This is a genomic window from Methylobacterium sp. HJ2 (assembly GCF_056431005.1).
Genome location: NZ_JBWJYM010000009.1, coordinates 110,365 through 164,305, shown reverse-complemented (window position 1 = coordinate 164,305; position 53,941 = coordinate 110,365). Strand labels below are relative to the sequence as shown.

The following is a 53,941-nucleotide window of genomic DNA, read 5'->3' as shown; positions in this document are numbered from 1 at the left end:
GACGCGGAGGCCGACGCGCGGCTCGCCCTGCGCTGGAGCGAGTTCGAGGCCGCCGCCACGGTGGCGGCGCTCGCGGGTTGAGGCCGGATCCGGGCGGCCTGCCGCAAAGTCCCGTTTTCGCGGGCGAAACCTTCGTGCTAAGGCCCCGTCATGGCCGACCGTCAAGCTCGCCCGAGAGCGGGTGACGGTGCGGCGACAACGCCAGCTCCAGCCCCGAGGCGCGACCCCATGAAGGACATTCTCGAGAAGCTTGAGCAGCGGCGCGCCCAGGCCCGGCTCGGCGGCGGCGAGAAGCGGGTCGAGGCTCAGCACAAGCGCGGCAAGCTCACCGCCCGCGAGCGCATCGAACTCCTGCTCGACCACGGCTCCTTCGAGGAGTTCGACATGTTCGTGCAGCACCGCTCCACCGATTTCGGCATGGAGAACCAGAAGATCCCCGGCGACGGCGTGGTCACCGGCTGGGGCACGGTCAACGGCCGCACGGTGTTCCTGTTCTCGAAGGACTTCACGGTCTTCGGCGGCTCGCTGTCGGAGACGCACGCCGCCAAGATCGTCAAGGTGCAGGACATGGCGCTCAAGATGCGCGCCCCGATCATCGGCATCTTCGATGCCGGCGGCGCGCGCATCCAGGAGGGCGTGGCGGCGCTCGGCGGCTACGGCGAGGTGTTCCGGCGCAATGTCCTGGCCTCGGGCGTGATCCCGCAGATCTCGGTGATCATGGGTCCCTGCGCGGGCGGCGACGTCTATTCGCCGGCCATGACCGATTTCATCTTCATGGTGCGCGACACGAGCTACATGTTCGTGACCGGACCGGACGTGGTGAAGACCGTGACCAACGAGGTGGTCACGGCGGAAGAGCTCGGCGGGGCCAAGGTCCACACCACCAAGTCCTCGATCGCCGACGGCTCCTTCGAGAACGACGTCGAGGCGATCCTGCAGATCCGCCGCCTGCTGGACTTCCTGCCCGCCAACAACATGGACGGCGTGCCCGAGATCGAGAGCTTCGACGACCCGCTCCGCCTCGACAAGTCGCTCGATACGCTGATTCCGGACAATCCCAACAAGCCCTACGATATGGGCGAGCTGATCCGCCGCGTGGTCGACGAGGGCGACTTCTTCGAGATCCAGGCGGCCTACGCCCGCAACATCATCACGGGGTTCGGCCGCATCGAGGGCCGCACCGTGGGCTTCGTCGCGAACCAGCCGATGGTGCTGGCCGGCGTCCTCGATTCGGACGCCTCGCGGAAGGCCGCGCGCTTCGTGCGCTACTGCGACGCCTTCTCGATCCCGATCGTGACCTTCGTGGACGTGCCGGGCTTCCTGCCAGGCACCGCGCAGGAATATGGCGGCCTGATCAAGCACGGCGCCAAGCTCCTGTTCGCCTACACCCAGGCGACGGTGCCGCTCGTGACCATCATCACCCGCAAGGCCTTCGGGGGCGCCTACGACGTGATGGCGTCGAAGCATGTCGGCGCTGACGTGAACTACGCCTGGCCCACCGCCCAGATCGCCGTGATGGGGGCCAAAGGCGCGGTCGAGATCATCTTCCGGGCCGAGATCGGCGACGCGGAGAAGATCGCCGCGCGCACCGCCGAGTACGAGGACCGCTTCCTCTCGCCCTTCGTCGCGGCCGAGCGCGGCTACATCGACGAGGTGATCATGCCTCACTCGACGCGCAAGCGCGTCGCCCGGGCGCTGAGCATGCTCCGCACCAAGGAGATGGAGCAGCCCTGGAAGAAGCACGACAACATCCCGCTCTGAGCGGCCGGTCAGCGCTCCGGCTCGGCCACGACGGTGGGCGGCGGCTCGGCCGGGGCGAAGATCGCCTCGAGCGGGCCGGCGTCTGACCCACCGGCCTCGCGCTCGGCCGCCACCGCGGCGACCGCGTCAGATGCGATCAGGCCGAGACCGGCCGCGTGCTCGGCCATCGCCACGCTGTCGGCGGCCAGCACGAAGCTGGCGCCCGCCCGGGTGACGGTCTCCGCGATGGCGGCGATCTCGGCGAGGCGCTTCGGGTCGGCCGAGATGTTGCGGATGTAGATCGCCCGCACGCGGCCGGGATTCTCGGCGACCACGGCCGCGTAGACCTCGGGATCGTGCTGGCCGCTGTCCCCGATCAGGACGAAGGGCCGGTCGTGGTAGAGCGCCAGCATGTGGGCGATCAGTACGCGCTTGTGATCCTCGGCCTTGCGCGGCAACGGATGCGTCCACGACAGGCCCCATTCGCGCAGGAACAGGATCGGCCCGGCCGGGATGGCGTGGCGGGTGAAGAACTCGCTCAGCACGTCGTAGAGGCCCCAGGGCGCCCGCGACACGTAGAGCATGGGGTTGTTCTCGTCCCCCGTGCCGCCCGCATGGAGCGCGCGGTAGAGCGTGGCGACGCCCGGGAAGGCGACGCGGCTCTCGGCATCCTCGACGAAGAGCCGCCACAGCATCAGGAGCTTGTTGGCGACGCCCGTGCGCATCACCGTGTCGTCGATGTCGCTGACCACCACGCAGCGGCTGCGCTGGGACGGGATGAACACCTCGGTGCGCGCCTCGACCACCGGATCGGCGTCGAGCACGAGATCGACCCGGTGCCAGGGCCCGTCGGCCGCGGGCGGAACGCGCGGGTTGAGATGGATGCGGAAGTAGCCGTCGGCGTCGGTCGCCACGCGCTGCTCGGTGCCGCAGAACCGGGCTGTGACCGCGGCGCCCGGGATGGTCCGGCGGGCGATGCGACGCCCGACGTCGCGCCAGAGGTCGCGCAGGCTGTCGCGGTCGGCGGACGGATCCGAGCGCGATTGCCGGAAGACCCGGCCGATCAGGAAGATCTCGTCGCAGGACCCGTAGCCGCGATAGGGCTCGAGCACGATGCCGCCGCGGCCCTGCGCCCGCCGCACCGGTCGCGTGAGCAGGCGCAGCGCCTTGACGCTGGCCCGATGCACCTTCGAACGCGCCATCCCGCTCCGCACTCCGCCTCAGATCCATGCATATGATCCGAGGCGGCGGAAAGTTCGGCGCTCAGGCCTCGAGGTGACGGCCGCGCACGAGGCGCCAGACCAGCCCGCCGCGCGGACCCGCCGCCATGGAGGCGAGGTAGAGCACGCCCGCCACGAGCACGATCGCCGGTCCGCTCGGCAGGTCGAGGTGATAGGAGACCGTGAGGCCGCCGAGGCTCGACAGCACGCCGATGAGCATGGAGACCGGGATCAGGCCACCGAGATCGCGCGCCCAGAACCGCGCCGAGATCGCGGGCAGCAGCATCAGGCCGACGGCGAGAAGCGTGCCCAGTGCCTGGAAGCCGCCGACGAGGTTGATCACGACGAGGCCCAGGAAGGCGTGGTGCACCGGACCGCCCGCCCGGCTGACCGTGCGGAGGAAGAGCGGATCGACGCACTCGATCACCAGCGGCCTGTAGAGCGCGGCGAGGCCGAACAGCGTGAGCGTGCCGATGCCGCCGAGCAGGAACAGCGCGTCGTCGTCGAGGGCGAGCACGCTGCCGAACAGGATGTGCAGCAGGTCGATCTGCGAGCCGCGCAGGGAGACGAGGAGCACGCCCGCCGCCAGCGAGATCAGGTAGAAGGCCGCGAGGCTCGCATCCTCCCGGATCACGGTGGAGCGGGTGACGAGCCCGGCGAGCAGCGCCACGAGCAGGCCGGCGACGAGGCCCCCGAGCGTCATCGCCGGAAGCGACAGCCCCGCGACGAGGAAGCCTGCAGCCGCACCCGGCAGGATGGCGTGGCTCATCGCCTCGGTCATCAGGCTCATCCGGCGCAGCATCAGGAACACGCCGAGCGGCGGCGCCGAGAGCGACAGGGCAAGGCAGCCCGCGAGCGCGCGGCGCATGAAGCCGAATTCGAGGAAGGGCGCGACCGGATCGATCATGCCGCGCTCCCGTGGCGATGGCCGGCATGGGGGTGGCCGGCACCTTGGCCGGCACCTTGGCCCGTACCAGGATGGACACCCGGATCGCCCGGCGGCGGCGCGTCATGGTCGTGCGGTTCGGCATGCGCGAGGGCGCCGTGCTCGTGCGCCGGCCCCTCGCAGATCCCGGCCGTCTCGTCCCAGGCCTCGGACAATCTCGCTGCGCGGGCGAGATTGGCGGGCGTCAGGACCGTCTCGGTCGGCCCCCACGCGACCGGCTCGCGCGCCAGGAGCAGCGTGCGCGGGAAATGCGCCCGCACCTGCCCGAGATCGTGCAGGGCGGCCACCACCGTGCGGCCCTGGATGTGCCAGAGCGCGATCAGGGCGAGCAGATCCTGGACGGTGCGGGCGTCGACGCCGGTGAAGGGTTCGTCCAGCAGGATCACCGGCGCGTCCTGCAGGATCAGGCGCGCGAACAGGGCGCGCTGGAACTGCCCGCCCGAGAGCGTCCCGATCGGGCGCTCCTCGAAGCCCGACAGGCCGACGGCCGCGAGCGCCGCGCGCACGGCGTCGCGCTGGCGCAGCAGGCTGCGCCAGGCGCCGCCCCGATGCCAGAGCCCCATGCTGGCGAGGTCGAGGACGCTGATGGGGAAGCTGCGGTCGATCTCGTCGGCCTGCGGCAGGTAGGCCCGCCCCGCGCGCGGCACGCCGTGCCGGATCGCGCCGTCCAGGCACGGGATCTCGCCGACGAGGCCCTTGAGCAGCGTCGATTTTCCGGCCCCGTTCGGTCCGACCAGAGCCAGCAGATCGCCGGTCTGGATGGTCCCGTCGAGATGGTGGATCGCGGGGTGCCGGTCGTAGCCCAGCGTCAGGCCGTCGAGGCGGAACGCCGGAGCGGCAGGCGCGGCGCTCACGCCGCCATCGCCCACAGGATCGCCAGCCAGAGCGGCACCGACAGGCCGGCGGCGAGCGCCAGACGAAGGGCCAGCCCGCTGCTGAACAGAGAGGGGCGGCTGGAAGACGGATGCGATGGGGGCACGGGCGCCGTAGCTGAGAAAGGCCTGCGGCCACGAGCGGTTTGCCGCGATCGGGGAGGCCGCCTATATCGGAGGGTGATACACTGTAACAGCGGCAGCGTTCAATCGCGTTCGCGCCGGCCGGTCTTCCCGGGGGATGGCATGCACGAGCACGGTGCGCACGACCACGATCACGGGGCTGGCGATGCGCCCCTCGACGTGCTCGCTCGCGCCGAGCGGCTCTGTCGCGAGCGCGACCTCCAGTTCACGCGTCTGCGCCGCGACGTGCTTGAGGCCGTGGCTGCGGCGCACGGGCCGCTCGGCGCCTACGACATCGCCGAGCGCCTGAGCACGCCGGGCCGCCGGATCGCCGCGGTCTCGGTCTACCGCGCGCTCGATTTCCTGACCGAGAACGGGCTCGTCCACCGGATCGCCAGCCGCAACGCCTTCGTCTCCTGCGCGCACGAGCATGCCGCCGAGGACGGCCTCGTCTTCCTGATCTGCCGCTCCTGCGGCGGGATCGGCGAGACGACCGCGCCCGAGGTCGAGGCCGGCCTGGGGCGGGCGCTCGCCCGGGCGGGCTTCACGCCCGCCAGCCGCATCCTCGAGGTCGAGGGCGAGTGCGGTGCCTGCCGGGATCGCCCGGCCGGGACCTGATCGCGCGGAGCCGGACCGCACGGGCTCGCCCGCTCCGTCCCGGCCCCTCGCATGCGCGGTCAGAACGCGTTCCGGTAGGCGCGCCGGGAAAACACCGTCCGGATCATGATCTGGATGTCGAACCAGATCGACCAATTGTCGATGTAGTGCAGGTCGTGGGCGACGCGCTGCTCCATGTCCTCGTCGGTCAGGGTCTCGCCGCGATAGCCGTTGGCCTGGGCCCAGCCCGTGATGCCGGGCCGCACGTTGTGGCGCCGGGCGTAGAGGGCGATGCGCCGCTCGAAGCTGCGGTCGTGCGCCAGGGCGTGCGGGCGCGGTCCGACGAGGGACATCTCCCCCTTCACCACGTTGATGAGCTGGGGCAGCTCGTCGAGGTTGGTCCGGCGCAACAGGGCGCCGATGCGGGTGATGCGCGCGTCGTGGCGGGTCGCCTGCCGGAAGGTGGCGTCCTGATCGATTCGCATGCTGCGGAACTTGAACACGCCGAAGGCCTGCTGATTGAAGCCGTAGCGGCGCTGGCGGAAGAAGACGGGGCCGGGGCTGTCGAGCTTGATCGCCACGGCGACGGCGGCGAAGAGCGGCGCCAGCATCACCAGCGCCAGCAGCGCGATGGTGAGGTCGAAGACGCGCTTCAGGAGGATCTCGGCGAGGTTCAGCGGACGGCGCCCGATATTGATCCCTGAGAGCCGGCCGACCCGGGTCACCTGCATGTCGGGGAACTGGTCGAGCACGGTGCCGGGACGCAGATGCAGCGCGGCCGGCACGCGCAGGAACGCGTCGATGCAGCGCTCGACCTCCGCCGCATCCGTCCAGGGGATCAGGATGAAGACATCGTCCGGGCGCAGGAAGCGGACCACCGAGACGGCGAGGTCGAGATCCTCGGCCATCTGCGCCTGGCGACCGATCGTGTCGGCATCGGGCGCGACCTGTCGCAGGTAGCTCGTCCCGATCACGCGCACGCCGAGGGTCTCCGCATCGTTGTTGGCGTAGAAGCGCGCGATATCCTCCTCGAAGCCGACGAGATGGACGCGGCTGACGGACGGCGAGGCCGGCGTGATGATCCGCCGGACGACGGACGCCATACGCACGCGGCAGATCATCACCACGGGCAGGCCCAGCACGAAGACCGTTCCGGCCACGAGCCGCGAGAAGTCGCTGGTCGTCTTGGTGGCGAAGCCGATCACCAGCATGACGGCCCACGCCGACAGCCAGAGCATGGCGGTCCGCTGGAGCTGCGGGCGCCGTTCGAGCAGGCTCTCGATGCGATAGAAGCCCCGGAGCCCGGTCATCGTCAGGAGCGCCAGGGCGAGCAGACCGGCAAGACGCATCCCGCGGTCGTCCTCGAGGGGAAAGGGCACCTTTCCGGCGGCCATGTTCACGCCGACCTCGACGAGGAAGGCCGTTCCGAAGACGGCGAGCAGATCGACGACGGCCACCGCGAGCGACAGGCCCAGGCGCGAGAGCGCGCGTCCGCGCTGGGGCATCAGGGCCGACCAGACGGCGCGACGTTGCCGAGGCATCGGGACCGGGTCGAAGGTCTCGGGTAGACGATGTTGAAACATCTTCCGCGCCTGTTCCGCTGGAACTGTGTCGAACCGGCACGCCATCGGCATTCCGATCCTGCTTCGCGGTATCTGGCAGCAAGCGACGGACCCCGGCGGCGGGGTCATCCCGGCACCCGCTGCTCGGGGAGCCCGTGGTATCGCGCGCGCCATACGGTGCCGGCGATCGCGCTGGCGGGCGGACTCGCAGTGCTGAGGATCTGCCTGCGTCCGGCGCGGGTGAGGCTTCAGCGGCGGGTCACGCGGCCTGCACCGCGATCGCGCGGGGATGCCCGGGTCGCCTCGTTCTCTCGGGCCACCGGTGCTGCGATCGCGACGCTGTGGCGAGCCGAGCGACGCTCACCGAAAGGGGCTCGCCCGTCGGACTTCCCATATCCTGTCGCTGCCGCGCGGTGCGCCTCGACGGGCGACGAACGGTTTCCGGCACTGCGATGCGGGCGTCTTCGTCGTTGCAATTCGTAAGTCTGCGCACCCTCCGCCCGAGGCGGACGCGGTGGCCTTAACGCCCGCGGCCTCGCGCGGCGGTATCACCGCCGCTCCGGAGCGGGCGCCGATCGGCTCGGGCCACGGGCCGATGAGAGGACCGGGTCCGGGGGGAACAGGCCCCGCAAGCTACGGCGAGCGGGCGAAGCCGGTCAGGGACCTGCAATCCGCGCAGCCGCGCATCGGGCTCGGCGCCGGCCTGCATTCCGGCTTCGCGTCCGGTCCCGGCGCACTCGGCGAGGTTGCGGACCGGCCAAGGCTCGCGCCGATCCGCTGCCGATACGCAACCCCGTCACGGATCGGGTTGCAGCCGTTCTATCGTTCGGTCTGTCCGCCCGCCGACCGGCGCTGGCCGGGGGGCGAGCAGGATCAGGCCGCCGCTTCGTCGGCGCTCACCAGGGTCTGGACGGACTCGAACCCCTCGAAATTCGGATGGCCGAGATAGAGCGGCTTCGTCGAGGGTGCGCGGCTATGCGCCTTCCGGAACTGTTCGGACCGGGTCCAGGCCTCGAAATCGGCCCGCGACCGCCAGACCGTGTGCGAGGCGTAGAGGATGTGATCCTCGGCTTCGGGGCCCTTCAGAAGCTGGAACTCGACGAATCCCGCCATCTCGCCGAGATGGCTGTCGCGCCCGAGCCAGACCTGCTCGAACTCGGTTGCCGCATCCTTAACCACTTTGAAGCGGTTCATTGCGATAAACATCGCGGTCTCCGTGCGTCCTCGCCACGGGGAGGAATTGGCCGCGCGGCGCGACGAGTCAACCGAGAGGTCAGCATTACACCCCGGGGGCGATTGGCAGCGACCCGCGCGGGCGGACATGGACTTCGGGTCCGACTTGAGCTTAAGAAATATGCGCTGCGAGCGAAACGCTTGAGTTCGACTGTCATCGCGCTCACCGAGAGCGAACCTCCGGTCCGGCGATCGAACGCGACCGGCGGGATGGCGGGGCGGAGGCGCCCCCCTTCGACCTCAAGGACGTATCGACGCAGCGAACGACTCGTAGAGGATAACCCTGGTCCGATGATGCCGAAACAAACGACCGACGTGGATCGCCTCGTCGGCATTCGCATCACAGCGTTGCGCAAGGCACGCGGCCTCAGCCAGACTGCGCTGGGCAATGCCGTCGGCGTCACCTTCCAGCAGGTCCAGAAATACGAGAAGGGCCAGAACCGCGTCGGTGCCGGCCGCCTGCGCGAGATCGCCCGACTGCTCGAGGTCCCCGTCTCCGCGTTCTTCGAGGATGAGGCCAATGCCGACGCGCCCCAGGAGGACGTGTTCGGTTTCCTGAGCGCGCACGGGGCGATCGAGCTCCTGCGGGCCTATGCGGCGATCCACGACGACCAGGTCCGGCGCGACGTCCTCTCGATCGTCCGGGCCGCCGCCCGGTTGTCCCAGGCCAAGGCGCAGGCTGCGGCCGAAGAGAGCGCCGCCAACTGAGCCTGCCTGCGCGACCGCCCGGATGGTCGCGCTATTCCGGTTCGGCCGCGATCAGGTGGAAGAAGCTGCCTGTCACCAGGCCGCGGCGATGCCCGCCGAAGCCGAGATCCGCTCCCTCCGAATCGGTGACGCGGGCAAGAGCCTGATCCGCCTGCGGCGGGGCGGTCGTCTCGCCCGCATAATGGAATTCATGCCCGACGAGGCGTGAGCCTGCCGGACCGAGGACGCCGTCGGCAACGAGGCGCGCGACCCGGTAGCCGAGATGCAGCCGCCGTTTGGCGTAGCTGGTGGCGACGGGCAGCAGACCGGCCATCGGGTGGACCACGCCGTCGGCATCCTCGAGGCTCTCACCGAGAACCATGTAGCCTCCGCACTCACCGTGGATCGGGCGCGTCTCGGCGAATCGCGCGAGGCCGTCGCGGAAGCGTGTCGCGTCCGTGAGACGCCCGGCATGCAACTCCGGATAACCGCCGGGCAGCCAGCACACGTCGCAATCGTCCGGCGGCGCCTCGCCGGCCAGGGGGGAGAATGCCACGAGCTCGGCTCCCGCCGCGCGCCATCCGGCTTCCTGGTGGGGATAGAGGAAGCTGAAGGCCGCGTCCGAGGCGACGGCGATCCGCTGCCCGGGTGGGCGGGGCAGGGCTCCCGACGGGGTCGGGAGCCGGCCGGCGGCGCAGGCGACGATCGCGTCGAGATCGAGATTGGCCTCGGCGAGATCGGCCAGCCGATCGAGACGCGCTGCGAGGTCCGCGGTCTCCCGCGCCTGGACGAGCCCGAGATGGCGCTCCGGCAGGGTCAGGCTCGGATCGCGTCCGAGAGCGCCGAGCACCGGAATGCCGATGCGGGCCATGCCGGCCTCGACCAAGCGACGATGGCGGGGGCTCGCGACCTTGTTCAGGATCACGCCGGCGACGCGGATGGCGGGATCGTAGCGGGCGCAGCCGAGCGCCACCGCCGCCGCCGATTGCGCGGCGCCCGAGACGTCGATGACGAGCAGCACAGGCCAGCCGTAGCGCGCCGCGATGTCGGAATTCGCTCCCGTCCGCTGCTCGGCGGCACGCACGCCGTCGAACAGCCCCATCGAGCCCTCGGCCACCACGAGCTCGGCTCCGGACGCGACCTGCCCGGCCACGGCATCGAGCAGGGCGGGCCCCATGGCGAAGCTGTCGAGGTTGAAGCTCGGGTGTCCCGTCGCCGCGCAATGGAAGGCGGGGTCGATGTAATCGGGTCCGCATTTGGCGCCGCGGACCCGAATCCCGCGGCGGGCGAGGGCCCGCATCAGGGCGAGCGTGACCGTCGTCTTGCCGGAGCTAGATCGCGGCGCGGCGATCATCAGGCCCGGGACGCTCATCGCGCACCCTCCGACGCGACGGCGCCGCCCGGCCTGAAACGACGGTCGTAATCGGGGGCGTAGAGGGCACTGTCGCGGAATTCCGCCGGGTCGAGGGCCGGCCCGACGAGGATCAGAGCGGTGCGTTCGAGGCCAGCCTCCGCGACGCGCGCCGGGAGATCGGCCAGGCGGCCCTCGATCACCCGCTCGTCCGGCCACGTGGCGCGGAACACCACGGCGGCCGGGCAGTCCGCGCCGTAGTACGGGATCAGCTCGGCGACGAGGGCCTCCACAACGTGGATCGAGAGGTGCAGCGCGAGGGTGGCGCCGGTCTCGGCGAAGGTCGCGAGCCGCTCGCGCTCCGGCATCGCGCTGGCGCGGCCCGACGATCGGGTGAGCACCACCGACTGGGTGAGGCCGGGCACCGTGAGTTCCCGGCGCAGCACGGCCGCTGCGGCGGCGAAGGCCGGCACGCCCGGCGTGACGGTGTAGGCGATGCCGAGCCGGTCGAGCCGACGCATCTGCTCGGCCAGCGCGCTCCAGATCGAGAGATCGCCCGAGTGCAGCCGGGCGACGTCCTGGCCGAGCCGGTGGGCGGTCTCGATTTCGGCGACGATCGCGTCGAGGTCGAGGGGTGCCGTGTCGACGATCCGGGCGCCCGGCGGGCACCAGCCGAGGATCTCCGGGGCGACGAGGGAGCCCGCGTAGAGGCAGACCCGGCAGGCGGCGATCCGGTCGCGTCCCCGGACGGTGATGAGGTCGGCGGCACCCGGGCCGGCGCCGATGAAATGGACGGTCATGAGGTTTCCGAGGGGCGCAACCGGTCAGCGGCGTGCCGCATCCCGGGGCTGTGACCGAAATCCGAGCCGCGGTCGATGGCGATCGACGCGAGGGCGCAGGTTGCGCCCGCGCTCGCGATCCGCGGCAGGGCGAGCGTCCCGTCGGGCCCGGAGGCGGCGAGCGCCGCGGCCTCCGCGACCGAGCCGACGCCGCGCAAGGCCTCGATCCGGGCCGAGCGGGTCATCACACGGGCATTCGCCGCTGCGAGGGCCTCCGGGCCGAGAGCGAGCGGCACCAGCCCGAACCGGGCCGCAGCCGCGGCGAGCGCCGGTTCTGACGCGCGATCGGCGGGCGCCGCGACGGCGACCAGAGCAGCGGGCTCCCGACCGACCGCGGCCAGCGCGCGGCGCAGCAGGTCCGCGATCTCCTCCGGCCCGGTCCCCTTGCGAAACCCGATCCCCGCGACGAGCGCACCGCTCCGGCCGACGGCGCTCATCGGCGCGTCCACGTCCATTGCGTCACCGGCATCGCGCTGCGCCAGCCGTGCAATCCGCCGACGGGATCGGCGCGCGCCACGGAGATGCGGCGCAGCGCGCCGCCGTGTCGATGGAACGCATCGAGCAGGGTCGCCTCGCCCTCCAGGGTCACGGCGTTCGCCACGCAGCGCCCGCCCGGTCCGAGGGCCTCCAGCGCCGCGGCGATCACACCGGGCTCGGAGACCCCGCCGCCGATGAAGACCGCATCGGGCCGCATCAGGCCCGCGAGAGCGGCCGGGGCCCGGCCGACGACGACCGCGAGATCGGGCACGCCCAGGGCGGCGGCGTTGCGCCCGATCCGCTCGGCCCGGTCCGCCCGAACCTCGACCGCGACGGCGCGGAGGCTCGGATGGCGCAGCATCCACTCGATCGCGACGGAGCCGGCGCCGCCGCCGATATCCCACAGGCGCTCGCCGAGCCGGGGAGCCAGCGCCGCGAGCGTCACGGCCCGGATCTCCGCCTTGGTGAGCTGACCGTCATTCTCGAAGCAGGCGTCGGGCAGCCCGGCGCTCAGCGCGATGGAGCGCGCCTCGGCGCCGCCCTCCAGCGCGATCGCCAGGGTGTTGAGCGGATCGATGCCGTCGAGGTCGAACCCCGCGGCCGAGGCGTCCCGGATGCGCTCGCGCGGGCCGCCCATCGCCTCGAGGACGATCAGCCGCGAGGCGCCGAATCCGCGCTCGGTGAGCAGGGCGGCGACCTGCGCGGGCGTGGTCTCGTCCCACGACAGGACGAGCAGGCGCGCCCCGGGCTGGAGGTGGGGCAGGATCCGCGGCAGCGACCGGCCGTGCAGGGTCAGGCAGCCGCACTCGGCGAGCGGCCAGCCGAGGCGGGCGCAGGCGAGGCTGAAGGCGGATGGCTGCGGAAAGGCCCGGAACTCCGAAGGCCCGATGAGCCTGGCGATCTCGGCGCCGATGCCGTAGTGGAAGGGATCCCCCGTCGCCAGGATGCAGGTCGGCCGTCCGCGCCGGGCGAGAATCTCCGGATAGGCCGCGTCGATCGGACTCGGCCAGGCCCGGGTCTCGGCCGAGAGCGGGCCCGCGAGCGCGAGGTGACGGCGCCCGCCATAGACCACCTCCGCCGCGTCGAGGGCAGCGGCGGCGGCCGGGCTCAGACCCGCGCGGCCATCCTCGCCGATGCCGACGATCGCGAGCCAGGGACTCGACGTCGGCTCAGTGTCGCGGGACAAGGCGGCCATGCGGATCCTCATCCTCGGGGGCACCGGCGAGGCGCGCGCGCTCGCCCGCGGTCTCGCCGGACGTCCAGGCCTCGACGTCACCCTCTCGCTCGCCGGACGGACCGCCGCGCCCGAGGCGCAGCCCGTCCCGACCCGCACCGGCGGCTTCGGCGGCGCCGAAGGGCTCGCGGCCTTCCTCAGGACGGCGGAGATCGCTTGTCTCGTCGATGCGACGCATCCCTTCGCGGCCGTGATCTCGCGCAACGCCGCGCGGGCGGCCGCGCTCACCGGCATCCGGCTCCTGGCGATCCGTCGCCCGCCCTGGCAGCGCGAGCCCGGCGACCGCTGGGTGGATGTCGGCAGCGTGGCGGAGGCGGCCCTGGCGATCGGGCCCGCACCGCGGCGCGTCTTCGTCACGGTCGGGCGCAACGAGATCGCGGCCTTCTCGGCCGCTCCCCAGCACGCCTATCACGTCCGCACCATCGAGCCGATCGGGGATGCCCTCCGGGTTTCGAATGTGCAGGAGATCCAGGCCCGGGGGCCCTTCGATCTCGCAGCCGAAACGGCCTTCCTGCGCGAGGCCCGCATCGAGGTGCTGGTGAGCAAGAATGCGGGCGGCCCGGCGACCTACGCCAAGATCGCTGCCGCGCGCGCGCTCGGCATCGGCGTGGTGATGGTGCGCCCGCCGGAGAAGCCGTCCGTGGAGGCGGTGGCAGGGCCCGAGGAGGCTCTGCATCGCCTGCTGAGGGCCTGATCCGGCCGCTCCCATCAGCCGCGCGCCGCCACGCTGCGCGGCGTGTAGACGTAGGACCGTCCGTCGGCGCGCGGGATGAGCCGCGTGGCCGAGGCTCCGATGATCACGAGGGTCGCCATATCGGCCGGGGCCTCGCGGGCCTCGGCCAGCGTCATCACCCGGAGCGATTCGTCCGGCCGCGTCACCGCGCGGGCGAACATCACGGGCGTCTCGGCCGGCCGGATCCCGGCAGCGATATCGAGTGCGGCGCCGAGCTGCCAGGGCCGCGCGGAGGAGATCGGATTGTAGAGCGCCACCACGAGGTCGGCCCGCAAGACCGCCTCCAGCCTGGCGAGAATGACGGGCCAGGGTTTCAGATTGTCGGAGAGCGAGAGCGCGCAGAAATCGCCGCCGAGAGGCGCCCCGAGCCGGGCGGCGGCGGCGAGCATCGCGGTGATCCCCGGCTCCACGCTGATGGCGAGGTCGCGCCAGGCCGGATCGCCGTGCTCCACAGCTTCGAAGACCGCCGCCGCCATGGCGAAGACGCCGGGATCGCCGCCGGAGACCACGGCGACGCGCCGGCCCGCGGCGGCCAGCGCGAGGGCTTGGCGGGCGCGGTCGACCTCGACGCGGTTGTCGCTGGCGTGCCGCGTCAGGCCTGGCCGCTCGGGCACGCGGGCGACGTAGGGGATGTAGCCGATCAGATCCTGCGCCGCGTCGAGGGCGGATTGGGCGGAGTGCGTGAGCAGGCCGGGATCGCCCGGTCCGAGGCCGATGACGGTGACGCTGCCTGCCGCTGCGGAGTCGGTCACGGGCGCCGGCCCTCGCCGGGCACCAGCACCATCGAGAAATAGGGCGCCGCGTCGTCGCCCTTCTCCGCGAGCGGAACCACCCGCTCGCCCGCCATCGTTCCGCGCTCGACGTAGACGGCACGTGTCAGCAGGCCGGCCTCGGCAAGGGCGGCGCGCACTTTGGGCAAGTGGCGCCCGAGCTTCATCACCACCGCGGCGTCGGTGCCGCGCAGGCGCTCCACCAGGGTCTCGGCCGGGAGGGTCGCGGGCAGCACGGTCAGCACGTCGTCGCCCCAGGTGATCGGAGTGCCCGCCCGGGTCCAGCAGCCCGACATGCCGGTGACGCCCGGCACCACCTCCACCGGGAAGCGATCCTTCAGGCGGCGCCAGAGATGCATGAACGAGCCGTAGAAGAAGGGATCGCCCTCCGATAGGATCGCCACGTCCCGGCCCGCGCCGAGATGGTCGGCGAGCTGGCCCGCCGCGTCGTCGTAGAAGGCCGCGAGCGCCGAGACGTAGTCGGGGTGCTCGGGATGGAGCTCGGTGGTGTAGGGATAGGCCAGCGCCATCTCGCGGGCGGGATCGCGCAGCACCGCGTCCGCGATGGTGCGGGCGTTGCCGCGCCGGCCCTTCTTGCAGAAATGCACGAGCACCGGCGCGCGCTCCAGCACCCGCAGCGCCTTGAGGGTGAGGTAGTCCGGATCGCCCGGCCCCATGCCGACGCCGTAGAGCGTGCCGGTGACGACGCAGGCCTGCGCCTCCGCGCTGCCGCGGATCTCCGCCTCGATGCCGCCCGCCTCCATCACTCGACCTCGTGCGCGAGCGCGTTGACCGCGGCGGCCGTCATGGCGCTGCCGCCGCGGCGGCCATGCACCACCACGAAGGGTACGCGCCCGTCCCGGGCGAGCGCCTCCTTGGATTCCGCCGCGCCGACGAAGCCGACCGGAATGCCGATCACCGCCGCCGGCGCGCCGACGCCCTGGTCGAGCAGCTCGAGCAGGCGGAACAGGGCGGTCGGCGCGTTGCCGACGGCGACGACGCTGCCCGGCAGGTGCTCGCGCCAGAGCTCCATCGCGGCGGCCGAACGGGTGGTCCCCATCTCGGCGGCGAGCCCCGGCACGCGGGGATCGCCCAGCGTGCAGATCACCCGGTTGTCGGCGGGCAGGCGGCTGCGGGTGACGCCGTCGGCGACCATGCGCACGTCGCACAGGACCGGCGCGCCCGCGCGGAGCGCCGCCTCGCCCTTCTCGGCGAAGTCGTCCGACATCTCCACGTCGCGCGGCAGGTCGGTCATGCCGCAGGCATGGATCATCCGCACCACGACGCGCTCGGCCGTGCCGGACCAGCGGGCGAGGTCCGATTCCGCTCGGATCATCGCGAAGGATCGGGCGTAGATCGCGCCCCCGTCGCGCAGGTAGTCGAGGCGCGCGCTCATGTGTTCGTCCCAGGGAAGATGTCGCCGAGAAGGCCGTTGGTCTTGGTCGTTGCGGCCCCTCTTACGCGTTCCAGCACGACCTCGAAAGCCAGCCTTTCGCCGGGAGGATCGCCCGGCGCGCCGTCGGTCAGGACGCCGTAGAGGCCGCCTTCGGCGACGAGCGTCAGAGCAGCCCGGCGCGGCTCGGCGCAGCCCTTGCGGCACCCGGAGACGTGGGCACTCAAACCGCGGGCGGCGAAGGGCCGGAAAGCCTCGGCGAGGCGAGCGGCGTCATGGAGCGTCGGAGTCGATCCCGAGGCGCAGGCCGGCGCACCGGGGCAGGCCGCGACGGCGCGGCGCGGATCCTCGGCGGCGACGATGAAGTCCTCCGCGAGGCGCGCGAGGAGGCGTTCCGCGCGCGGCGCGGCGAGGGCGAAGACGAAGCCGCGGCTCGGCGACAGGCGGACGGCGTCGGTGCCGTCCGCCGCATCCGCGAGCCGATCGAGCGCGTCGGCGCCGCAGCGCCCGAACGGGGCGTCGACGGCGACGAGCACGCGTCCGTCGCGCAGGGGATGCAGGCCGGCGCAGGCCGTGGGCTGCGGCGGGGAACGCTGCGGAAGGGGTGCGCCGCCGATCTCGGCAACCAGCGCGGCACGCGCCGGCCCGGACAGGTCGCGCACCCGCCGCGCGCCGCTGGCGCCGAATCCGCGCAGCAGGATCGCCACCGCCCCGGCGATGTCGGCCTCCGGACGCTCGGCGATCCAGGCCGGGCCGTCCTCCGTCGCGAGCCCGATGGCGGCGCGTCCCGGCGCCGTGGCGCGCACGGCGATGTCGGCCTCGGCCTCCCGCAGGCCGCTGGCTCCCCCCGTCTCGATCGCCACCAGGGTCTTGGCGGGCAGCGGCGATACGGCGAGGCCCGCCGCCTCGACGCGGCACGCCAGCGCGACCCCGTCGATCCATGCCTCCGGGTCGAGGCCGCAGAGCGGGCTCGTCAGCGTCAGGCGCTGCGGGCCGCCATCGCGGCGGCGGTCGCCGAGGCCCGCCGCGGTGAGGCTCTCGGCGAGGGCGCCCTGCGTCGCCGCGCTCACGCCGCGGATCTGGAGATTGGCCCGCGCCGTCACGTCGACATGGCCGTTGCCGTGGCGGCGCGCGCCCTCGGCCACGGCCCGGACCTGGGCCACGGTGAGACGGCCGAGCGGCGGGTGGATCCGGGCGAGGAGCCCGTCCCCGGTCGGCATCGGCCGGGCGAGGCCCGGGCACCAGCCGCGGCGGGAGGCGGCCTCGGGCAGGCTGCGGCGCGGGGCGCTCACTCGGCCGCCTCCGGCAGGAGCGCATCAGCCGGCAGGGCGTTGCGGCGGGAGATCCAGAGGCCGCGCGCCCGCGCCTCGTCGAAGCGTTCGAGAATGGCGCGCGTCGCGGCCGGGTTGGCGCTTCGGATCCGCTCGAACACCTCGGAATCCGCGATCCAGGCGCCGTAGAGACGGTCGAAATCGGCATGCGCCACGGCGTCGGTCGTGGCCGCCAGCACGAAGACCGCGTCGAGGCCCTGCGCCAGCTCCTGCGCGCCGCGGTAGCCGTGGCGGAGCTGTCCGGCAATCCAGTCGGGATCGGCGAGGCGGGCGCGGACGAGGCGCGCCGCGTCCTCGCGGGCGGTGCGGGCCTTCGGCCGCTCGGGCTCGGAGACGTCGAGGCTGTAAAGCGCGGGGCGGCCGCCGGTCAGGGCCGCCGCGGCGGCGAGCCCGCCCATCGCGTCGGCGGCTGCGTCCCCGTCGAGGAGGTCGCGCTCGGCCACGTCGAAGGCATGCACGTAGGCGTCCGCGCGGGCGACGCGCTCGGCGAAGGCGCCGGAGGGCTCCGCCGCATCGCCGTAGGCGTGGTCGCTGGCCTCGAGATAGGCCTCGCCCAGATCGGCGCGGGTCTCCCAGGCGCCGTCGAGGGCGGTCTCGGCCGCCCCCGCGCCGAAACGGCCGGGGGCGGCGCCGAAGACGCGCGAGCCGTCCTCGCCCCGGCGGCGGGCGGCGGCGAGGGGGTTCTCGTCGTCCGCCTCGTCCCGCGCGGCGACCGCACGGGCGGCGCGGTCGATCAGCGCCAAAGTGTCCGGGAAGGTGTCGCGGAAGGCGCCCGAGATCCGCACCGTCACGTCGATGCGCGGCCGGTCGAGGAGAGCGAGGGGCAACACCTCGAACCCGGTGACGCGGGTCGAGGCGTGGTCCCAGGTCGGGCGCACGCCCATCAGCGAGAGGGCGTGGGCCACCTCCTCGCCGCCCGTGCGCAGCGTCGGCGAGGCCCAGAGGTCCATCACGATCCGCTCGGGATAGGCGCCCTCGTCCTGGAGGTAGCGCGTCACCACCGCGTCGGCGGCGCGGGCGCCGAGGATCGCGGCCGCCCGCGTCGGCAGCGCCCGCGGATCGAGGGTGGTGAGATTGCGGCCCGTGGGCAGCACGTCGGCCCGGCCCCGCGAGGGGGAGCCGGAGGGCCCCGGCGGGACGAAGCGGCCGTCCAGCGCCGCGCGCAGGTGGCGCCGCTCGGCCTCGGCGCTGGCCTTCCGGGCCGGCGCGGCCCCGTCCGGCGCCCGGCCGAAGACGTGCAGCCCGTCGCGGAACGCCGTCTCGCCGAGGTCGCAGAGATGGGCGTCGAGCCGCGCCAGGGCGTCCGCCATCGCGGTCCCGGGCGCGATGCCCGCACCATCGAGCAGGCCCAGGGCCTCGGCATCCTCCAGGATCCCGCGGGCGATCAGGTCGGCCCGGCGCGGATCGAGCACGCTCGCGGCGGAATATTCCTCGACCTGCTCGCGCAGGCGCATGGTCTGCGGGTCGCGCCCGCCGCGCTGGATCTCCGGCGTGAGGTGTCCGAGCGCGATGCCGCCGAGCCGCCGCTTCAGGGGCGCGGCCTCGCCCGGATCGTCCACGATGAACGGGTAGATCACCGGCAGCGCGCCGACCGCGAGCGCCGGCCAGCAGTCTGGCGACAGCGCGACCGCCTTGCCGGGCAGCCACTCGGTCGTGCCGTGGGTGCCGAGATGGATCAGGGCGTCGAAATCGGTCCGCAGCCCGAGATGGAAGGCCAGAAAGGCGTGCGTCGGCGGCTCGTCGGGGTCGTGGTAGCCGGCCTTGCGATCGGCGCCCCGCCCGCGCTCCGGCTGGAGGAAGACGCGCAGACCGCCCGGCGTTGGCCGGTCCGCCGCGGCCCGGACGCTGCGGAACCGGAACGCGCCGTCGCGGCAGGCCGGATCCTCCGCGGGGGCTCCCCAGCGCGCGTCGAGAACCGCACGGGCCGTCTCGGGCAGGGTGGCGAGCCAAGCCTCGTAGGCGGCGAGCGGGATGGCGACATCCGGCTCGCCCTCGGTGAGCGCCCGCATCAGGGCGGCATCATCGGGCAAAGGGCCCGCCGCGTAGCCGGCCGCGCCGAGATCCGCCGCGATGGCGCGGGCGCTCGCTGGCGTGTCGAGGCCGACGGCGAAGCCCGCACGCCCGCCCCGGGCCGGATAGTCGGACAGGACCAGGGCGATCCGGCGCGCCCGGGCAGGCAGCCGCGCGAGACGGATCCAGGCCGCAGCGCGCTCGGCCAGGGCGTCGATGCCCGGCTGATAAGGCATCGCCCGCCGCTCGGCGAAACCCTCGACCTCGGCGCTCTCCTCCTTGAAGGAGATCGGGAAGCCCGAGAGCCGCCCGTCGAACTCGGGCAGCGCCACCTGCATGGCGAGGTCGGCCGCGCCCATTCCCCGCGCCGAGGCCTCCCAGGCCTCCCTTTTCGATCCGAGGGTATAGGCCTGCAGCACCGGACAAGAGGCCTCGTCGAGGACGAAGCCCGCATCCTCGCGGGCCGCGAAGGCCGTGGCGGCGACGATCAGGTCCGGGCGCCGCGCCCGGATCGCCGCGCGCACCGCCTCCACCGCCTCCGGGTCCTTCAGGCTCGACACGGCCACCATCACGGAGCCGATCCCGCGCCGGCCCAGAGCCGCGATCAGGGCGGCGGCCGGCCCGAGATCGCCGCCGAGGGCGGCCGAGCGATAGACCAGGACGAGGGCGTGGCCGCGGGCCTCCGGCATGACGGTGGCGCCGAGGGCGAGCGCGTGGGGAAGCCTCACCGGGCCGCAGCCGGGACAGCAGGGGAATCCGCGGGGCAGGGGAGCCGGGGGCTCGACGGCGAGCGCGCGCCCGGTCTCGACCGCGAGCCGCCGCAGCATCTGGCGGAGGTTGGCCGGCCCGCCGGCGCGGAAATAGGCGTCGAGCACGGGAGCGAGCTCCGGCGCCGTCGTGAAGGCGTCGAGCCGGGGGTCGGGCCGGTCGTCGCCCGGCAGCACCACGAGGCGGATGCCGCGCGCGCGCGCCGCCGCGGCGCAGCGCTCGATGCCGTAGCGCCAGTAATCGAGGCCGCCGAGGCAACGGATCACCACGATCCTGGCCTTGGCCACCACCGTCTCGACGTAGAGGTCGACCGACATCGGATGGCGCAGGCGCGCGAGCTTGGCCAGCCGCAGGCTCGGCATCGCCGCGCTCTCCGCCGCGAGGGCGTTGGCGACGCCGAGGAGGTCGGAATCCGTGAAGGAGAGCAGCACGATCTCGCCGGGCGCCTGCCCGAGATCGACGGCCGCCTCGCCCTCGTCGAGGGAGACCGTATCGATGCGGATCAGGTGCATGTCAGGCCGCCGGGCCCGGCGGGACATCCCCGGCGAGCCGCACGGAGCCCGGGAAGGCGACGCCCACGCGTTCGAAGCGCTCCGCCTGGCCCTCCTGCCCGGCGGAGACCGCCTCGTCGCTCATGGGTTCGTGTCTGCGGTCGCGCATCCGGGTTCGCTCAAGCGGGCGACGAGACTGTACCGCGGCCGCCGGGCAACGCCTAACCGGCCAGGGCGGCGGCCACCGCGTCGCGGTCGAAGCCCTTGAGACCGATCACCACGAGCGTGCCGTCGCGCGCCTCGGTGGCGCGCCAGGGCCGGTCGAAATGGTGGCTTACCCGGCGCCCGACACCCTGGACCACGAGGCGCATCGGCTTGCCCTCGACAGCGGCGAAGCCCTTGATCCGCAGCACGCCCGCCGTCTCGGCGGCCCGCTCGACGCGGGCAGCGAGGTCGCCGGGCGTCGCGGCGGGACGGATCGGCAGGGCCACCGTCTCGAAGTCGTCGTGGTCGTGGTCCTCGCCCGCGCCGTGATGCGAGGGGCGGGCGTCGAGGTCGTCCTCGGCGGCGGCGGCGAGGCCGAGGAGCACCCGCGGATCGATCGCGCCCCGCTCGGTCTCCACCACCTTCACGGCACGCGGCAGCTGCGCCTCCACCTCAGCGCGAACCCGCGCGCGGGTCCCGGCGTCGATCAGGTCGGCCTTGTTGAGCACCACGAGATCGGCGCAGAGGAGCTGGTCCTCGAACACCTCCTCCAGGGGATTGTCGTGATCGACCGCGGAGTCGGCGGCGCGCTGGGCGGCCGAGGCCTCCGGGTCGTCGGCGAAGACGCCGGCGGCGACGGCCGGGCCATCCACCACCGCGACGACGCCGTCCACTGTCACCCGGCCGCGGATCGCCGGCCACTGGAAGGCCTGCACGAGGGGCTTGGGCAGGGCGAGGCCCGAGGTCTCGATCAGGATGTGCTCCGGCGGATCGGCCCGGTCGAGCAGGCTCGTCAGCGCCGGCACGAAATCGTCGGCCACGGTGCAGCAGATGCAGCCGTTCGGTAGCTCGACGATCGACTCCTCGGTGCAGCCCTCGACGCCGCAGGCGGCCAGGAACGACTTGTCGAAGCCGACATCGCCGAACTCGTTGACCAGGATGGCGAGGCGGCGCCCGCCGGCGTTCTCGATCACGTGGCGCACCAGGGTCGTCTTGCCGGCTCCGAGGAAGCCGGTGACGATGGTGCACGGGACCTTGCTGACGATGCTCATGCGGGTCTCGGCGTTCTCACTCCGCGCGGGGCGGAAACGGGGGAATGCGGGCGATCACGCCCGTGCGGAAGGCCTTGGGGCGCTGCTTCCACGGAACGATGCCGTCGGGCGTCCCGGCATAGAGGCCGACGCCCTCCAGGATGGTCCGCGCCGACTCGGCCGGGTCGAGATCGCCGTAGACGTAGGTCCAGCGGTCGTGGGCAGCGACCGCGACGGTGCAGGGCCGCTTGCAGACCGAGAGGCACTCGACGCCCTCGATGCGCAGGTCCGTCCCCTCTTGCGCGGCCGCGCGGAGCGCCTCGAGCAGGCGTGCGCCCGCGCGCGGGCCGTCCGGATCGTCGCCCTCGGCCCGGCAGGTCGTGCACACGTAGAGGATCGTCGCCTCAGCCACGCGCCCGGCCCTCACGCGCCGGGGCAGAGCGGCCGAAAGCCTGCCAAGCCCAGCCGAAGGCGAGCCCGATCACCGCCCAGAACACGAAGCCGACCGCGAGCGAGCGGGCGGCGAACTGCGCGGCGAGGCCCGCGGGCAGCTCGGACTTGGCTGCCGCCACCTCCGGCGCGCCGGCGATGTGGGGCGCCACGATCAGCACGAGCCCGCCCGCGATGGCGATCGCGCTGCGGCGGATCGCGATGAGATAGAGGCCCATGCCGGTCGCCGCGGCCGTCATCGCCCACCAGGCCTGCCGGGCGGCGAGCGGCGCGGCCTCGCTCCCCGGAAGCTCCGGCGGCAGGCCGAGGGCCGGCGCCAGGGCGACGCTGAGGAAACCCGCCACCGCGAAGCCGAGCGCCCGCTCGGGCGTCGGGTCGCGTCCGAGCGCCAGCATCACGGCGCCGAGGAGCAGCGCGTAGCCCACGCCGCCGACGAGCGTCGCGAGCCCGGTGAACACCATGCGCGGCAACCCCTCGCCGGGCTGCCACTCGGGCGCGGATTCGGGCGCGGCGTGGTCGTGCGCCGGAACGGCGTGCGCCAGCACGATCGGCAGCGTCCGAGCGGCCTGTGCATCGTGCGTCTCGAAGCGCTCGGCCGCGATGATCAGCGGGGAGGTGAGGGCGATCTGGAGGCCTGTCGCGACCACGGCCGCGAGGAAGCCGGCGGCGAGCGCCGCCGACAGGAGCCGGACAATCATGAAGCGGGCTGCTTCAGGCGGTCAGTGGCAGGGGAAGTTCTGGGTGTGCCGGAAATCGTGCGCCGCGTTGTGCAGCGCCGAGGCCGGCGAGAAGCCCGCGAGGAACACGAGGCCGAGCCCGAGGCAGGCGGCCAGCAGGACGGCGCCGAGGCGCTCGTTCGTGCGGGTGCCGGCGAGGGTCTGCGATTGGGTCAGCGTCGTCATGGTCTGGCGTCTCCGGCCGCCCCACCGGCGGCGTTCGAGGAATGGTCGGGGGACGGCAGGTCTCCTGGCTCGCGGATCCTCGCGCCTGCCGCCTTCCCGGCTCTCGCCGGTGGCCTCTGGCAGGAACTCGCCGCTTACAGTTGCGGGGGCAGCCGCGGAATCGGGTTTCCCCTCACCGCATTCCCTTTTTCACCCTCTCGCGAGGGCACCGTCCTCGATCGGTCATAGCCTGTCGCGGTCCCCCGCACAACGCGCCTGCGGCCCCGACGGCTTTGACGATCGCGTCATGCCGGGGCAAAGGGGCGCATGCTTCAGACCGAACCGCGGATGACATTGGTGCTCGGCGGCGCGCGCTCGGGGAAGAGCGCCTACGCGGAGGCGCTGATCGAGCGGAGTCCGGCGCCCTGGCTCTACCTCGCCACTGCCGAGATCTACGACGCGGAGATGCGCGCACGCATCGACGAGCACCGTGCGCGGCGCTCCGCCGCCTGGATCACCCGCGACGTGCCGCTGGCGCTGCCGGAGGCGGTGGCGGCGGCGGCCGGCCCGGTGCTCGTCGATTGCCTGACGCTGTGGCTCACCAACCTGATCCTGTCGGAGGCCGACGTCGAGGCGGCGAGCCTCGCCCTGGGCGAGGCTTGCGCCGCCGCGGCCGGGCCGGTCGTGCTCGTGGGCAACGAGGTCGGCCTCGGCATCGTGCCGGACAACGCCCTCGCCCGCCGTTTCCGCGACGCCGCCGGCCGGCTGCACCAGCGGCTCGCCCGGCAGGCCGACCGGGTGGTGTTCACCGTTGCGGGCCTGCCGATGATCGTGAAACCTGCCGGAGGCCTGCCGTGACCGACATCGTGACCACGCAGAACGCGGAGGCCCAACGCCACCGCGAGAAGATGGCGAACCGCAAGGCGGTCCAGGATGCCGAGGTCGCGGGCAAGACGATCGAGAAGGGGCTTCTGATCGTCCATACCGGCCCGGGCAAGGGCAAGTCGACGGCGGCGCTCGGGCTGATGCTGCGGGCGCTCGGGCGCGGCTGGCGCGTCGGCATGGTGCAGTTCATCAAGGGCGGCTGGGACACGGGCGAGCGCCACGCGGTCGAGGTCTTCGGCGACCGCGTCTCCTGGCACACGCTCGGCGAGGGCTTCACCTGGGAGACGCAGGACAAGGCGCGCGACATCGCCGCCTGCCGGGTGGCCTGGGAGCGGGCGCTGGCCCTCATGGCCGAGCCGAGCCTGCGCCTCCTCGTCCTCGACGAGCTCAACATCGCGCTCCGCTACGCTTATCTCGACCTCGACGTGGTGCTGGCGGCGCTGCGCGAGCGCCGCCCCGATCTGCACGTGGTGGTGACGGGCCGGAACGCGAAGCCGGCGCTGATCGAGGCCGCCGACCTCGTCACCGAAATGGGCAGCGTGAAGCACCATTTCGCCGCCGGGGTGAAGGCGCAGGAGGGCATCGAGTTCTGATGCGCCGGCGCCTGGAAGCGGTCCGCCGATGACCCGCGCGCTGATGATCCAGGGCACCGGCTCCGATGTCGGCAAGTCCCTGATCGTGGCGGGCCTCGCCCGCGCCTTCACCCGGCGCGGCCTGAGGGTGCGCCCGTTCAAGCCGCAGAACATGTCGAACAATGCCGCCGTCACCCCGGACGGGGGCGAGATCGGGCGGGCGCAGGCCCTCCAGGCGCGGGCGGCGGGCGTGGCGCCCTCGGTCCACATGAACCCGGTGCTGCTGAAGCCCCAGAGCGAGGTCGGCTCCCAGGTCGTGGTCCAGGGCCGCATGGTCGCCACCGTCCAGGCGCGCGACTACCAGACCTGGAAGCCGAGGCTGATGCAGGCCGTGCAGGCGAGCTTCCAGCATCTGCGCGCCGAGGCCGATCTCGTGCTGGTGGAGGGGGCGGGCTCGGCATCCGAGGTGAATCTGCGGGCCGGCGACATCGCCAATATGGGATTCGCGCGGGCGACGGGCACGCCGGTGATCCTCGTCGGGGACATCGACCGCGGCGGCGTGATCGCGAGCCTCGTCGGCACGAAGGCGGTCATCGACCCGGCCGACGCCGCGATGATCGCGGGCTTCATCGTCAACCGGTTCCGCGGCGATCCGAGCCTGTTCGCCGACGGCATGGCGCTGATCGCGGACCGCACCGGCTGGCCGGCGCTCGGCCTCGTGCCGCATTTCCCCGAGGCGGCGCGCCTGCCGGCCGAGGACGTGCTCGGGCTGGCGGGCTCGACCGGGACGGCCGCCCGGCGCATCACGGTGGCGGTGCCGGTGCTGCCGCGGATCGCAAATTTCGACGACCTCGACCCGCTGCGGGCGGAGCCGGCGGTGAACGTGGTGCTGGTCCGGCCGGGCGAGGCGATCCCGGGCGACGCCGCTCTCGTGCTGCTGCCCGGGTCCAAGACCACGATCGACGACCTCGAGGCCTTCCGGCGCGAGGGCTGGGACATCGACCTCCGGGCGCATCGCCGCCGCGGCGGCCACATCCTGGGCCTCTGCGGCGGCTACCAGATGCTCGGGCGCAGCCTGAGCGACCCGCACGGCATCGAGGGCGAGCCGCGCACCGTGCCGGGCCTCGGCCTCCTCGAAGTCGACACCGTGATGACCCCGCTCAAGCGCCTGGAGGCGGTGGAGGGCCGGACCTGTGCCGACGCCGTGCCCCTGTCGGGCTACGAGATGCATGTGGGCGAGACCAGCGGGCCCGACGTCGCGCGCCCGCTCCTCCGTCTCTCGGACGGACGCGCCGACGGTGCGGTCTCGGGCGACGGGCGCGTCTGCGGCACCTACGTGCACGGGCTCTTCGCCGACGACCGCCAGCGGGCGGCTTGGCTCGCGCGCCTCGGGTCAGCCTCGGACGGCGCATCCTACGAGGCGGGGATCGAGCGCGTGCTCGATGCCCTCGCGCGACACCTCGAGAGCCATGTCGATTGCGACAAGCTGCTCGCCCTGGCGCGCTGACTTGCCGGGAGACTAGGATTTTGCCGGTCCGACGAGAAGGCCGCACCGAGGAAGCCCGATGACGACGCCCCCTCCGCACATCGACGCGCGGCTCGCGCACGACACGGTCCGGACGGTGACGCTGCGACTGATGCCGCTGCTCGGCCTGATGTACCTGATCGCCTACATCGATCGGCAGAACATCTCCTACGCCAAGCTCCAGATGGTGGGCGATCTCGGCCTCAGCGAGACCGCCTACGGGCTCGGCGCGTCGCTGTTCTTTCTCGGCTACTTCCTGTTCGAGGTGCCCTCGAACGTGATCATGGAGCGGGTCGGCGCCCGGCGCTGGTTCGCCCGGATCATGTTCACCTGGGGCCTCGTCACGCTGCTCCTCGGCTTCACCCAGAACACCGTGATGTTCTACGCCCTGCGCTTCCTGCTCGGCGTGGCCGAGGCCGGCTTCTTCCCCGGCGTGCTGTTCGCCCTGACCCTGTGGTTCCCGCAATCGCACCGGGCCCGGATGATCGGCTGGTTCATGATCGCGAGCGCCATCGCCAACGCGGTCGGCGCGGCGATCGGCGGCGCCTCGCTAGACCTCGACGGGACCCTCGGCCTGAAGGGCTGGCAATGGGTCTTCGTGGCGACCGGCGTCCCGGCGCTGGTGCTCGCCCTCGTGGTGCTGCGCATCCTCCCGGACGGGCCGGAGCGGGCGCCCTGGCTCTCGCGCGAGGGCCGCGACTGGCTCGCCCGCACCCTCGTGCACGAGCGAGAGACCGGGGGCCAGGTCGAGCACGGCAATCCCTTCGCGGCGCTGCTCGATCGGCGGGTCTGGATGCTCGCCTCGGTCTACGTCGCCTTCCCGCTCGCCGCCTATGGCCTGAGCTACTGGCTGCCGACGGTGGTGAAGAGCTTCCAGGTCTCGAACACCGTGAACGGCTTCATCAACGTGATCCCCTGGATCGTCACCGCCCTCGCGCTCTGGTGGGTGCCCCGCCGGGCGGCGCGCTCGGGCGACCAGATCTGGCACGTGGTGGTGCCGGGGCTCGTCGCCGCGCTCGCCCTCGTACTCAGCGCCGTGCTGCCGGGCGCGGTGCTGCCGTTCGCCTGCCTCTGCGTCGCGGCCGCCGGCGTGTTCTCGGCCCAGCCGGTGTTCTGGTCGCTGCCGCCGACCTTCCTGAAAGGCGCGAGCGCCGCCGCGGGCATCGCGGCGATCAACTCGGTGGGCAATCTCGGCGGCTTCGTCGCGCAGAACGTCGTGCCGTTCATCCGCGACCGCAGCGGGAGCGACCTCGCGCCGATGTTCTTCCTCGCCGGCTGCCTCGCGCTCGGCGCCTGCCTGATGTTCGTGGTGCTCTCCGCGCTTCGCCGCGACGCGGCGCGCCGCGAGAAAGCGGTCGGGACGGCACCGCGCGCCGCCTGAACTCAGGCGGCCAGCGCAAGCGCGGCCGAGGCCGCGGCGAGGATCCACAGCAGCAGGCAGGCGATGCGGTAGAGCCCGAGCGCCCGGTCGATGTCGTCGGCCCCGGCCGCGGCGCGCCCGTCGCCCATCCAGGCGTCGTCCACCGGCGTGCCGGCATAGATCCGCGGCCCGGCCAGCGCGAGGCCGAGGGCGCCCGCCATCGCCGCCTCGGGCCAGCCGGCATTGGGCGAGCGATGGCGCCCGGCATCGCGCCGGACCGCCGCCATCGCCCGCCTCGCATCCGCCGCCCGCGTCGAGCCTTTCGGGTGCGCCAGCCGGAGACGGGCCGCCGCGACGATGAGCCCCGCGCTGAGCCGCGAGGCCGGCAGGTTCACGAGATCGTCCAGGCGAGCCGCGGCCCAGCCGAAGGCTTCGTAGCGCGGGCTCCGGTGCCCGATCATGCTGTCGGCGGTGTTGATCGCCTTGTAGAGCGCCCCGCCGGTCAGGCCGCCGAGGCCGATCCACAGCGCCGGCGCCACGATCCCATCGGAGAAGTTCTCGGCGAGGCTCTCGATCGCGGCGCGGCAGATCGCGGCCTCGTCGAGGGTCTCGGGATCGCGCCCGACGATCATCGATACCGCCCGCCGCCCGCCGGGCAAGCCCTCGGCGCGCAGGTCCCGCGCCACCCGGGCCACGTGCTGGTGGAGGCTGCGCTGGGCCGGCAGGCTGGCGGCGAGGAGGGCGACGGGCAGGAGGCCGAATTGCGGACCGCCGATGGCCGCCACGGCGGTGAGAGCGATGGCCGCTGCGGCAACGACGCCGAGCAGGATCGCGAGCGCCAGGACGCCGCCGCAGCGCCGCCGGACCGGTCCGCCGCGGTTCAGGCCGCGCTCCAGGCCGGCGATCAGGCCTCCGATCCAGGTGACAGGATGCCCGACCGCCCTGTAGAGCGCGTCCGGATAGCCGGAGGCCGCCTCGATCGCGAGCGCGAGGGCGAGGATGACGAGCGTGTCGGGCGGATGGGCGAGCGCGGTCCAGAACATCGGCTAGGGGCTGGCGTGGAGGAGGCCGTCGCGCATGGCGGTGATCTCGATGCCGCGCGCGCGCTGTTCCCGGAAGCGCCCGGGCCCTGGATCGACCTCTCGACCGGCATCAATCCGGTTCCCTACCCGGCTCCCCCTTTGGAGGCCAGCCTGTGGCACCGCCTGCCCTCGGCGGCCGACGACGCCGCGCTCCGGGCTGCGGCGGCCGAGGCTTACGGCGTCGCCGATCCGGCTTGCATCGTCCCGGCGCCCGGCACCCAGATCCTGATCGAGATCCTGCCGCGCCTGCGCCCGGCTGGACGTGTTGCGGTGGTGGGCCCGACCTACGGCGAGCACGCGGCCGCCTGGGCCCGCGGGGGACACGCCGTCCGCCTCGTCCCGGATCTCGACGCGGTGGCCGAGGCCGAGGTCAGCGTGGTCGTGAATCCGAACAACCCGGACGGCCGGGTCTGGCCCGCGGACGCGCTGATCCACCGCGCCGAGCGGCTGCACGCGCGCGGCGGCCTTCTCGTCGTCGACGAGGCCTTCTGCGACCTGGAGAACGCCGAGAACCTCGCGGCCCGCCTGACGCCGGGCCTCGTGGTGCTGCGCTCCTTCGGAAAGACCTACGGGCTCGCGGGCCTGCGCCTCGGCTTCGCCCTCGCCGAGCCGGGCGTTGCGCGCGGTATCGCCGCCGCGCTCGGGCCCTGGGCGGTCTCCGGTCCGGCCCTGGCGATCGGGCGGACGGCGCTCGCCGACCGGGCTTGGCGGGACGCCGCGGCGGCGGCGCGCGGCGCCGACGCCGCCCGCCTCGACCGGATGATCCGGCGCGGCGGCGGCACGGTCCTCGGCGGGACCTGTCTGTTCCGGCTCGCGCGCTTCGCGGACGGACCGGCGACGTTCCGGCGACTCGGCGAAGCCGGGATCTACGTGCGGCGCTTCGGCGACCGGCCCGAGGCGTTGCGCTTCGGCCTGCCCGGCTGCCGCGAGGACTGGTGCCGGCTGTCGCGGGTCCTGAAATAGGCCCCGCTCAGGCCCGGCCGTTCCGGTCGAGCAGGGTCACGAGCAGCGACAGCGCGGCGAGGACGAGGCCCGTGGCGCAGACGCCGGGCCAGCCCGCGATCAGGAAGGCCTGCGAGCCCGCGAAGGCCCCGAGCGCCCCGAACACGAACATCGCGGTGAACAGCACCGTGTTGAGACGGCCGCGCGCACCCGGCACCAGGGCGTAGACGCGCGTCTGATTGGCGATCAGGGCACCGTTGATGCCGATGTCGATGAGCAGGACGCCAAGGCCGACGGCGACGAGAGACCACGTGCCGCCGATCCACAGCACCACGAAGGCCGCGACCACGAGCAGGGCCCCGCCGATCACCACGGGCCGGGCACCGCGCCGGTCGGTGAACCGGCCGGACAAGGGGGCGACCAGCGCGCCCGCGACGCCGATGACGCCGAACAGCCCCGCGCCCGCCGCATCGAGGTTGAAAGGCGCGGCCTCGACGAGAAGCGCCAGCGTGACCCAGAAGGCGTTGAAGCTCGCGAACAGGAGGGCCTGGGCGAGGCTCGCGCTGCGCAACGTCGGCTGGGTCCTCGCGAGATAGAGGATCGACAGCATCAGCGCGCGCCAGCGCAGCGGTCGCGTCTGGGGCGTGTGCGGCAGGGTCGCCGCGGCGATGCCCGCCATGGCCACCGCGACGCCCGCCGCCGCCAGGAACACCGCCCGCCAGCCGAGATGCGCGCCCACGAACCCGCTGATCGTCCGCGCCAGCAGGATGCCCGTGAGCAGCCCGGTCATCACCTGCCCGACCACTCGGCCGCGGGTGGCGTCGGGCGCGAGCTCGGCCGCGAACGGCACCGCCTGCTGCGCCGCGGAGGACAGGATGCCGATGAACAGGCTGGCCAGGGCAAGGCCCGCGAGGCTCGGGCTGAGGCCGGCGGCGACGAGGGCCAGCGCCAGGGCGAGGAGCTGGCCGATGATCAGGCGCCGCCGCGGCAGCGAATCGCCGAGTGGCACGAGGCCGACGATGCCGAGCCCGTACCCGACGAGACAGGCGGTCGGCACCCAGAGCGCGGCCCGGGCGCCGAACTCGGCGACGAGCAGGGCCAGGAGCGGCTGGTTGTAGTAGATGTTGGCCACCGCCCCGCCGGCGATCAGGGTGAGGCCGAGCCGGGCCCGTCCCGTGAGGCCGCCGCCGAGGCTTTCGGGCGCACGCGCCTGGAATGCGGTCATCGGCGATCCTTCCGAATGGGAATTGTGCGCGCCCATAGGACGGAGCGTCGCGCGAATCGCCTTGGCGTCCGGCGCCCGACTTAGCAACCGGTCGCGCCGCAGAGCTGCCCCGCCCGGTCGTCGCAGGCCGCTGACGATCCGGTTTCGACCGCCCATATAGCGTTCTCAGGGGCTCATCCGCCCGCGCCGCGTGCCTCCACCCGCTGCCCTCTTGGCGAGCGGGCCGCGATCGTCTCTTATGACGACGATCCTAAGGAGCGCTCTCGCGGCCGCACTCGGCGGATCCCATCACGACAGGGAGCTTGGCGTGGCGAACTACCGCATCGAGTTTGCGAAGGAGATTCTCGGCGTCCCGTTCACGGTCGGCTCCGTGGGCATCCAGCACGCCCGCGACCCCGGCCGCGCCCTGAGGGCGGCGGAGCTGCGCTTCGCGCGCCAGCACGGGATCGGCGATTGGCGCGAGCGGGCCGACCGCGCCGTGCTCACCGAATCGGGCGGCGACCGCGACTGAACCGCACAGGGCCGGAGGCCGGGCGGCCCGGGCGTCGCACCCCCGTCACACCGGGCGTGTCGCTGTCGGGACGGGCGCGGCGGCTCTGGCGGCCGGCCGACGATCGCCATAGAACGGCAACGCTTGCGCCGACACGCCGTGAGGCCCGTCCGGCCGAGGCCGTGCATGGGGCTTGCAGCGGGCGCGGGCATCCTGTCCGGGAGCGAGGTTCGGGCGAGGCATGGCGGCGACATCCTTCTTCGGCGACCTGCTGCAGACGATCAGCGATCGCGGGCGCGACCTCATCGGCATCGGTCGCGGCGACATCGTCGCCCGGGCGAGCGCGTCCGATCTCGTCAAACTCTGCGACGACCTGATCTCCCGCCGCGGCGAGGCCTCCGGCGTCGCCCTGGCCCGGCTGATCCTCGACCGCTACGCCACCTTCGCGCCGGCCGACCGGCAGGCTTTCCTGAGCCACGTCGCGATGGATTACGGGGCGGAGCACATGGCGGTGGCGGCCGCCATCGCCGCCTACGAGGCGGAGCCGACGCGCGCGCGCCTCGGCGCGCTGCAGGAGGCCGTGGAGCCCCGCAGCCAGGAATTGATCCGCCGCCTCAACCTCGCGCAGGAGGGGACGCTGTCGCTGGTGCGCATGCGCGAGGACCTGTTCGAGCTGCGCCGGCACCTGCGCCAGAGCGCCGACAGCCCCACCGACCTTCTCGACGCGGTCGACAGTCTCGACCGGGATTTCGAGCACCTGTTCGCCTCGTGGTTCAACCGCGGCTTCCTGGTCCTGCGCCACATCGACTGGACGACGCCGGCCCATATCCTCGAGAAGATCATCCGCTACGAGGCGGTCCACGAGATCACCGGCTGGGACGACCTCAGGCGTCGCATCGAGCCGCCCGACCGGCGCTGCTTCGCCTTCTTCCACCCGGCGCTGGTGGACGAGCCCCTGATCTTCGTCGAGGTCGCGCTCACGAGCGGGATCGCGCCGGCCATCGCGCCGATCCTGTCGCACCAGCGGGAGGCCCTGCCCCTGCGCGGGGCCAACACCGCGATCTTCTACTCGATCTCGAACTGCCAGAAGGGGCTCGCCGGCGTCACGTTCGGCAACTTCCTGATCAAGCAGGTCGTCGAGGATCTCGCCCGCGAGATCCCCGGTCTCAAGACCTTCGTGACGCTCTCGCCGGTGCCGGGCTTCTCGGCCTGGCTCGACCGCGAGCGCCGGGCCGATGCGCCGCAGGCTCTGACGCGCGAGGATGCCGCGGCCCTCCGCCTCCTCGACGACCCGGACTGGTGCACGGACAAGGTCAAGGCGGAGACGGTCCGCAAGGCCCTGATCCCCGCCGCGGCCGCCTATTTCCTGCGCGCCAAGAACGATCGCGGCCGGCCCCTCGACCCGGTGGCCCGCTTCCATCTCGGGAACGGCGCCCGGCTGGAGCGGATCAACTTCCTCGGCGACGTGTCCGGGAAGGGTCTGCGGCAATCCTACGGGCTGATGGTCAATTACCTGTACGACCTCACGGCGATCGAGAAGAACCACGAGACCTACGCCAATCTCGGCACCGTCGCGGCGTCCGGCGCCGTCTCGCGGGAATTGCGCGCGAACTTGCCCAGCGCCCGGGCGGTCGCGCTGGCCGAGGCGTAGGACGGGCGGGCGACCGCCCGGGCAGCGCGCAGGAGGGAACAGATGCAGAGTTTCGTGCGGGCCAAACTTCACGGCATCCGCGTGACGGGCGCCGATCTCAATTATCACGGCTCGATCACCCTCGATGCCGATCTCTGCCGCGAGGCGGGGCTCGATCCGCTGGAATTCGTCGAGATCTGGAACAAGATGTCGGGCGCACGGATCAGCACCTACGTGCTCTACGGTCCGGCCGGGTCCGGCTGCTGCATCCTGAACGGCGCCGCGGCGCGGACCTGCCAGGTCGGCGACGAGGTGATCATCGCCTCGGCGAGCTACGGCAGCATCGAGGACGTGATCGCCCACAAGCCCCGCGTCCTGATCTTCGGCCCGGGCAACAGGGTGACCGACCGGGTGATCTACGACGTCTTCCGGGACGGCGAGGGATGCCTCGACATGCGCATCCTCGAGGCCGGAACCGGCAGCGAGGAGGCCCCGCGCCTCGCCCAGAACGTCCGGGTGGCCTGAGCCGCGCAAAGCGATGAATGCCGCGCCGCCAGGACCCGGATTCCTCCGATCGCTTCTCGGGGACCGACGCATCGCGGCCATGCTCGGGCTCGGCTTCAGCTCGGGCCTGCCGTTCCTGCTCGTCTACGTCACGCAATCGGCGTGGCTCTCGGAAGCGAAGGTTCCGGTCGGGATCCTCGGGCTTCTGAGCGAGCTCACCCTGGCCTACAAATTCAAATTCCTCTGGGCCCCCTTTCTCGACCGCTACGACGCCCCGCTCCTCGGGCGCCTGCTCGGGCGTCGGCGCGGGTGGATCATCGCCTCCCAGATCGGCGTGATGCTCACGCTCGCGGGCGTCGCCTTCGGCGATCCGGCCAATTTCCTGGCCTGGACCGTGGTGTTCTCCCTGGCGCTGGGATTTGCCGGCGCGACGCAGGACGTCGTGATCGACGGCTGGCGGATCACGGCCGCGCCGGTGGAGATGCAGGCGCTGATGTCGTCCTGGGCGGAGGTCGGCTGGCGCATCGGCAATCTCGCGGCGGGAGCCGGCGCCCTCTACCTCGCCGATGCCTATGGCTGGCGGGCCGCCTATCTCTGCATGGCGGCGCTGATGGCGCCCGGAATGGCGGCGGCGCTGCTGGCACCCGAGCCGCCGCTCGACCGGAGCGCGTCGCGCACCGAACCGCAGAGCCTGTCCCGCACGATCTGGGCCCCGATCCGCGAATTGCTCGGGCGTCTCGGTCCGATGGGCCTGCCGATCCTTCTCATGGTCGCGGGCTTCCGCATGCCGGGCTACGTTTCGAGCGCCATGGCGATGCCGCTGTTCAAGAGCCTGCACTACACGAACACCGACATCGCCACGGTGACCAAGCTCTTCGGCTTCGGCGTCGCGCTCGCCGGAACGTTCCTGGCGAGCGCGATCGTGCCCCGGATCGGCATCATGGCCAGCCTCCTGCTCGGCACCGTCGCGGGCTCAGCCTCGCATCTGAGCCTCGCCTATCTCGCCGCGCATGGCGGGGACGGGGGCAGCGCGTTCTGGACCTTCGCCATCGCGGTCAGCGTGGACAGCTTCGCCTACGCCTTCGCGTCGATCGTGCTCATCACCTACATGTCCTCGCTCGCCGCGAGCGAGCACGCGGCCAGCCAGTACGCCCTGCTCACCTCGCTCTGCGCGCTCCCCGGGAGCCTACTCGCGGGCACGTCGGGCTTCCTGGTGGAGCGGATCGGCTTCACCGGGTTCTTCGTCGGGACCTCGCTGATCGGGATCCCGGTGGCGCTGCTGAGCTGGTACGTCCTGCACCAGCACAGATCGGATCGCGCGGCGGCAGCCTGACGGGACAGGCCCCGCAGCTTTTCGAAATCGTAGCCCTTTTCGTTCGAGACTATTCGGGTTTTCCGATCATCGAGACGGGCCCATCTTCCCGCCATCCGGTCGCCGCCCCCGGCGATCCCTGACCGAGATGGAGCCGATCATGACCCGCCTTGCCCTCACAGCCGCCCTCACCCTCGCGCTCTCCGCCGGGACGGCGCTCGCCCAGAGCTACACCGCTCCGGCCGGCATCCCGACCGCTGCCGCTCCGGGCGGCGCCGTCGAGCGCGGTGCCGCGCCCCAGGGATGGACCCTCACGCCCGAGCGCTACGAGGCGCTGACCACCGGCACGATCGGCCACGGCCCGCATCGTGCCGCCCGCCGCTGAGCCCGGCCGCATCCCGACCCGACGCCCGGCCCCGGCGGACCCGACCCTTCCCGGGACCGGGCGGGCGGACGAGACCTCGCCTCCGATCTCGCCGATGGCCGTTTGATCGGCGATCGGCGCCGGGCTTGCTTCCTCCGCGCGGACCTCGCCGTCGAGGCCGTTTCGAGGGATGCCGGAATGCGAGCGCGATGAAGGGCCCGGGTATCCCGACCCTCGACCAGCTCCGCGTCTTCCTCGCCGTGGTCGAGAGCGGAGGCTTCGCGGCCGCCGGGCGCCGGTTGAACCGCGCGACCTCGGCGGTGAGCTACGCGATCGCCAATCTCGAGGCGCAGCTCGGCCTGCCGCTCTTCGATCGGGTAGCAACCCGGCGCCCGCAGCTCACCGAGGCCGGCCGCGCGGTCCTCGCCGAGGCGCGGACGGTGGACCACAGCATCGACGCCCTGCGCGCCAAGGTGTCCGGGCTCCTGGAGGGCCTCGAATCCGAGGTCAGCGTCGCGGTGGACGTGATGCTGCCGACGGCACGGCTCGTCGAGGCCCTGCGGGCCTTTCAGGCGGCCTTTCCGACGGTCGATCTGCGCCTGCATGTCGAGGCGCTCGGCGCCGTCACGCAATACGTCGTCGAGAAGCGCGCCGTGATCGGCATCAGCGGGCCCATCGAGACCGGCATCCACATCATCGAGCGGATCGGCGTCGGCGCGGTGGAACTGGTGCCGGTCGCGGCTCCGAGCCATCCCCTGGCACGGGCCGCCGGGAACCGGCCGGGCACCGCGCGGGACCATATCCAGCTCGTGCTGTCCGACCGCTCGTCCCTGACACAGGGCCGGGATTTCGCGGTGGTGGCGACGCATACCTGGCGCCTCGCCGATCTCGGGGCCAAGCACGCGCTGCTGCTCGCCGGCATCGGCTGGGGCAGCATGCCGGCGCCGATGATCGCAGCGGACCTTGCGGCCGGCCGCCTCGTCGTGCTCGACATTCCCGAGGCGATGCAGCGCCGTCTCAACTTCAGCGCGATCCATCGCACCGACACGCCGCCGGGCCCGGCGGCGCGTTGGCTGATCGAACGCTTCCTCGCGCAGGCCGACGAGAAGGCCGCGAGGCCGGAACTCCCGGCACCGAGCACCCGCTGTCGACCGGGGCAAGCGGAGCCGACACCCTCGGCGTCCTCCTGACGGGCGGCGCGGGCGTCTGCGCCGGGCGGGACGGGTTCGGATCTGGAGAGGCAGCGATCCAATGGTGATTTCCTACGCCCAGCGGCTCGAGGACGTCATGCTGCTCCGTGCCCTCGGGGGGATCGAGCGCGGCTTCTACATCGATCTCGGGGCGAACGATCCGGTCGTGGATTCGGTGACGAAGCTCTTCTACGAGCGGGGCTGGTCCGGCCTCAACGTCGAGCCGACACCCGCTTGGTTCGACAAGCTCGCGGCGGACCGTCCGCGCGACATCAACCTCCGCCTCGCCGCGAGCGATCGCGCCGGATCCCTGACCTTCCACGAGATCGTGGGCACCGGTCTGTCCACCGCATCCGAGAGCTTCGCCGCCCGGCACGCGGCGGCCGGGTTCACGCGCCTGTCGTACGAGGTCGAGACCGAGACTCTGGCGGCGCTCTGCGAGCGGCACGTCACCGGGCCGATCCACTTCCTCAAGGTCGATGTCGAGGGGGCGGAGGAAGAGGCGCTGCGCGGGATGGACTTTCGCCGCTGGCGCCCGTGGATCGTCCTGGTCGAGGCCACCGAGCCGTTGAGCGAGATTCCGGCCTACGCGGCCTGGGAGCCGGTCCTCCTCGGGCACGACTACGCCTTCGCGCTGTTCGACGGTCTCAATCGGTACTACGTCGCCGCGGAGCAGGCGGCCCTCCTGCCGGTCTTCGCCACTCCGCCCGACGATTATCTCCGGGCCGGCATCCTGCGGGAGGGGCAGGCCCTGCGCGACGAGATCGCGCGGCTCGAAGGTCGGCTGGCGCGACGGGCCCGACTCCGACGCATCTCGCGGAACGCGCGCAGGACGGGGCCGTCGGGAGACATCTAGATTGCCGCCCGCCGAAGCATGGGCGGATTCGGCGAGAAGACGCTTGCCGGAACGCGGACCCGGAACCGCGGCTCATCGTGAGACGATCCAGACCGCCCGCGCGTCGTCCCGCCGGATGGCGGCCAGGACGATCGGCCGCGAACGATCGCATCTCACGCGGCCTTACGGCTCGGACGTCGTATAGCCCGAATGATCCTGAAGACGCTCCCGCGTACCGAATCAGATCCGGCGCGCGATGATCCGCGCGATTTCTGTATCCGCCTTCTCGGAATCATCCAAATGAGGGATTGCACGACTGAGGATGTTTGGCATCCGGAGTGAGGCACCGGTGCTGCCTGCGTTCGCGATCCGTCGAAGAAGAAGGGAGGATTGAAATGATCTCGTCTCAAGCCCTGTCCGCACGTCTCAGGATCTTCGGCCTGATCGGCGCGGTGTCCCTGGTCGTCCTGCCGACGCCGAGCCGCTCCGAGGACATGCCGGCGAGCGGCGACTACCGGATCACCTTCGTGGGGATCAATCCTGCGCCGACCAAGGCGGTCACGATCGGGCCGAACCGGGTCGTCTCGGTCGGGAACACGATCATGACCGCGCGCAACGAGAGCGGCGGCAGGCTGCTGCACAACATGACCGGCCGCTGCACCAACATGCCGATCATCGACAATCAGGCGAAGACGCTCGAGAACCAGGGCTATTGCGATTACGTCGACGCGGACGGCGACCACGTCTTCGAGAAATGGACCTATCCGGTCCAGCCCCTCGCGGCCAGCTCGGAGGGAACCGGCGAGTGGATCGGCGGCACCGGCAAGTTCGCCGGCATCACCGGCCATATGGCGATCAAGAGCCAGCGCGTGACGGCGCTCGCGGACGGCGTCGTGCAATTCGTCGGCGAGAAGACCGGCAGCTACAGCTTCGAGAAGAGGACGGCGGCCAGCGACTAGGCCGGGCGCACAGGTTGCCGGGGCGGGTCCCGCCGGCCGGGCCCGCTCCGCAGGTCGGTCGGGAGCCGGCCCCGCGCAGCTACCCGGGGGTGCCCAGGGCGGCCTTCGGCAACAGCATGTGCACGCCCTTGTTGCCGTCGACCGTCTGGGTGATGCGCAGGTTCCCGGCGAGCGAGCACAGCATGTAGGCCTGATTGCGCGTGAGCGCGGTGCGGGCGCAGACCTGCCGGATCATCTCGCGCACGGCTTGGCGCATCGCCTCGTCCAGGCTCTCGTGCAGGCCGATCGACATCAGGTCGGTCGGCGTCTCGGCGAAGGGCCAGGTGAGGCCGAGGTCCTTGCGGACGGTGAGGCGGAACGTGCCGGAGAGCGAGGTCTCCAAGGCGGTGATGCAGACCTCGCCGTCGCCCTGCACGCCGTGCCCGTCGCCCGCGTAGAAGCCGGCGCCCGGATTGAAGACCGGCAGGTAGAGCGTGGTGCCGACCTTCAGCTCCTTGTTGTCCATGTTGCCGCCGAAGGCCCGGGGCACCGGCGTGCCGACGCGGCCCCAGGCGGCGGGCGGGGCGGTGCCGATGATGCCGAAGAACGGGTCGAGGGGGATCTCGGCGCCCCAGGGCAGCACGCAGACGCCGCGGGCGACGTCGATGTCGGGGTGGATGGTCTCGTAGTCGGTGAACTCGTCGGGCAGCGTCCCCAGAAGCGGCAGGATCGCCACGAAGCCCCAATCCATCGTGAATTTGAGATCGAGGATGTCGACCTGCAGCACGTCGCCCGGCTCCGCCCCGGTCACGTGGACCGGACCGGTGACGAAGTGGGGGCCGGGCCCCTGCACCAGGGTGTCGAGGGCGTAGAGCAGATCGGCCGGCACGCGGGCCGGATCGGGATGAAGCGATTCCTTGCCGCCGGCCGGGTAGGACGACAGCGTGACGGTGTCGCCGGATTCGACGGTCAGAACCGGCGGGAGGGCGGCGTCGAAATAGCCGAACACCATGTTCTCGGGCGTCGAGGGGATCTCGTGATGCTTGGGCATGGTCTGACCTTTCTGTGCGCCGGACGGCGTCCGATTCGCCTCAGACGACGATGTGACGGGATAGGGCGGCCGCATCGAGCGAGCCGCGGCTGCCTCGCTCGACCACGCTCCCGCGGCTCAGCACCACGAAGGCATCGGCGAGGCGGACCGCGAAATCGAGGTACTGCTCGACCAGCAGAACGGTGATCCGGCCCTTCAGGCCCTCGATCACCGCCTCGATCGCGGTGACGATCGAGGGCTGGATGCCCTCGCTCGGTTCGTCGAGAAGGAGCAGGCGGGGCCGCGTCGCGAGCGCCCGCGCGATGGCGAGCTGCTGCTGCTGTCCACCCGAGAGGTTGCCGCCCGGCCTGTGCCAGAGACCGCGCAGGGCGGGGAACAGGGCAGCCGCCTCGTCCACCGCCCCGGTGCGATCGAGGCCGTGGGCGCGCGCGGCCACCCGAAGGTTCTCCGCGACGGACAGGTCGGCGAAGATCTCGCGGCCCTGCGGCACGTAGGCGAGGCCGGCCCGGGCGCGCCGGTCCGGCGGCAGGCCGGACAGGTCCAGCCCGTCGAGGGCAATGCGGCCGCGGGTCTCCGGGATCAGTCCGGTCAGGCAGCGGAGCAGGGTCGTCTTGCCGGCGCCGTTGCGGCCGAGGAGCGCGAGGCATGCGCCGGGCGCGACCGCGAACGCGACGCCCCTCAGCACCTGCGCACCGCCGTAATGCTGGTCGAGAGCCTCGACGGTGAGTCGCGCGGGCCCGATCGGTGATGCGTCTCTCATCGTCCGAGGAACACCTCGATGACGCGGGCATCCGCCCGCGCGCCGGCCATCCCGCCCTCGTAGAGGCTGCGTCCCTCGTGCAGCACCGTGACCCGGTCGGCGACGGCCTCCACGAACGCCATGTCGTGCTCGATCACCAGGATCGACCGGTCCGGGCGGCGCAGGCCGCGGATCAGGTCGGCGGTGCGCGCCGTCTCGGCGTCGGAGAGCCCCGCCACCGGCTCGTCCAGCAGGATGAGGCTCGGCTCGGAGGCCAGCACCATGCCGATCTCGAGCCATTGCTTCTCGCCGTGGCTCAGGCGGCCCGCGAGGATCCCCGCCCGCGCGGCGAGGCCGACATCGGCGAGGATCGCGTCGATCCGGGCAGGCCGCTCGGATCGCGCCAGGCCCGCGCCGCAGCCGATCTCGAGATTCTCCCGAACGGAGAGCGCCGGGAACACGCTGGGCTTCTGAAACTTCCGGCGGACGCCGGCCCGCGCGATCCCGGCCTCCGAGCGTCGCGTCAGATCGATCTCGCCCAGCATCACGCGACCGGAGCGCGGCCGGGTGATTCCGGAGATCACGTCGAGCAGCGTCGTCTTGCCGGCCCCGTTCGGACCGATCACCGCGCGCACTTCACCGGGATCGACCGCGAGGGACAGGTCGTCGAGGGCGCGGAACCGGCCGAACACCACGCTCAGGGCCTCGATCGCGAGCGCGCTCATCGGGGCGCCCCGCGCAGCCAGGTCGACCTCGACCGAAAGCCCGCGAGGTCGAGCAGGCCGTTCGGCAGGACGAGGACCACGAGGAGGACCAGCCCCGACAGCAGGAAGGGCCAAGCCTCCGGCATCGCGGCCGTGAGCCAGAACTTGAGGGCGTTGACCAGCACCGCGCCGAGAACGGCGCCGCCGAGGCGCCCGATCCCGCCGATCGCCACCCAGACCGCGATCTCGATCGAGAGGTCGGGCGCGAGCACCCGCGGGTTGATGATCCCGACCTGGGGCACGTAGAGCACGCCCGCGACCGCCGCGATCGCCGCCGACAGGCACCAGATGCCGAGCTTCAGCCGCGTGGTGCCGTAGCCCAGCGTGCGCAGCCGGGTCTCGTCGTCGCGCGCGGCGAGCATCAGCCGGCCGATCCGGCTGCCGACCAGGATGCGCGCCCCGACGAGCACGGCGGCGAGCACCACCAGCGAGGTCACCGCGAGGCCGGTCACGACGCCGGGCGTCCCCATCGGCCAGCCGAACAGCAGCGCGAACCCGGTCATGCCGTTGTTGCCGCCGAGCCCGGTGTCGTTGCGGAACATCAGCAGCATCGCGACGTAGACGAGCGCTTGGCTGATGATCGAGAAATACACGCCGTTCACGCGCGAGCGGAACGAGGCGAGGCCGAAGACGAAGGCCACCGCGGCGGCGATCCCGAGCGCCAGGGCCAGCGCGAAGGGGGCGCTGGTCAGCCCGGTCCAGTACCAGGGCAGGGTCTTCCAGCCCATGAACTGCATCAGATCCGGCTCGATCCCGGTCCGCGCGTAGGCATGGGCCACGAGGTGCATGGCACAGAGGTAGCCGCCGATCGCAAAGAACAGGCCGTGCCCGAGGCTGAGGATGCCGAGATAGCCCCAGACGAGGTCGAGGGACACGGCGAGGATCGCGAAGGCGGCGAGCTGGCCCGCCGCATTGACGAGGAAGGCCGAGGGATTGAAGAGCGGCAGCAGGACAGCGAGGCCCAGGATCAGTGCCACGAGGCCCGCGATCAGCGGATCGCGCCAGAACAGGAGCCTCGCGCCCGCGGGCGGCGTGCCGGCCCCGGGCGCCGCGATCAGGCGTGCGCGCCCGTTCACCGCCTGCGCCTCGCCGGGAACAGGCCCTCGGGCCGCCGCTGGATGAATAGGATGATGCCCGCGAGCACGATCACCTTGGCGGCCACGGCACCGTAGAGCGGCTCGATCGCCACGTTGGCGCCGCCGATGCCGAGCGCCGCGACCAGAGTGCCGGCGACGGTTCCGACTCCGCCGAGCACGACCACCATGAAGCTGTCCACGACGAAGTTCGCCCCCATCCCGGGATTGACGCTGTAGATCGGGCAGAGGGCCACGCCCGCGAGCCCGGCCAGGCCCGAGCCGAAGCCGAAGGCGAGGCGGTCGACGCGGCGGGTGCGGATGCCGAGGCAGCCCGCCATATCGCGGTTCTGGGTGACCGCCCGGATGTCGAGCCCGAGCGGCGTACCGCGCAGAATGAGTAAGGTGAGGACGAGCGTGCCGCCCGCGAAGCCGATCGCGAAGAGCCGGTTCCAGGTGACGATGAAGTCGGCGTAGAGCGGCAGGCCGCCGCTGACGTAGCCCGGCATCAGGAATTGCAGGTTCTGGCTGCCGAAGGCGACGCGCACGGCGTTGATCAGGAACAGGCTGACGGCCCAGGTCGCCAGCAGGCTCATCAGCGGGCGCCGGTAGAGGTGGCGCAGGATCGAGGCCTCGATCAGGACGCCCACGAGCGCCGCGGCGAGGAAGGCCACGGGGATCGCGGCCAGCAGGTAGAGATCGATCGCGCCCGGGGCGAGGCGCCGGAAGGCCTCCTGCACGCCGTAGGTCGCGTAGGCGCCGATCATGATGAACTCGCCCTGCGCGAGATTGATGACCCCCATCAGCCCGAAGATGATCGCCAGCCCGACCGCCGCCATGAACAGGATGCTGGCGAAGCTCAGCGCGTTGTAGAGGACGGCGAGCCCGTCGCCGATCGCGACGGCGCGCTCCACACGGACGATCCCGGCATCGAGGCCGCTGCGGAAGGCCGGGTCGGCGGCGTAGGCGGGATCCGTGCGGAGCGCTCGCAGCCGGGACAAGGCGGCGCCGGACGGCACCGCCGCGACCGCGCCGATCGCGCCGAGGCGCCGCGCCGGATCCGGCGCCGAGAGGGCGGCCGTCTGTTGCAGCGCCACGATGGCGGATCGGATGCCGGAATCGGCCTCTGAGGCGGCGGCGCGCTCCAGGATGCGCGCCAGGACAGGCTCGGGCACGTTCCCGACGCGCCGCTCCAGGGCGGCGATCCCGGCGCCCCGCGCCGGGGCGTCGCGGCCGGTGAGAAGGGCGACGACGCCCGTCGCCGTCTCGACCTGGGCGCGCTGACGCAACCCGAGCACGGGCGTGCGGGCGCCGGACGCGGACCGCGGCGCAGCGGTCGCCGCATCCACGCCCGCAGCGCCGCCCGGGCGGTCGAGGACGACCGCGCCCGTGTCGGTGCAGGCGAGGCGCCGCTCGGACAGCGCCCGCAGCAGATCACCGGCACGGATCAGATCCTCGGTCGGGGCGCCGGACGCCGCCGACACCACGCCGTCCGCGGCCTGGCCCAGCAGCGCCGGGCTGCCGCAGAGGCCCGTTGCGAGCGCGGCCCGATCGATCCCGACCGGTTCGGCCCGCGCCGTCGTACCCCCGAAGGCCAGGAGCGCGAGGCCGAGAAGCGCCGCGCCGCATCGCCGGATGACCTGCGCCCCGCGCTCAGCCATACGGGCTGAACGGGACGGGCTTGGGGGCGTCGGGCGATTGCCAGAGCACGTCGAAGCCCCGCTTCTCGTTGACCGATCCGATGAAGACGCCGCGCGAGACGTAGTTGTTCTCCGGCCCCATCGTCAGGGTGTAGCCGGACGGGTCGGCGAAGCTGAGGCCCGGGAAGGCCTGCCGCACCGCCGGCACGTCGAAGCTGCCGGCCTTGGCGGCGGCCAGGGCCCAGAGATGGACGCTGTCGTAGGCCGAGACCATCGGGTCGATCACGGTATCGGCGCTGAAGGGCACGTTCTTCGCCTTCACGTAGTCGGCCCAGCTCTTCAGGAAGGCCGTATTGCGCTCGCTCTTGTTCGCCTGGAGGTAGGCCCAGCAATTGAGGTGACCGACGAGCTTGCCCGTATCGAGGCCCTCGAGATCCGCCTCCACCATGTCGAGACCGAGGATCGGCACGTCGGTCGCCTGGATGCCCTGGTTGGCGAACTCGCGCAGAAAATCGGGGATCGAGGAGCCGACGACGGTGAGCACGACGATCGGCTGACCGCCCGGCTGGCTCGCGAAGCTGCGGACCTGATTGACCAGGGTCTGGAAGTTCGAGAAGCCGAACGGCACGTATTCCTCGCGCCACGCGGTCTCCGCGATGCCCTTGGCCTTCCAGTATCCCTTGAGCTGCTTGTTGATGGTGCGGGGCCAGACGTAGTCCGATCCGATCATGAAGAAGCGCTTGGCGGAGACCCCGTCCGCGCCCATCAGATAATCGATCGCCGGCAGGACCGAGCTTGCGGGCGGCGAATTGACGTAGACCACGTTCTTCGAGTTCTCGTCGCCCTCGAAGTGGAGCGGGTAGTAGAGCAGGCCCTCGTTCTGCTCGACGACCGGCAGGACGGATTTGCGCGAGACCGAGGTCCAGCAGCCGAACAGCGCGGCGGCCCGTTCCTGCTGCAGCATCTGGCGGCCGATCTGGGCGTAGAGGGGCCAGTCCGACGCCGGATCGGAGGTGATCACCTCGATCCGGCGGCCGTTGACGCCGCCCTTCGCGTTGATCTCGTCGGCCGCCATCCGCACCACGAAATTCAGGCGGCCCTCGATATTGGCCATGGTGCCTGAGGAAGAGAACAGGCAGCCGAGCTTGACCGTGTCGGCGGCCCAGGCCGGCCGCACGAGGGCCGGAGCGGCGAGCGCCGCCGCCGTGCCGATGAGGCTCCGCCTCGTGATCGTGCCCACCATCGTCCCGCCTCCCGTCGACCGCCGGGATCATCCGACGGCGCGGGAGCGCGTCAAAGGTCAAAGAGGCTGCAGGGCCCGGGCCCTCTTGCGCAAATCGACGTCAGACCGCCCGGATCACGGGCGCCGCGGCGGCATAACGTCAAAATTGCCGTTTGGGCCGGCCCCGGGTCCGGTTCTTGCTCCGGACGGCGATCCGGTCGGGAGGCCAGCGCATGCGTCGATCCCAGCACACCGACGAGGAGATCGCGTTCCTGCTGCGTGAGGCGGAGAACGGCGTCCCGATCGCGGCGATCTGCATGAGCGCGCGCGTCTCGGTCGGCACCTTCTACCGCTGGCGCCGCCGGCTCGGCGGATTGACCCCGGCGGGCGTCACGCGCCTCGGGCGGATCGAGCGCGAGAACGCGGCCCTGCGGGCGGAGGTCCTGCGCCTGCGCGAGGCCCTGCGCACGATTCCGATCGCGCCCCTCGTGCCCGACGGACGGCCTGCGATCCCGCAGCCGCCCGCGCCGCGCTATCGCGGACAGAACGCCTCCGTCGGCCGCTTCGCGTTCGTGCGCACCGCCAATTGAGCGGCATGGACCGCGCCGCCGGACCCGCGCTCAAGTGAGGATGTTGACGGCGCGCGCGGCGACGAGAGCGATCGTCAGGAGCGAGATCAAAGCCTCCGCCATCATCATCAGCTTGGCCCGCTGCGTCAGCGGCATGGTGTCCGTCGGCGAGAAGGCGGTGGCGTTGGTGAAGGCGAGGAACAGGTAGTCGACGAAGCCCGGCACGTAGCTCGCCCGGGCCGCCTGGTCCGGCAAGGTCATCTGGGGGAACAGGAAATCCGGCGCGCGCGCCTTCGGGTGACCGCGCAACGCCGCCCCGCCCCGGTCCGTCGTCCAGTACCAGAGGGCGAAGATGATCACGTTCGTGCCCCAGATGTTGAGCGCGTCCGTGAGGAGGGTCGGCGCGCTCCCCGCCTTGCCCTTCAGCAGCGCGGCGACGAGGCCCACGAGCGCGGCGGTGTTGGCCGCGGTGACGAGCGCGGTCAGGACCAGGGCCGCCCACCGGATCAGTCGGTGATGCCGGTGAACGCTCGCCCAATGCGCGTCGGTGGTCGCCCGCCGGGCGCGTCTCTGGTTCCAGGCGGTCGCCGCCGAGAGCGGGACCAGCAGCGCGATCTCCAGCGCGGGGGCGAGCCAGCGCGGCCCCGGCGAGAGGTCGTTCGTCACCAGCATCTGAAGGCCGGCGACGCAGACGATGGCTCCGCGCGCGAGCCAGAAATCCAGGCTGCTCGTTCGGACGCGGTCGGGATGCGGCGTGCGGGTCATCGAGTCCTTGCAGAGCGTTGGCGGAATCCCCTCGGTCGGCCGTAGCCGCCCGAAGGGCCTACGGCCGGAGGCGGAGGCCCGCGACTACGCGGCCGGCGGCGCGGTGGCCGTCATGGAGGGACGCCGGCCGAAGGCCGCGTACCAATCCGCGAGGGCGGACCGGCCTGCGCGCCAGCCGTGATCGGGGAAGCGGAAATCGAGGTAGCCGAGGGCGCAGGCCGTCGCGACCGTGCCGATATGGAGGCTGCCCGCGAGATCGTCCGCCAGGCTCTCGAACCGGTCGAGCGCGTTGTCGATCTTGGCCGCTTGCCCGGATTCCCAGGCGTCCCAGCGCAGCGGCTCGGGGCGCATGACCCGCTCGTAGCGGATCAGCAGCGCCGCATCGAGCAGCCCGTCGGCGAGCGCCTGCAGGGCGAGGGCGTGCCAGCGCGCTTCGCCCTCGGCCGGGAACAGCCGGATCCCGGTCGAGCGTGAATCGACGTATTCGCAGATCACGCGGCTGTCGAACAACGCCTGCCCCGCCTCGGTGATCAGCGTCGGGATCTTGCCCAACGGGTTGTGCGCGGTGGTCGCCGGATCGGGTCCTGTCGGGCTGGCGCCCGCAGGCACGAGCTCGATCCGATCCGCCTGCCCGGTCTCGTACGCGAGCACGAGGACCTTGCGCACGAAGGGGGAGGCCGGTGCGTAGAGGAGCTTCATTGTCGGCAGGTCTCCGGCGGCGTCGGGGGCGGCGCGTCGAACAGGATCCATGCACCGTCCTCAAGCCGCCTTCCAGGGCCGAGCGGGTCGGTCGACCGACACTCCGGGCATAGAAAAGCCCGCCCGGGACGGACCCAGGCGGGCTGGCGGCCGCCGGGGTGCCGCCGAGACGAGACTCGGCGGCACCGTGCGACAGCGATCACTCGTCGTCGGTGCGAGCCTTCTTGAAGGCCGCGCCGAGGATGTCGCCGAGCGAGGCACCGGAATCGGCGGAGCCGAACTGGGCCATCGCCTCCTTCTCCTCGGCCATCTCGAGCGCCTTGATCGAGACCTGCACGCGGCGGGCCTTGCGGTCGAACTGGACGACGCGGGCGTCGAACTTCTCGCCGGCGGCGAAGCGCTCGGGGCGCTGGTCGCCGCGGTCGCGGGCGAGCTCGGCCCGGCGCACGAAGGTGGTCATGTCGGTGTCGGCGATCTTCACCTCGACGCCCGAATCCTTCACCTCGATGACTTCGCAGGTGACGATCTGACCCTTCTTGATCTCGCCGGCCTCCGCGAAGGGATCACCGCCGAGCTGCTTCACGCCGAGCGAGATGCGCTCCTTCTCGACATCGACGTCGAGAACCTGGGCGCGCACCATGTCGCCCTTCTTGAACTCCTCGATGACCTGCTCGCCGGGACGGTTCCAGTCGAGATCCGACAGGTGGACCATGCCGTCGACATCGCCCTCGAGGCCGATGAACAGGCCGAACTCGGTCTTGTTCTTGACCTCGCCCTCGACCTCGGAGCCCACGGGATGCTTCTCGGAGAAGGCCTCCCAGGGGTTCTGCAGGGTCTGCTTGAGGCCGAGCGAGATGCGGCGCTTGACCGGATCGACTTCCAGGATCTGGACCTCGACCTCCTGGGAGGTGGAGACGATCTTGCCCGGATGGACGTTCTTCTTGGTCCAGCTCATCTCGGAGACGTGGATCAGGCCCTCGATCCCCGGCTCCAGCTCCACGAAGGCGCCGTAATCGGTGATGTTGGTCACGCGGCCCTTGAGCTTGGCGTCGACCGGGTAGCGGGCGGCGATGCCCTCCCACGGATCGGCGAGCAGCTGCTTGATGCCGAGCGAGATGCGGTGCGTCTCGTGGTTGATCTTGATGATCTTGACCTTGACCGTCTGGCCGATGGTGACGACCTCGGACGGATGGTTCACGCGGCGCCACGCCATGTCGGTGACGTGCAACAGGCCGTCGATGCCCCCGAGATCGACGAAGGCGCCGTACTCGGTGATGTTCTTGACGACGCCGTCGATGACCTGACCTTCCTCGAGGTTGGCCACCAGCTCCGAGCGCTGCTCGGCGCGGCTCTCCTCGAGCACGGTGCGGCGCGACACCACGATGTTGCCGCGGCGGCGATCCATCTTGAGGATCTGGAACGGCTGGGGCGTGCCGAGCAGCGGGGTCACGTCGCGCACGGGGCGGATGTCGACCTGGGAGCGCGGCAGGAAGGCCACGGCGCCGTCGAGGTCGACGGTGTAGCCGCCCTTGACCTGGTTGAAGATCGTGCCGGTGACGCGCTCGTTGGCCTCGAAGGCCTTCTCGAGCTTGACCCACGACTCCTCGCGGCGCGCCTTGTCGCGCGAGATGACGGCCTCGCCCAGCGCGTTCTCGATGCGGTCGACGTAGACCTCGACCTCGTCGCCGACGCTGAGATCACCCTCGCGGCCGGGGCCGGTGAATTCCTTGAGCGCGACACGGCCTTCCGTCTTGGCGCCGATGTCGATGACGGCCACGTCCTTCTCGATCGCGACGACGCGACCCTTGACGACGGACCCTTCGGTGATCTCGTGGCTGAGGAAGGATTCCTCGAGCAGCGCCGCGAAGTCTTCGCGATACGCGTTCTGCTGCAGAGCAGTACCTGCGGTCATTCTCTCTCCTGAGGGCCCCGGCTGAGGCCCGGCGTCGACGGCTCGTGTTGCGCTGCGCCCTCGTCCGCCGCGGCCCCGTCCCGGAATGCGGGAGAAGGGCGACCGGTCCGCTGGACCGGCTTGCCGACGCGTCGATACGGTGTCCGAGGGCGGTCCGTCCGGTGCTTGGCGGAGAGCGCGCAAAGAAAAGCGCGCGATCCTACCGAAAGGACGCGCGCCTCATACAGCAACCGGCCCGCCGTTTCAACTCGCGGGCCGCGACGGGACGGGAGTTCAGTCCTCGTCGTCGTCCTCGTCGGCGCGACGGCCCTTCAGCTTGGCGAAGACCGAATCCGCGTTCGGGCGCTCGTCCCGGCCGCCGTGGCGGATATCCTCGTCGGGCTCGCCGTAGGACGGCGCCGTCGAGACCTCGGCGGGCAGCAGTGACGCGCCCGCATCGGCCTGGACCGCCGCCGGGCGGTCGGCCGCGGCGCGCTGCACCTCGAAATCGAGGTCGATCTGCGTGCAGAGGCCGAGGGTGACCGGATCCATCGGCTGGAGCGAGCCGGAATTCCAGTGCGTGCGCTCGCGGATCTGCTGGATCGTCGACTTCGTGGTGCCAACGAGGCGGATGACCTGCGAATCCTTCAGTTCCGGGTGGTTGCGCAGCAGCCAGAGAATCGCGTTGGGCCGGTCCTGACGGCGGGACAGCGGGGTGTAGCGCGGACCCTTGGTGGTGCGCTTCACCTCCGGCAGCTTCACCTTGGAGACCGCCTGCTTGAGCTTGTAATGCGGCGACTTCTGCGCCTTCTCGATCTCGTCGCGCGTGAGCTGACCCGTGGTGATCGGGTCGAGCCCCTTGATCCCGGCCGCGACCTCGCCGTCGGCGATGCCCTTCACCTCGAGCGGGTGCAGCTTGCAGAAATCGGCGATCTGCTCGAAGGCGAGCGACGTGTTCTCGACGAGCCACACGGCGGTGGCCTTGGGCATCAGCGGACCCTGGGACATGGGGCGGCTCCAACGTTCGCGGGGCGCGGGGACGGCCCGAGAACCGGGCAAAGGTCCGCGGGGCCCGGATCTCGATATCCGGACGGTCCCGTCTCACGCCATCAAAAGGGGAATGCCGCTACTATAAGCAGTGGCTCGTGACCGCGCAATCGCCGTTCTGCCCGAATCCAGAGCCGGCAACGGTGGTCCGGGGCCGCGTCGGCTGGACAGCCCGCGCGAGACCTTCGACAAGGGCGCACAACCCGGCATCCGGAGGAGCACGACATGGCTCACGAACTGCGCGCGGTCGACGCCCCCGGGCGGTCCGAGACCGGCCCGATCGACGAGGCGGCCCTGGCCGCCGCCCGGATCGATCTCGCCGCCTGCTTCCGCATGGCGGCCCGGCTCGGCCTGGAGGAAGGCATCTGCAATCACTTCTCGGCCCTGGTGCCGGGCCGCGACGACCTCTTCCTCGTCAACCCGTATGGCTTGGCCTTCTCGGAGATCCGCGCCTCCGATCTCCTGGTCTGCAGCCTCGACGGCGCGGTCCTCCGGGGCGAGGGGCAGCCCGAGGCGACCGCCTTCTTCATCCATGCCCGCCTGCACGCGCGCCTGCCCCGGGCGCGGGCCGCCTTCCACACCCACATGCCGCACGCGACCGCGCTCAGCATGGTCGCGGGCGAGCCGCTGGTCTTCGCCGGGCAGACCGCCCTGAAATTTTACGGCCGGACCGCCGTGGACGACGCCTACAACGGCCTCGCTCTCGACGCGACCGAGGGCGACCGCATCGCCGCGGCGATCGGCGAGGCCGACGTGGTCTTCCTGCGCAACCACGGGGTGATCGTCACCGGCTCGACGATCGCCGAGGCCTGGGACGACCTCTACTACCTGGAGCGCGCCGCCGAGGTGCAACTGAAGGCGATGAGCACCGGCCGGGCCCTGGTCCCGGTGCCCGAGGCGATCGCCCGGCATGCGGCCGCGCAGATGCGGGCGGGGGACGCCGAGAGCGGCCGCCTCCACCTCGAGAGCGTGAAGCGGATCCTGCGCCGCGCCGAGCCGGACTTCTGCGAGTAGGCGCCGGCCGAGGCCGACATCCGGGCGGGGCGGGCGGTGGCGTCCGTCAGTCGAACAGGCTGGAGACGCTGGATTCCGTCGCCGTCCGGCCGATCGCCTCGCCGAGCAGCGGGGCGATCGTGGCGACGCGGATGTTGCGGGCGAGCTTGACCGCCTGCGTCGGCTGGATCGAATCCGTGATCACCAGCTCCTTCATCCGCGAGGCGGCGATGCGGGAGACGGCGCCGCCCGACAGGACGCCGTGGGTGATGTAGGCCGAGACGTCCTTGGCACCCGCGTTCAGCAGGGCTTCGGCGGCGTTCACCAGCGTGCCGCCGGAATCCACGATGTCGTCCACGAGGATGCAGGACCGGCCCTCGACGTCGCCGATGATGTTCATCACCTCGGACTCGCCCGGCCGCTCGCGGCGCTTGTCGACGATGGCGAGCGGCGCGTCGATGCGCTTGGCGATGGCGCGGGCGCGCACGACGCCGCCGACGTCCGGGGAGACCACCATGCGGTCCTGCGTGCTCGCCCGCTCCTTGATGTCGCGCACCATCACGGGAGCGGCGAACAGGTTGTCGGTCGGGATGTCGAAGAAGCCCTGGATCTGGCCGGCGTGCAGATCGAGGGTCAGCACCCGGTCGGCGCCGGCCTCGGTGATCAGGTTGGCCACGAGCTTGGCCGAGATCGGGGTGCGGCCCGAGGTGCGCCGGTCCTGCCGGGCATAGCCGAAATACGGGATCACCGCCGTGATGCGGCGGGCCGAGGACCGGCGCGCCGCATCGATCATGATCAGGAGCTCCATCAGGTGATCGTTCGCCGGATAGGAGGTCGACTGGACGATGAAGACGTCCTCGCCGCGCACGTTCTCCTGCAGTTCGACGAAGATCTCCATATCGGCGAAGCGGCGCACCATGCACTTGGCGAGCGGCAGTTCGAGATAGGCGGCGATGGCCTCGGCCAAGGGCCGGCTGGCGTTGCCGGCTACGATCTTGATCGAGGACTTCATGCCTGCCGACCTATCCTGCGCCGGCCCGGAGGCGGCGCTTGCGAATACCTGACGATGACGCGCCGAACCGATCCGATGTCCGGCAGAGAGCCGGCCCGGCTCATATCAGCGGCGCGAAATCGTCACAATGCCTTCACGGTCGGCCCTGCACAGGCCGGGCCGCGGCCCGCTCACGGCACGGTCGGCTCGAGCAGCCGGTGGAGGTGGACGACGAAGTAGCGCGTCTGGGCGCTGTCCACCGTCGCCTGTGCCTTCGCCTTCCAGGCGGCCTGCGCCGTGGCGTAGTCCGGGAAGATGCCGACGATGTCGAGGTTCTTCACGTCGCGGAAGTTGACGCCGTCGAGGTCCTTCAGCTCGCCCCCGAACACGAGGTGAAGCTTCTGGTCGCTGTCGATCGTGGTGGTCATGGGGTCTCCTGGCGAAGGCCTCGCCTCCGACGAGGCAGGAGACGTGCCGCGGCAGGCGGTCGCAAACGCCGCCGATGGCGTCAAGCCCGCGCAGGCGCTGTTCGGTCCGCGTGGGCGACAGCGACGGCTCGCGATGCACGCCGGAGCCGCCTTCCGCCCGGCGGGTCCGGCCCGCCCGGATGGGCTAGGACAGCGGGTGTCGACCGCCCGTCCAGGGCCGCAATACGGGGAGCGACTGGGATGAGCGCGGACGAGAGGTGGGGGTGGCTGGCGGAGGAGGCCTGCCGCAACGCGTGGCCTGCCCCGCGCGAGGTGCATCTCGACGGCTGGCTCCTGCGCCAGGCCGGCGGTCCGACACGGCGGACGAACTCGGTGAACCCGCTGCGCGGCCCGCGCGCGGCACCGGAACCCGCGGTGGCGCTCTGCGAATCGGTCTTCGCCGAGCTGGCGCGGCCGGCGATCTTCCGCGTGCCCTCGCTCGCGCCGGAGATGGACCTGGTCCTGGACCGGCTGGGCTACGGGGCCGAAGGGCATGCCCTGACGTTGCTGGCGGATCTCGGCGCCGCACCGCGCGCGGCCGATCCCGCCATGCGTCTCACGCGCGCGCCGGACGCCGCCTGGCTCGATCTGCGCGGACGCCTCAACCGCGCGGATGCGGAGGCCGAGGCCGCCTATCGGGGGATGATCGCGAGCCTGTGCCTGCCGCGGGTCTTCGCGGCGCTGACCGGCCCCGAGGGCATCCTGAGCATGGGGTACGCCGTCGTCGACCGCAGCCTCGTGGTGATCGAATCGGTCGCGACGCCCGAGGCCTTTCGCGGTCGAGGCCATGCGCGCCGAACCGTTGCGGCATTGATGGGCTGGGGCCGGTCGCACGGCGCCGGCGCGGCCTGCCTGCAGGTGATCGCGGCGAACGCCCAGGCGCGCGCCCTCTACACACGCCTGGGCTTCCGGCAGGAGCTGCTGCGCTACCATTACAGGCGCCGCCCCTGACGGGTCAGACCTCGAAGAGCGAGCGCTGGCGCAACTCCGGCGTCGGTGGCGCAGCCTTGGCGGCAGCCTTGGGCGCGCTCGCCTTCCGGGCGGCCCGCTGTGGCCGGGCGACGGGTGGATCGAGCGGGGAGGGGGGATCGTCCGGGCCCGATCCCTCCGGGCGGGCGGCGGCGTGCCCGTCGGCGAATTGCAGGTCGAGGCGCCGGGCGCCCGCCGCGTCCTGCGCGCGCCGCACGGGCCGGCCCGCCTCGTCGCGCACCAGCGCGTAGCCGCGCTCCAGCACCGCCCGGTAGCTCAACGAGCCGAGCAGGCCGCCCAGCGCGCCGAGCCGGTCGCGGCGGCGCTCGATGCTGCGGGTTCCGGCCTGAGCGAGGCGGGCGAGCACGGCGGCGAGCCGGTCGGCCCTGCGCGCTTCCAGGGCCCGCGCCCGCTCGAGGGTGCCGTCGCGGGCCACGACGAGGCGGCGTCCGAGCTGGGCGAGATGCTCCTGCTTGCGCAGCAGATCGTTGCGCAGGGCGGTGCGGGGCCGGTGGTCGATCCGGGCGAGCCGCGCCCGGGCATTGGCGAGAGCGACGTCGGGCGAGCGCCGGGCCAGTCGGTCGAGCAGGCCCTGGAGCCGGGCGCGGTGCCCGCGGGCCCCGGCGGCCAGGGCGGGCGCGAGACGGGCCTCGGCGAGGTCGAGGCGCTGGCGCTTGGCCGCCAGGAACGCGTCGGGCCCCGGCACCGCCCGCACCACGGCGCGCAGATCCGCCCGGTCGCGGTCGAGCCGCCGCAGGATCGCCCCGGCATGGCGCCCGCCGAGATCGGCCACCTGGGCCACGAGGTCGGCGCGCACCGGCACCGCCATCTCGGCGGCGCCGGTCGGGGTCGGCGCCCGCCGGTCGGAGACGTGATCGATCAGCGTGGTGTCCGTCTCGTGGCCCACCGCCGAGATCAGCGGGATCCGGCAGGCGAAGGCGGCGCGGACGACGGATTCCTCGTTGAAGGCCCAGAGATCCTCGATCGACCCGCCGCCGCGCGCGACGATCAGCACGTCGGGCCGCGGGATCGGCCCGCCTTCCGGCAGCGCGTCGAATCCGCGGATCGCGGCGGCGATCTCCTCGGCCGCGCCCTCGCCCTGGACCCGGACCGGCCAGACCAGGACCGATCGCGGGAAGCGGTCCTCCAGACGGTGCAGGATGTCGCGGATCACCGCGCCCGTCGGCGAGGTGACGACGCCGACGACGCGCGGCAGGTAGGGAATCGCCCGCTTGTGCCCGGACTCGAACAGGCCTTCCGCCGC

The 53,941-nt window shown here is 72.2% G+C and carries 55 protein-coding genes and 1 riboswitch (2 of these 56 running past the window's edge); of the genes, 21 read left to right on the top strand and 34 right to left on the bottom strand.

Translation table 11 applies throughout. From position 1 onward, the window contains the following. Together ACS5RC_RS20970 and ACS5RC_RS20965 are read left to right on the top strand one after the other, a co-directional pair. Positions 1-81, top strand: partial view of an ATP12 family chaperone protein gene (locus tag ACS5RC_RS20970; protein ID WP_478345850.1) — the final stretch only. Its footprint begins 708 nt before the window's first position; the window shows 81 of its 789 coding nt (coding positions 709-789); its start codon lies off the left edge, out of view; its stop codon occupies positions 79-81. A gap of 147 nt (positions 82-228) precedes the next feature. After that, positions 229-1,761, top strand: a complete 1,533-nt coding sequence (locus ACS5RC_RS20965; protein WP_478345849.1) for an acyl-CoA carboxylase subunit beta — start codon at positions 229-231, stop codon at positions 1,759-1,761. A gap of 8 nt (positions 1,762-1,769) precedes the next feature. Here the strand turns inward: ACS5RC_RS20965 and ACS5RC_RS20960 are convergent, their stop codons facing one another. The 3 genes from ACS5RC_RS20960 to ACS5RC_RS20950 form a co-directional block, all read right to left on the bottom strand. Next, complete coding sequence (locus ACS5RC_RS20960) at positions 1,770-2,942, bottom strand: App1 family protein (RefSeq protein WP_478345848.1); 1,173 nt, start codon at positions 2,940-2,942, stop codon at positions 1,770-1,772. 61 nt (positions 2,943-3,003) lie between these two features. Then, positions 3,004-3,867, bottom strand: coding sequence for a metal ABC transporter permease (locus ACS5RC_RS20955; protein ID WP_478345847.1), 864 nt, complete (start codon positions 3,865-3,867; stop codon positions 3,004-3,006). After that, positions 3,864-4,760 (bottom strand): metal ABC transporter ATP-binding protein, encoded by an 897-nt coding sequence (locus tag ACS5RC_RS20950; protein ID WP_478345846.1) that lies wholly within the window; start codon positions 4,758-4,760, stop codon positions 3,864-3,866. Before ACS5RC_RS20950 ends, ACS5RC_RS20955 begins: the two co-directional genes overlap by 4 nt. A 264-nt stretch (positions 4,761-5,024) precedes the next feature. Here ACS5RC_RS20950 and ACS5RC_RS20945 point away from each other — a divergent pair, with 264 nt between their 5' ends. Further along, entirely contained in the window at positions 5,025-5,519 is a 495-nt protein-coding gene (locus ACS5RC_RS20945; protein WP_478345845.1) for a Fur family transcriptional regulator, read from the top strand. 59 nt (positions 5,520-5,578) lie between these two features. On the opposite strand, the gene ACS5RC_RS20940 is transcribed toward ACS5RC_RS20945, so the two are convergent. Both ACS5RC_RS20940 and hmuQ read right to left on the bottom strand, forming a co-directional pair. Next, complete coding sequence (locus ACS5RC_RS20940; protein ID WP_478345844.1) at positions 5,579-7,081, bottom strand: undecaprenyl-phosphate glucose phosphotransferase; 1,503 nt, start codon at positions 7,079-7,081, stop codon at positions 5,579-5,581. An 852-nt stretch (positions 7,082-7,933) separates the two neighbouring features. After that, entirely contained in the window at positions 7,934-8,266 is a 333-nt protein-coding gene (gene hmuQ / locus ACS5RC_RS20935; RefSeq protein WP_478345843.1) for a heme-degrading protein HmuQ, read from the bottom strand. Positions 8,267-8,584: 318 nt separating this feature from the next. Here hmuQ and ACS5RC_RS20930 point away from each other — a divergent pair, with 318 nt between their 5' ends. Then, complete coding sequence (locus tag ACS5RC_RS20930; protein WP_478345842.1) at positions 8,585-9,001, top strand: helix-turn-helix domain-containing protein; 417 nt, start codon at positions 8,585-8,587, stop codon at positions 8,999-9,001. A 31-nt stretch (positions 9,002-9,032) separates the two neighbouring features. On the opposite strand, the gene ACS5RC_RS20925 is transcribed toward ACS5RC_RS20930, so the two are convergent. From ACS5RC_RS20925 to cbiE, 4 genes are read right to left on the bottom strand one after another with little or no spacing between them, the layout of a single operon-like run. After that, positions 9,033-10,352, bottom strand: coding sequence for a cobyrinate a,c-diamide synthase (locus tag ACS5RC_RS20925; protein ID WP_478345841.1), 1,320 nt, complete (start codon positions 10,350-10,352; stop codon positions 9,033-9,035). Beyond that, positions 10,349-11,131 carry a precorrin-4 C(11)-methyltransferase gene (gene cobM / locus ACS5RC_RS20920; protein ID WP_478345840.1) on the bottom strand — a complete coding sequence of 261 codons (783 nt, stop codon included), beginning with the start codon at positions 11,129-11,131 and terminating at the stop codon, positions 10,349-10,351. Before cobM ends, ACS5RC_RS20925 begins: the two co-directional genes overlap by 4 nt. Next, positions 11,128-11,607, bottom strand: a complete 480-nt coding sequence (locus ACS5RC_RS20915) for a cobalamin biosynthesis protein (RefSeq protein ID WP_478345839.1) — start codon at positions 11,605-11,607, stop codon at positions 11,128-11,130. The genes cobM and ACS5RC_RS20915 overlap by 4 nt, the downstream gene beginning before the upstream one ends. Continuing rightward, positions 11,604-12,842: a precorrin-6y C5,15-methyltransferase (decarboxylating) subunit CbiE gene (cbiE, locus tag ACS5RC_RS20910; protein ID WP_478345838.1), complete on the bottom strand. Its 1,239-nt coding sequence runs from the start codon at positions 12,840-12,842 to the stop codon at positions 11,604-11,606. The genes ACS5RC_RS20915 and cbiE overlap by 4 nt, the downstream gene beginning before the upstream one ends. Between cbiE and ACS5RC_RS20905 the strand changes: the two genes are divergently transcribed. Continuing rightward, a complete protein-coding gene (locus ACS5RC_RS20905) occupies positions 12,841-13,575 on the top strand; it encodes a cobalt-precorrin-6A reductase (protein ID WP_478345837.1) in 735 nt (244 codons plus the stop codon). The genes cbiE and ACS5RC_RS20905 overlap by 2 nt on opposite strands. Before the next feature lie 14 nt (positions 13,576-13,589). Here the strand turns inward: ACS5RC_RS20905 and cobJ are convergent, their stop codons facing one another. From cobJ to ACS5RC_RS20855, 10 genes are all read right to left on the bottom strand, one after another. Beyond that, the gene (gene cobJ / locus ACS5RC_RS20900) at positions 13,590-14,366 is read right to left on the bottom strand and encodes a precorrin-3B C(17)-methyltransferase (RefSeq protein WP_478345836.1); all 777 of its coding nucleotides are present in this window, start codon (positions 14,364-14,366) and stop codon (positions 13,590-13,592) included. After that, a complete protein-coding gene (locus tag ACS5RC_RS20895; RefSeq protein ID WP_478345944.1) occupies positions 14,363-15,148 on the bottom strand; it encodes a precorrin-2 C(20)-methyltransferase in 786 nt (261 codons plus the stop codon). Before ACS5RC_RS20895 ends, cobJ begins: the two co-directional genes overlap by 4 nt. Further along, entirely contained in the window at positions 15,148-15,780 is a 633-nt protein-coding gene (locus tag ACS5RC_RS20890) for a precorrin-8X methylmutase (RefSeq protein ID WP_478345835.1), read from the bottom strand. Before ACS5RC_RS20890 ends, ACS5RC_RS20895 begins: the two co-directional genes overlap by 1 nt. Then, positions 15,777-17,069: a precorrin-3B synthase gene (locus ACS5RC_RS20885; protein ID WP_478345834.1), complete on the bottom strand. Its 1,293-nt coding sequence runs from the start codon at positions 17,067-17,069 to the stop codon at positions 15,777-15,779. The genes ACS5RC_RS20890 and ACS5RC_RS20885 overlap by 4 nt, the downstream gene beginning before the upstream one ends. Continuing rightward, complete coding sequence (gene cobN, locus ACS5RC_RS20880) at positions 17,066-20,398, bottom strand: cobaltochelatase subunit CobN (protein WP_478345833.1); 3,333 nt, start codon at positions 20,396-20,398, stop codon at positions 17,066-17,068. Before cobN ends, ACS5RC_RS20885 begins: the two co-directional genes overlap by 4 nt. A gap of 1 nt (position 20,399) precedes the next feature. Continuing rightward, positions 20,400-20,522: a hypothetical protein gene (locus tag ACS5RC_RS20875; protein WP_478345832.1), complete on the bottom strand. Its 123-nt coding sequence runs from the start codon at positions 20,520-20,522 to the stop codon at positions 20,400-20,402. Positions 20,523-20,598: 76 nt separating this feature from the next. Next, the gene (gene cobW, locus ACS5RC_RS20870; protein ID WP_478345831.1) at positions 20,599-21,633 is read right to left on the bottom strand and encodes a cobalamin biosynthesis protein CobW; all 1,035 of its coding nucleotides are present in this window, start codon (positions 21,631-21,633) and stop codon (positions 20,599-20,601) included. 16 nt (positions 21,634-21,649) lie between these two features. Next, positions 21,650-22,024 (bottom strand): DUF1636 family protein, encoded by a 375-nt coding sequence (locus ACS5RC_RS20865; RefSeq protein ID WP_478345830.1) that lies wholly within the window; start codon positions 22,022-22,024, stop codon positions 21,650-21,652. After that, positions 22,017-22,760, bottom strand: coding sequence for a CbtA family protein (locus ACS5RC_RS20860; RefSeq protein WP_478345829.1), 744 nt, complete (start codon positions 22,758-22,760; stop codon positions 22,017-22,019). The genes ACS5RC_RS20865 and ACS5RC_RS20860 overlap by 8 nt, the downstream gene beginning before the upstream one ends. Before the next feature lie 21 nt (positions 22,761-22,781). Then, positions 22,782-22,964 (bottom strand): CbtB domain-containing protein, encoded by a 183-nt coding sequence (locus ACS5RC_RS20855; protein ID WP_478345828.1) that lies wholly within the window; start codon positions 22,962-22,964, stop codon positions 22,782-22,784. Between the two features lie 37 nt (positions 22,965-23,001). Then, positions 23,002-23,192, bottom strand: a riboswitch (cobalamin riboswitch). A 78-nt stretch (positions 23,193-23,270) separates the two neighbouring features. Here ACS5RC_RS20855 and cobU point away from each other — a divergent pair. Genes cobU through ACS5RC_RS20835 form a run of 4 tightly spaced genes read left to right on the top strand, consistent with a single transcriptional unit; the run spans position 23,271 to position 27,306 of the window. Next, positions 23,271-23,801, top strand: coding sequence for a bifunctional adenosylcobinamide kinase/adenosylcobinamide-phosphate guanylyltransferase (gene cobU, locus ACS5RC_RS20850; RefSeq protein WP_478345827.1), 531 nt, complete (start codon positions 23,271-23,273; stop codon positions 23,799-23,801). A 5-nt stretch (positions 23,802-23,806) separates the two neighbouring features. After that, complete coding sequence (cobO, locus tag ACS5RC_RS20845) at positions 23,807-24,421, top strand: cob(I)yrinic acid a,c-diamide adenosyltransferase (RefSeq protein WP_478345943.1); 615 nt, start codon at positions 23,807-23,809, stop codon at positions 24,419-24,421. A 28-nt stretch (positions 24,422-24,449) separates the two neighbouring features. Then, positions 24,450-25,907: a cobyric acid synthase gene (locus ACS5RC_RS20840; protein WP_478345826.1), complete on the top strand. Its 1,458-nt coding sequence runs from the start codon at positions 24,450-24,452 to the stop codon at positions 25,905-25,907. 58 nt (positions 25,908-25,965) lie between these two features. Continuing rightward, positions 25,966-27,306 (top strand): MFS transporter, encoded by a 1,341-nt coding sequence (locus ACS5RC_RS20835; RefSeq protein ID WP_478345825.1) that lies wholly within the window; start codon positions 25,966-25,968, stop codon positions 27,304-27,306. Between the two features lie 2 nt (positions 27,307-27,308). Here the strand turns inward: ACS5RC_RS20835 and cbiB are convergent, their stop codons facing one another. Continuing rightward, positions 27,309-28,328, bottom strand: a complete 1,020-nt coding sequence (cbiB, locus tag ACS5RC_RS20830) for an adenosylcobinamide-phosphate synthase CbiB (RefSeq protein ID WP_478345824.1) — start codon at positions 28,326-28,328, stop codon at positions 27,309-27,311. On the opposite strand from cbiB, the gene cobD reads away from it, so the two are divergent. Beyond that, positions 28,305-29,330 (top strand): threonine-phosphate decarboxylase CobD, encoded by a 1,026-nt coding sequence (cobD, locus tag ACS5RC_RS20825; protein WP_478345823.1) that lies wholly within the window; start codon positions 28,305-28,307, stop codon positions 29,328-29,330. The two genes, cbiB and cobD, sit on opposite strands and share 24 nt — an antisense overlap. A 7-nt stretch (positions 29,331-29,337) precedes the next feature. Here the strand turns inward: cobD and ACS5RC_RS20820 are convergent, their stop codons facing one another. Continuing rightward, a complete protein-coding gene (locus tag ACS5RC_RS20820; protein ID WP_478345822.1) occupies positions 29,338-30,534 on the bottom strand; it encodes an MFS transporter in 1,197 nt (398 codons plus the stop codon). A gap of 307 nt (positions 30,535-30,841) precedes the next feature. Here ACS5RC_RS20820 and ACS5RC_RS20815 point away from each other — a divergent pair, with 307 nt between their 5' ends. The 8 genes from ACS5RC_RS20815 (at position 30,842) to ACS5RC_RS20780 (ending at position 37,818) form a co-directional block, all read left to right on the top strand. Continuing rightward, positions 30,842-31,045 (top strand): hypothetical protein, encoded by a 204-nt coding sequence (locus tag ACS5RC_RS20815; RefSeq protein WP_478345821.1) that lies wholly within the window; start codon positions 30,842-30,844, stop codon positions 31,043-31,045. A 220-nt stretch (positions 31,046-31,265) separates the two neighbouring features. Beyond that, entirely contained in the window at positions 31,266-32,675 is a 1,410-nt protein-coding gene (locus tag ACS5RC_RS20810; RefSeq protein ID WP_478345820.1) for a malonyl-CoA decarboxylase, read from the top strand. A 42-nt stretch (positions 32,676-32,717) separates the two neighbouring features. After that, on the top strand, positions 32,718-33,179 hold the full coding sequence (gene panD / locus ACS5RC_RS20805) for an aspartate 1-decarboxylase (protein WP_478345819.1): 462 nt from the start codon (positions 32,718-32,720) through the stop codon (positions 33,177-33,179). 13 nt (positions 33,180-33,192) lie between these two features. Beyond that, positions 33,193-34,491: an AmpG family muropeptide MFS transporter gene (locus tag ACS5RC_RS20800; RefSeq protein WP_478345818.1), complete on the top strand. Its 1,299-nt coding sequence runs from the start codon at positions 33,193-33,195 to the stop codon at positions 34,489-34,491. A 139-nt stretch (positions 34,492-34,630) separates the two neighbouring features. After that, complete coding sequence (locus ACS5RC_RS20795) at positions 34,631-34,855, top strand: hypothetical protein (protein ID WP_478345817.1); 225 nt, start codon at positions 34,631-34,633, stop codon at positions 34,853-34,855. A gap of 188 nt (positions 34,856-35,043) precedes the next feature. Then, the gene (locus ACS5RC_RS20790) at positions 35,044-36,024 is read left to right on the top strand and encodes a LysR family transcriptional regulator (protein ID WP_478345816.1); all 981 of its coding nucleotides are present in this window, start codon (positions 35,044-35,046) and stop codon (positions 36,022-36,024) included. 61 nt (positions 36,025-36,085) lie between these two features. Beyond that, a complete protein-coding gene (locus ACS5RC_RS20785; RefSeq protein WP_478345815.1) occupies positions 36,086-36,880 on the top strand; it encodes an FkbM family methyltransferase in 795 nt (264 codons plus the stop codon). A gap of 374 nt (positions 36,881-37,254) precedes the next feature. Then, positions 37,255-37,818: a hypothetical protein gene (locus ACS5RC_RS20780; protein WP_478345814.1), complete on the top strand. Its 564-nt coding sequence runs from the start codon at positions 37,255-37,257 to the stop codon at positions 37,816-37,818. A gap of 79 nt (positions 37,819-37,897) precedes the next feature. On the opposite strand, the gene ACS5RC_RS20775 is transcribed toward ACS5RC_RS20780, so the two are convergent. The 6 genes from ACS5RC_RS20775 to ACS5RC_RS20750 all read right to left on the bottom strand — a co-directional run bounded on the left by ACS5RC_RS20775 (position 37,898) and on the right by ACS5RC_RS20750 (position 44,304). Next, the gene (locus ACS5RC_RS20775; RefSeq protein WP_478345813.1) at positions 37,898-38,848 is read right to left on the bottom strand and encodes an acetamidase/formamidase family protein; all 951 of its coding nucleotides are present in this window, start codon (positions 38,846-38,848) and stop codon (positions 37,898-37,900) included. Positions 38,849-38,888: 40 nt separating this feature from the next. Further along, positions 38,889-39,608: an urea ABC transporter ATP-binding subunit UrtE gene (gene urtE, locus ACS5RC_RS20770; protein ID WP_478345812.1), complete on the bottom strand. Its 720-nt coding sequence runs from the start codon at positions 39,606-39,608 to the stop codon at positions 38,889-38,891. Beyond that, positions 39,605-40,312, bottom strand: a complete 708-nt coding sequence (locus ACS5RC_RS20765; RefSeq protein WP_478345811.1) for an ATP-binding cassette domain-containing protein — start codon at positions 40,310-40,312, stop codon at positions 39,605-39,607. The genes urtE and ACS5RC_RS20765 overlap by 4 nt, the downstream gene beginning before the upstream one ends. Beyond that, positions 40,309-41,361 carry an urea ABC transporter permease subunit UrtC gene (gene urtC, locus ACS5RC_RS20760; protein ID WP_478345942.1) on the bottom strand — a complete coding sequence of 351 codons (1,053 nt, stop codon included), beginning with the start codon at positions 41,359-41,361 and terminating at the stop codon, positions 40,309-40,311. Before urtC ends, ACS5RC_RS20765 begins: the two co-directional genes overlap by 4 nt. A 62-nt stretch (positions 41,362-41,423) precedes the next feature. Next, the gene (gene urtB / locus ACS5RC_RS20755) at positions 41,424-43,085 is read right to left on the bottom strand and encodes an urea ABC transporter permease subunit UrtB (protein WP_478345810.1); all 1,662 of its coding nucleotides are present in this window, start codon (positions 43,083-43,085) and stop codon (positions 41,424-41,426) included. Beyond that, positions 43,078-44,304 carry a transporter substrate-binding protein gene (locus ACS5RC_RS20750; protein ID WP_478345941.1) on the bottom strand — a complete coding sequence of 409 codons (1,227 nt, stop codon included), beginning with the start codon at positions 44,302-44,304 and terminating at the stop codon, positions 43,078-43,080. The genes urtB and ACS5RC_RS20750 overlap by 8 nt, the downstream gene beginning before the upstream one ends. Before the next feature lie 215 nt (positions 44,305-44,519). Here ACS5RC_RS20750 and ACS5RC_RS20745 point away from each other — a divergent pair, with 215 nt between their 5' ends. Next, positions 44,520-44,876, top strand: coding sequence for a transposase (locus ACS5RC_RS20745; protein ID WP_478345809.1), 357 nt, complete (start codon positions 44,520-44,522; stop codon positions 44,874-44,876). A gap of 30 nt (positions 44,877-44,906) precedes the next feature. Here ACS5RC_RS20745 and ACS5RC_RS20740 read toward each other — a convergent pair whose 3' ends face one another. The 4 genes from ACS5RC_RS20740 to ACS5RC_RS20725 form a co-directional block, all read right to left on the bottom strand. Further along, positions 44,907-45,620 (bottom strand): hypothetical protein, encoded by a 714-nt coding sequence (locus tag ACS5RC_RS20740; protein ID WP_478345808.1) that lies wholly within the window; start codon positions 45,618-45,620, stop codon positions 44,907-44,909. Positions 45,621-45,704: 84 nt separating this feature from the next. Beyond that, entirely contained in the window at positions 45,705-46,319 is a 615-nt protein-coding gene (locus ACS5RC_RS20735; RefSeq protein ID WP_478345940.1) for a glutathione S-transferase N-terminal domain-containing protein, read from the bottom strand. Between the two features lie 199 nt (positions 46,320-46,518). Continuing rightward, entirely contained in the window at positions 46,519-48,231 is a 1,713-nt protein-coding gene (gene rpsA / locus ACS5RC_RS20730; protein WP_478345807.1) for a 30S ribosomal protein S1, read from the bottom strand. A gap of 273 nt (positions 48,232-48,504) precedes the next feature. After that, positions 48,505-49,218: a DUF1013 domain-containing protein gene (locus ACS5RC_RS20725; RefSeq protein WP_478345806.1), complete on the bottom strand. Its 714-nt coding sequence runs from the start codon at positions 49,216-49,218 to the stop codon at positions 48,505-48,507. Between the two features lie 264 nt (positions 49,219-49,482). On the opposite strand from ACS5RC_RS20725, the gene ACS5RC_RS20720 reads away from it, so the two are divergent. After that, a complete protein-coding gene (locus ACS5RC_RS20720) occupies positions 49,483-50,271 on the top strand; it encodes an aldolase (protein ID WP_478345805.1) in 789 nt (262 codons plus the stop codon). A 46-nt stretch (positions 50,272-50,317) separates the two neighbouring features. Here the strand turns inward: ACS5RC_RS20720 and ACS5RC_RS20715 are convergent, their stop codons facing one another. Then, positions 50,318-51,262 (bottom strand): ribose-phosphate pyrophosphokinase, encoded by a 945-nt coding sequence (locus ACS5RC_RS20715; protein WP_478345804.1) that lies wholly within the window; start codon positions 51,260-51,262, stop codon positions 50,318-50,320. A gap of 170 nt (positions 51,263-51,432) precedes the next feature. Further along, positions 51,433-51,669, bottom strand: a complete 237-nt coding sequence (locus tag ACS5RC_RS20710; protein WP_478345803.1) for a DUF4170 domain-containing protein — start codon at positions 51,667-51,669, stop codon at positions 51,433-51,435. Positions 51,670-51,909: 240 nt separating this feature from the next. Between ACS5RC_RS20710 and ACS5RC_RS20705 the strand changes: the two genes are divergently transcribed. Further along, positions 51,910-52,659: a GNAT family N-acetyltransferase gene (locus ACS5RC_RS20705; protein WP_478345802.1), complete on the top strand. Its 750-nt coding sequence runs from the start codon at positions 51,910-51,912 to the stop codon at positions 52,657-52,659. A gap of 4 nt (positions 52,660-52,663) precedes the next feature. Here ACS5RC_RS20705 and xseA read toward each other — a convergent pair whose 3' ends face one another. Then, positions 52,664-53,941 carry the 3' portion of an exodeoxyribonuclease VII large subunit gene (gene xseA, locus ACS5RC_RS20700; protein WP_478345801.1) on the bottom strand. It continues 432 nt past the right edge of the window, so only the last 1,278 of its 1,710 coding nucleotides appear in the window; the start codon falls outside the window, past its right edge; its stop codon occupies positions 52,664-52,666.

What these genes read in the sequence shown, in the direction of transcription:
- ACS5RC_RS20965 (WP_478345849.1), top strand. Translation starts at nt 229, where the DNA reads ATGAAGGACATTCTCGAGAAGCTTGAGCAGCGGCGCGCCCAGGCCCGG.
- ACS5RC_RS20960 (WP_478345848.1), bottom strand. Translation starts at nt 2,942, where the DNA reads ATGGCGCGTTCGAAGGTGCATCGGGCCAGCGTCAAGGCGCTGCGCCTG.
- ACS5RC_RS20955 (WP_478345847.1), bottom strand. Translation starts at nt 3,867, where the DNA reads ATGATCGATCCGGTCGCGCCCTTCCTCGAATTCGGCTTCATGCGCCGC.
- ACS5RC_RS20945 (WP_478345845.1), top strand. Translation starts at nt 5,025, where the DNA reads ATGCACGAGCACGGTGCGCACGACCACGATCACGGGGCTGGCGATGCG.
- ACS5RC_RS20940 (WP_478345844.1), bottom strand. Translation starts at nt 7,081, where the DNA reads ATGTTTCAACATCGTCTACCCGAGACCTTCGACCCGGTCCCGATGCCT.
- hmuQ (WP_478345843.1), bottom strand. Translation starts at nt 8,266, where the DNA reads ATGTTTATCGCAATGAACCGCTTCAAAGTGGTTAAGGATGCGGCAACC.
- ACS5RC_RS20930 (WP_478345842.1), top strand. Translation starts at nt 8,585, where the DNA reads ATGATGCCGAAACAAACGACCGACGTGGATCGCCTCGTCGGCATTCGC.
- ACS5RC_RS20925 (WP_478345841.1), bottom strand. Translation starts at nt 10,352, where the DNA reads ATGAGCGTCCCGGGCCTGATGATCGCCGCGCCGCGATCTAGCTCCGGC.
- cobM (WP_478345840.1), bottom strand. Translation starts at nt 11,131, where the DNA reads ATGACCGTCCATTTCATCGGCGCCGGCCCGGGTGCCGCCGACCTCATC.
- ACS5RC_RS20915 (WP_478345839.1), bottom strand. Translation starts at nt 11,607, where the DNA reads ATGAGCGCCGTCGGCCGGAGCGGTGCGCTCGTCGCGGGGATCGGGTTT.
- ACS5RC_RS20905 (WP_478345837.1), top strand. Translation starts at nt 12,841, where the DNA reads ATGCGGATCCTCATCCTCGGGGGCACCGGCGAGGCGCGCGCGCTCGCC.
- cbiE (WP_478345838.1), bottom strand. Translation starts at nt 12,842, where the DNA reads ATGGCCGCCTTGTCCCGCGACACTGAGCCGACGTCGAGTCCCTGGCTC.
- ACS5RC_RS20895 (WP_478345944.1), bottom strand. Translation starts at nt 15,148, where the DNA reads ATGGAGGCGGGCGGCATCGAGGCGGAGATCCGCGGCAGCGCGGAGGCG.
- ACS5RC_RS20890 (WP_478345835.1), bottom strand. Translation starts at nt 15,780, where the DNA reads ATGAGCGCGCGCCTCGACTACCTGCGCGACGGGGGCGCGATCTACGCC.
- cobN (WP_478345833.1), bottom strand. Translation starts at nt 20,398, where the DNA reads ATGCACCTGATCCGCATCGATACGGTCTCCCTCGACGAGGGCGAGGCG.
- ACS5RC_RS20875 (WP_478345832.1), bottom strand. Translation starts at nt 20,522, where the DNA reads ATGAGCGACGAGGCGGTCTCCGCCGGGCAGGAGGGCCAGGCGGAGCGC.
- cobW (WP_478345831.1), bottom strand. Translation starts at nt 21,633, where the DNA reads ATGAGCATCGTCAGCAAGGTCCCGTGCACCATCGTCACCGGCTTCCTC.
- ACS5RC_RS20860 (WP_478345829.1), bottom strand. Translation starts at nt 22,760, where the DNA reads ATGATTGTCCGGCTCCTGTCGGCGGCGCTCGCCGCCGGCTTCCTCGCG.
- ACS5RC_RS20855 (WP_478345828.1), bottom strand. Translation starts at nt 22,964, where the DNA reads ATGACGACGCTGACCCAATCGCAGACCCTCGCCGGCACCCGCACGAAC.
- cobU (WP_478345827.1), top strand. Translation starts at nt 23,271, where the DNA reads ATGCTTCAGACCGAACCGCGGATGACATTGGTGCTCGGCGGCGCGCGC.
- ACS5RC_RS20840 (WP_478345826.1), top strand. Translation starts at nt 24,450, where the DNA reads ATGACCCGCGCGCTGATGATCCAGGGCACCGGCTCCGATGTCGGCAAG.
- ACS5RC_RS20835 (WP_478345825.1), top strand. Translation starts at nt 25,966, where the DNA reads ATGACGACGCCCCCTCCGCACATCGACGCGCGGCTCGCGCACGACACG.
- cobD (WP_478345823.1), top strand. Translation starts at nt 28,305, where the DNA reads ATGGGCGAGCGCGGTCCAGAACATCGGCTAGGGGCTGGCGTGGAGGAG.
- cbiB (WP_478345824.1), bottom strand. Translation starts at nt 28,328, where the DNA reads ATGTTCTGGACCGCGCTCGCCCATCCGCCCGACACGCTCGTCATCCTC.
- ACS5RC_RS20820 (WP_478345822.1), bottom strand. Translation starts at nt 30,534, where the DNA reads ATGACCGCATTCCAGGCGCGTGCGCCCGAAAGCCTCGGCGGCGGCCTC.
- ACS5RC_RS20810 (WP_478345820.1), top strand. Translation starts at nt 31,266, where the DNA reads ATGGCGGCGACATCCTTCTTCGGCGACCTGCTGCAGACGATCAGCGAT.
- panD (WP_478345819.1), top strand. Translation starts at nt 32,718, where the DNA reads ATGCAGAGTTTCGTGCGGGCCAAACTTCACGGCATCCGCGTGACGGGC.
- ACS5RC_RS20800 (WP_478345818.1), top strand. Translation starts at nt 33,193, where the DNA reads ATGAATGCCGCGCCGCCAGGACCCGGATTCCTCCGATCGCTTCTCGGG.
- ACS5RC_RS20795 (WP_478345817.1), top strand. Translation starts at nt 34,631, where the DNA reads ATGACCCGCCTTGCCCTCACAGCCGCCCTCACCCTCGCGCTCTCCGCC.
- ACS5RC_RS20790 (WP_478345816.1), top strand. Translation starts at nt 35,044, where the DNA reads ATGAAGGGCCCGGGTATCCCGACCCTCGACCAGCTCCGCGTCTTCCTC.
- ACS5RC_RS20785 (WP_478345815.1), top strand. Translation starts at nt 36,086, where the DNA reads ATGGTGATTTCCTACGCCCAGCGGCTCGAGGACGTCATGCTGCTCCGT.
- ACS5RC_RS20780 (WP_478345814.1), top strand. Translation starts at nt 37,255, where the DNA reads ATGATCTCGTCTCAAGCCCTGTCCGCACGTCTCAGGATCTTCGGCCTG.
- ACS5RC_RS20775 (WP_478345813.1), bottom strand. Translation starts at nt 38,848, where the DNA reads ATGCCCAAGCATCACGAGATCCCCTCGACGCCCGAGAACATGGTGTTC.
- urtE (WP_478345812.1), bottom strand. Translation starts at nt 39,608, where the DNA reads ATGAGAGACGCATCACCGATCGGGCCCGCGCGACTCACCGTCGAGGCT.
- ACS5RC_RS20765 (WP_478345811.1), bottom strand. Translation starts at nt 40,312, where the DNA reads ATGAGCGCGCTCGCGATCGAGGCCCTGAGCGTGGTGTTCGGCCGGTTC.
- urtB (WP_478345810.1), bottom strand. Translation starts at nt 43,085, where the DNA reads ATGGCTGAGCGCGGGGCGCAGGTCATCCGGCGATGCGGCGCGGCGCTT.
- ACS5RC_RS20745 (WP_478345809.1), top strand. Translation starts at nt 44,520, where the DNA reads ATGCGTCGATCCCAGCACACCGACGAGGAGATCGCGTTCCTGCTGCGT.
- ACS5RC_RS20740 (WP_478345808.1), bottom strand. Translation starts at nt 45,620, where the DNA reads ATGACCCGCACGCCGCATCCCGACCGCGTCCGAACGAGCAGCCTGGAT.
- ACS5RC_RS20735 (WP_478345940.1), bottom strand. Translation starts at nt 46,319, where the DNA reads ATGAAGCTCCTCTACGCACCGGCCTCCCCCTTCGTGCGCAAGGTCCTC.
- rpsA (WP_478345807.1), bottom strand. Translation starts at nt 48,231, where the DNA reads ATGACCGCAGGTACTGCTCTGCAGCAGAACGCGTATCGCGAAGACTTC.
- ACS5RC_RS20725 (WP_478345806.1), bottom strand. Translation starts at nt 49,218, where the DNA reads ATGTCCCAGGGTCCGCTGATGCCCAAGGCCACCGCCGTGTGGCTCGTC.
- ACS5RC_RS20720 (WP_478345805.1), top strand. Translation starts at nt 49,483, where the DNA reads ATGGCTCACGAACTGCGCGCGGTCGACGCCCCCGGGCGGTCCGAGACC.
- ACS5RC_RS20715 (WP_478345804.1), bottom strand. Translation starts at nt 51,262, where the DNA reads ATGAAGTCCTCGATCAAGATCGTAGCCGGCAACGCCAGCCGGCCCTTG.
- ACS5RC_RS20710 (WP_478345803.1), bottom strand. Translation starts at nt 51,669, where the DNA reads ATGACCACCACGATCGACAGCGACCAGAAGCTTCACCTCGTGTTCGGG.
- ACS5RC_RS20705 (WP_478345802.1), top strand. Translation starts at nt 51,910, where the DNA reads ATGAGCGCGGACGAGAGGTGGGGGTGGCTGGCGGAGGAGGCCTGCCGC.